Source organism: Paenibacillus paludis (assembly GCF_042610515.1).
GTDB lineage: Bacteria > Bacillota > Bacilli > Paenibacillales > Paenibacillaceae > Paenibacillus_AQ.
Genome location: NZ_JBGJZP010000009.1, coordinates 1 through 57,671, shown reverse-complemented (window position 1 = coordinate 57,671; position 57,671 = coordinate 1). Strand labels below are relative to the sequence as shown.

48 protein-coding genes and 1 tRNA gene (1 of these 49 running past the window's edge) are annotated in these 57,671 nt (G+C 48.7%); 11 read left to right on the top strand and 38 right to left on the bottom strand.

What is annotated here, in order from left to right:
- The 17 genes from ACAN56_RS18610 to ACAN56_RS18530 all read right to left on the bottom strand — a co-directional run.
- On the bottom strand, positions 1–1,558 hold the 5' portion of the coding sequence (locus tag ACAN56_RS18610; protein WP_038589773.1) for an extracellular solute-binding protein. It extends 29 nt beyond the left edge of the window; 1,558 of the gene's 1,587 nt are visible here — the first part of the coding sequence; the start codon lies at positions 1,556–1,558; its stop codon lies beyond the left edge, outside the window.
- 66 nt (positions 1,559–1,624) lie between these two features.
- On the bottom strand, positions 1,625–2,551 hold the full coding sequence (locus ACAN56_RS18605) for a carbohydrate ABC transporter permease (RefSeq protein WP_379144854.1): 927 nt from the start codon (positions 2,549–2,551) through the stop codon (positions 1,625–1,627).
- A 17-nt stretch (positions 2,552–2,568) separates the two neighbouring features.
- Positions 2,569–3,495, bottom strand: coding sequence for an ABC transporter permease (locus tag ACAN56_RS18600; protein WP_038589770.1), 927 nt, complete (start codon positions 3,493–3,495; stop codon positions 2,569–2,571).
- A 185-nt stretch (positions 3,496–3,680) separates the two neighbouring features.
- Positions 3,681–5,240, bottom strand: coding sequence for a response regulator (locus tag ACAN56_RS18595; RefSeq protein WP_379144851.1), 1,560 nt, complete (start codon positions 5,238–5,240; stop codon positions 3,681–3,683).
- Between the two features lie 48 nt (positions 5,241–5,288).
- The gene (locus ACAN56_RS18590; protein ID WP_379144849.1) at positions 5,289–7,025 is read right to left on the bottom strand and encodes a sensor histidine kinase; all 1,737 of its coding nucleotides are present in this window, start codon (positions 7,023–7,025) and stop codon (positions 5,289–5,291) included.
- A 34-nt stretch (positions 7,026–7,059) separates the two neighbouring features.
- Positions 7,060–9,471, bottom strand: coding sequence for a beta-galactosidase GalA (gene galA, locus ACAN56_RS18585; RefSeq protein ID WP_379144847.1), 2,412 nt, complete (start codon positions 9,469–9,471; stop codon positions 7,060–7,062).
- Positions 9,472–9,790: 319 nt separating this feature from the next.
- Positions 9,791–10,369 (bottom strand): TetR/AcrR family transcriptional regulator, encoded by a 579-nt coding sequence (locus ACAN56_RS18580; RefSeq protein WP_038589762.1) that lies wholly within the window; start codon positions 10,367–10,369, stop codon positions 9,791–9,793.
- Between the two features lie 49 nt (positions 10,370–10,418).
- Positions 10,419–11,039 (bottom strand): GNAT family N-acetyltransferase, encoded by a 621-nt coding sequence (locus tag ACAN56_RS18575; RefSeq protein WP_379144844.1) that lies wholly within the window; start codon positions 11,037–11,039, stop codon positions 10,419–10,421.
- A gap of 76 nt (positions 11,040–11,115) precedes the next feature.
- Positions 11,116–11,382: a hypothetical protein gene (locus ACAN56_RS18570; RefSeq protein WP_379144842.1), complete on the bottom strand. Its 267-nt coding sequence runs from the start codon at positions 11,380–11,382 to the stop codon at positions 11,116–11,118.
- Between the two features lie 244 nt (positions 11,383–11,626).
- Positions 11,627–12,835 carry an SGNH/GDSL hydrolase family protein gene (locus tag ACAN56_RS18565; RefSeq protein WP_379145157.1) on the bottom strand — a complete coding sequence of 403 codons (1,209 nt, stop codon included), beginning with the start codon at positions 12,833–12,835 and terminating at the stop codon, positions 11,627–11,629.
- A gap of 17 nt (positions 12,836–12,852) precedes the next feature.
- A complete protein-coding gene (locus ACAN56_RS18560) occupies positions 12,853–15,069 on the bottom strand; it encodes an FAD-dependent oxidoreductase (protein ID WP_379144840.1) in 2,217 nt (738 codons plus the stop codon).
- A 99-nt stretch (positions 15,070–15,168) separates the two neighbouring features.
- Positions 15,169–16,788, bottom strand: coding sequence for a response regulator (locus tag ACAN56_RS18555; protein WP_231578422.1), 1,620 nt, complete (start codon positions 16,786–16,788; stop codon positions 15,169–15,171).
- Positions 16,789–16,790: 2 nt separating this feature from the next.
- The gene (locus tag ACAN56_RS18550; RefSeq protein WP_379144838.1) at positions 16,791–18,530 is read right to left on the bottom strand and encodes a sensor histidine kinase; all 1,740 of its coding nucleotides are present in this window, start codon (positions 18,528–18,530) and stop codon (positions 16,791–16,793) included.
- Positions 18,531–18,719: 189 nt separating this feature from the next.
- Entirely contained in the window at positions 18,720–20,306 is a 1,587-nt protein-coding gene (locus ACAN56_RS18545; protein ID WP_038589745.1) for an extracellular solute-binding protein, read from the bottom strand.
- 66 nt (positions 20,307–20,372) lie between these two features.
- The gene (locus ACAN56_RS18540; protein WP_038589742.1) at positions 20,373–21,242 is read right to left on the bottom strand and encodes a carbohydrate ABC transporter permease; all 870 of its coding nucleotides are present in this window, start codon (positions 21,240–21,242) and stop codon (positions 20,373–20,375) included.
- A 13-nt stretch (positions 21,243–21,255) separates the two neighbouring features.
- Positions 21,256–22,203, bottom strand: a complete 948-nt coding sequence (locus tag ACAN56_RS18535; RefSeq protein WP_038589741.1) for an ABC transporter permease — start codon at positions 22,201–22,203, stop codon at positions 21,256–21,258.
- A 1,197-nt stretch (positions 22,204–23,400) separates the two neighbouring features.
- Positions 23,401–26,094 carry an adenosylcobalamin-dependent ribonucleoside-diphosphate reductase gene (locus ACAN56_RS18530; protein WP_379144835.1) on the bottom strand — a complete coding sequence of 898 codons (2,694 nt, stop codon included), beginning with the start codon at positions 26,092–26,094 and terminating at the stop codon, positions 23,401–23,403.
- A gap of 413 nt (positions 26,095–26,507) precedes the next feature.
- On the opposite strand from ACAN56_RS18530, the gene ACAN56_RS18525 reads away from it, so the two are divergent.
- From ACAN56_RS18525 to ACAN56_RS18515, 3 genes are all read left to right on the top strand, one after another.
- On the top strand, positions 26,508–28,250 hold the full coding sequence (locus ACAN56_RS18525; RefSeq protein WP_379144833.1) for a DEAD/DEAH box helicase: 1,743 nt from the start codon (positions 26,508–26,510) through the stop codon (positions 28,248–28,250).
- Positions 28,250–29,329 carry a YqhG family protein gene (locus tag ACAN56_RS18520; protein WP_379144830.1) on the top strand — a complete coding sequence of 360 codons (1,080 nt, stop codon included), beginning with the start codon at positions 28,250–28,252 and terminating at the stop codon, positions 29,327–29,329. The genes ACAN56_RS18525 and ACAN56_RS18520 overlap by 1 nt, the downstream gene beginning before the upstream one ends.
- A 160-nt stretch (positions 29,330–29,489) precedes the next feature.
- Positions 29,490–30,554 (top strand): hypothetical protein, encoded by a 1,065-nt coding sequence (locus ACAN56_RS18515; protein ID WP_379144828.1) that lies wholly within the window; start codon positions 29,490–29,492, stop codon positions 30,552–30,554.
- Between the two features lie 139 nt (positions 30,555–30,693).
- Here the strand turns inward: ACAN56_RS18515 and ACAN56_RS18510 are convergent, their stop codons facing one another.
- A complete protein-coding gene (locus ACAN56_RS18510) occupies positions 30,694–30,882 on the bottom strand; it encodes a YqzE family protein (protein WP_038589726.1) in 189 nt (62 codons plus the stop codon).
- 202 nt (positions 30,883–31,084) lie between these two features.
- Here ACAN56_RS18510 and ACAN56_RS18505 point away from each other — a divergent pair, with 202 nt between their 5' ends.
- Positions 31,085–31,861, top strand: coding sequence for an N-acetylmuramoyl-L-alanine amidase family protein (locus ACAN56_RS18505; RefSeq protein ID WP_231578420.1), 777 nt, complete (start codon positions 31,085–31,087; stop codon positions 31,859–31,861).
- Here the strand turns inward: ACAN56_RS18505 and ACAN56_RS18500 are convergent.
- Positions 31,848–32,786 (bottom strand): divergent polysaccharide deacetylase family protein, encoded by a 939-nt coding sequence (locus ACAN56_RS18500; protein ID WP_231578419.1) that lies wholly within the window; start codon positions 32,784–32,786, stop codon positions 31,848–31,850. The genes ACAN56_RS18505 and ACAN56_RS18500 overlap by 14 nt on opposite strands.
- Positions 32,787–32,884: 98 nt before the next feature.
- The gene (locus tag ACAN56_RS18495; protein ID WP_379144825.1) at positions 32,885–33,979 is read right to left on the bottom strand and encodes a glycerol dehydrogenase; all 1,095 of its coding nucleotides are present in this window, start codon (positions 33,977–33,979) and stop codon (positions 32,885–32,887) included.
- 218 nt (positions 33,980–34,197) lie between these two features.
- Here ACAN56_RS18495 and ACAN56_RS18490 point away from each other — a divergent pair, with 218 nt between their 5' ends.
- Positions 34,198–35,058, top strand: coding sequence for an SDR family NAD(P)-dependent oxidoreductase (locus tag ACAN56_RS18490; protein WP_038589724.1), 861 nt, complete (start codon positions 34,198–34,200; stop codon positions 35,056–35,058).
- A gap of 119 nt (positions 35,059–35,177) precedes the next feature.
- Here ACAN56_RS18490 and catA read toward each other — a convergent pair whose 3' ends face one another.
- Together catA and ACAN56_RS18480 are read right to left on the bottom strand one after the other, a co-directional pair.
- Complete coding sequence (gene catA / locus ACAN56_RS18485) at positions 35,178–35,837, bottom strand: type A chloramphenicol O-acetyltransferase (RefSeq protein WP_379144822.1); 660 nt, start codon at positions 35,835–35,837, stop codon at positions 35,178–35,180.
- A gap of 133 nt (positions 35,838–35,970) precedes the next feature.
- Positions 35,971–36,903 carry a hypothetical protein gene (locus tag ACAN56_RS18480; RefSeq protein WP_379144819.1) on the bottom strand — a complete coding sequence of 311 codons (933 nt, stop codon included), beginning with the start codon at positions 36,901–36,903 and terminating at the stop codon, positions 35,971–35,973.
- Positions 36,904–37,222: 319 nt separating this feature from the next.
- Between ACAN56_RS18480 and ACAN56_RS18475 the strand changes: the two genes are divergently transcribed.
- Positions 37,223–38,065, top strand: a complete 843-nt coding sequence (locus ACAN56_RS18475; protein WP_379144817.1) for a YihY/virulence factor BrkB family protein — start codon at positions 37,223–37,225, stop codon at positions 38,063–38,065.
- Positions 38,066–38,087: 22 nt separating this feature from the next.
- On the opposite strand, the gene ACAN56_RS18470 is transcribed toward ACAN56_RS18475, so the two are convergent.
- The 6 genes from ACAN56_RS18470 to ACAN56_RS18445 all read right to left on the bottom strand — a co-directional run bounded on the left by ACAN56_RS18470 (position 38,088) and on the right by ACAN56_RS18445 (position 46,774).
- Positions 38,088–39,479 (bottom strand): FAD-dependent oxidoreductase, encoded by a 1,392-nt coding sequence (locus tag ACAN56_RS18470; protein ID WP_379144814.1) that lies wholly within the window; start codon positions 39,477–39,479, stop codon positions 38,088–38,090.
- A gap of 27 nt (positions 39,480–39,506) precedes the next feature.
- A complete protein-coding gene (locus ACAN56_RS18465) occupies positions 39,507–41,063 on the bottom strand; it encodes an extracellular solute-binding protein (RefSeq protein WP_038589719.1) in 1,557 nt (518 codons plus the stop codon).
- Positions 41,064–41,156: 93 nt separating this feature from the next.
- Positions 41,157–42,032, bottom strand: coding sequence for a carbohydrate ABC transporter permease (locus ACAN56_RS18460; RefSeq protein WP_038589718.1), 876 nt, complete (start codon positions 42,030–42,032; stop codon positions 41,157–41,159).
- Between the two features lie 24 nt (positions 42,033–42,056).
- On the bottom strand, positions 42,057–42,968 hold the full coding sequence (locus ACAN56_RS18455) for an ABC transporter permease (RefSeq protein ID WP_038599366.1): 912 nt from the start codon (positions 42,966–42,968) through the stop codon (positions 42,057–42,059).
- A gap of 168 nt (positions 42,969–43,136) precedes the next feature.
- Entirely contained in the window at positions 43,137–44,984 is a 1,848-nt protein-coding gene (locus tag ACAN56_RS18450; protein WP_379144811.1) for a sensor histidine kinase, read from the bottom strand.
- A gap of 59 nt (positions 44,985–45,043) precedes the next feature.
- Entirely contained in the window at positions 45,044–46,774 is a 1,731-nt protein-coding gene (locus tag ACAN56_RS18445; protein WP_379144809.1) for a response regulator, read from the bottom strand.
- Positions 46,775–47,060: 286 nt separating this feature from the next.
- On the opposite strand from ACAN56_RS18445, the gene ACAN56_RS18440 reads away from it, so the two are divergent.
- The 3 genes from ACAN56_RS18440 to ACAN56_RS18430 are packed head-to-tail and all read left to right on the top strand — an operon-like array spanning position 47,061 to position 49,199.
- Positions 47,061–47,354 (top strand): PadR family transcriptional regulator, encoded by a 294-nt coding sequence (locus tag ACAN56_RS18440; protein WP_052092522.1) that lies wholly within the window; start codon positions 47,061–47,063, stop codon positions 47,352–47,354.
- Positions 47,351–48,505 (top strand): DUF2812 domain-containing protein, encoded by a 1,155-nt coding sequence (locus tag ACAN56_RS18435; RefSeq protein WP_379144807.1) that lies wholly within the window; start codon positions 47,351–47,353, stop codon positions 48,503–48,505. The genes ACAN56_RS18440 and ACAN56_RS18435 overlap by 4 nt, the downstream gene beginning before the upstream one ends.
- 16 nt (positions 48,506–48,521) lie before the next feature.
- A complete protein-coding gene (locus tag ACAN56_RS18430; RefSeq protein WP_379144804.1) occupies positions 48,522–49,199 on the top strand; it encodes a DUF7002 family protein in 678 nt (225 codons plus the stop codon).
- On the opposite strand, the gene ACAN56_RS18425 is transcribed toward ACAN56_RS18430, so the two are convergent.
- The 6 genes from ACAN56_RS18425 to ACAN56_RS18400 form a co-directional block, all read right to left on the bottom strand.
- Positions 49,180–49,836 carry a hypothetical protein gene (locus tag ACAN56_RS18425; protein WP_379144801.1) on the bottom strand — a complete coding sequence of 219 codons (657 nt, stop codon included), beginning with the start codon at positions 49,834–49,836 and terminating at the stop codon, positions 49,180–49,182. The two genes, ACAN56_RS18430 and ACAN56_RS18425, sit on opposite strands and share 20 nt — an antisense overlap.
- Positions 49,837–49,892: 56 nt before the next feature.
- Complete coding sequence (locus ACAN56_RS18420) at positions 49,893–50,315, bottom strand: hypothetical protein (protein WP_379144799.1); 423 nt, start codon at positions 50,313–50,315, stop codon at positions 49,893–49,895.
- Positions 50,312–50,515, bottom strand: a complete 204-nt coding sequence (locus ACAN56_RS18415; RefSeq protein ID WP_038589712.1) for a helix-turn-helix transcriptional regulator — start codon at positions 50,513–50,515, stop codon at positions 50,312–50,314. Before ACAN56_RS18415 ends, ACAN56_RS18420 begins: the two co-directional genes overlap by 4 nt.
- Positions 50,516–50,676: 161 nt before the next feature.
- Positions 50,677–51,543 (bottom strand): alpha/beta fold hydrolase, encoded by an 867-nt coding sequence (locus ACAN56_RS18410; protein WP_379144796.1) that lies wholly within the window; start codon positions 51,541–51,543, stop codon positions 50,677–50,679.
- Complete coding sequence (locus ACAN56_RS18405) at positions 51,540–52,136, bottom strand: TetR/AcrR family transcriptional regulator (RefSeq protein ID WP_379144794.1); 597 nt, start codon at positions 52,134–52,136, stop codon at positions 51,540–51,542. The genes ACAN56_RS18410 and ACAN56_RS18405 overlap by 4 nt, the downstream gene beginning before the upstream one ends.
- 250 nt (positions 52,137–52,386) lie before the next feature.
- Positions 52,387–52,470, bottom strand: a tRNA-Leu gene (locus ACAN56_RS18400).
- A gap of 179 nt (positions 52,471–52,649) precedes the next feature.
- Here ACAN56_RS18400 and ACAN56_RS18395 point away from each other — a divergent pair.
- Positions 52,650–53,105: a YhjD family protein gene (locus tag ACAN56_RS18395; RefSeq protein WP_379144792.1), complete on the top strand. Its 456-nt coding sequence runs from the start codon at positions 52,650–52,652 to the stop codon at positions 53,103–53,105.
- Between the two features lie 73 nt (positions 53,106–53,178).
- Here the strand turns inward: ACAN56_RS18395 and ACAN56_RS18390 are convergent, their stop codons facing one another.
- From ACAN56_RS18390 to ACAN56_RS18380, 3 genes are all read right to left on the bottom strand, one after another.
- Positions 53,179–53,397 carry a hypothetical protein gene (locus ACAN56_RS18390; RefSeq protein ID WP_038589707.1) on the bottom strand — a complete coding sequence of 73 codons (219 nt, stop codon included), beginning with the start codon at positions 53,395–53,397 and terminating at the stop codon, positions 53,179–53,181.
- 137 nt (positions 53,398–53,534) lie between these two features.
- The gene (locus ACAN56_RS18385) at positions 53,535–53,852 is read right to left on the bottom strand and encodes a hypothetical protein (protein WP_038589706.1); all 318 of its coding nucleotides are present in this window, start codon (positions 53,850–53,852) and stop codon (positions 53,535–53,537) included.
- Positions 53,853–53,957: 105 nt separating this feature from the next.
- Positions 53,958–54,530: a xanthine phosphoribosyltransferase gene (locus tag ACAN56_RS18380; RefSeq protein WP_038589705.1), complete on the bottom strand. Its 573-nt coding sequence runs from the start codon at positions 54,528–54,530 to the stop codon at positions 53,958–53,960.
- Positions 54,531–54,710: 180 nt separating this feature from the next.
- Here ACAN56_RS18380 and ACAN56_RS18375 point away from each other — a divergent pair, with 180 nt between their 5' ends.
- A complete protein-coding gene (locus ACAN56_RS18375; RefSeq protein ID WP_379144788.1) occupies positions 54,711–55,832 on the top strand; it encodes a YkvI family membrane protein in 1,122 nt (373 codons plus the stop codon).
- A 140-nt stretch (positions 55,833–55,972) separates the two neighbouring features.
- On the opposite strand, the gene ACAN56_RS18370 is transcribed toward ACAN56_RS18375, so the two are convergent.
- Positions 55,973–57,671, bottom strand: a 1,699-nt coding sequence (locus ACAN56_RS18370; RefSeq protein WP_379144785.1) for an ATP-binding protein, incomplete at its 5' end; no start/stop codon positions are given.

Sequence of the window (57,671 nt, the reverse complement as noted above, 5' to 3'; positions counted from 1 at the left end):
CAATTTGCGATTGCATTTCAGTCTGGACCTTGTCGATGCCGGCTGATTTCAGCTGCTTGATCAGGTCTGCCTGGCCTTTTTCAATATCATCAATCAATCCGTACTCCAGCGGTATGGCGTAACGCAGCATTACGTTACCGATATTTGCCACTTCATTCTTCACTTTTGCTGTGTCGAAGACAAAGGTTTCCAGCGGGAAGTGATAAATGCTGGACTGCCAGGTGTTGAACATATCGTCAGCTTCCTTCGGATAAGCTGCATCTTGACGATTCAGCGGGGAATTCCAGCCCCAGTTCGAGAAGCCAGTGTAGTTAGCAGCTGCAGGGCCTGCAGTGAACTTTTTATCGCCCTCAGGATTATAGTGAGTTCCGGAGATACCATACATAGTCAAGTCGTGAATTTCCTTGTCATTTTGCAGCAGATCGATCAGCATCAGAGCACGTTCTGGATTCTCCGAGGTTGCATGAATTGACATGCCGTTCTGTGTTGAGATCGCGGCGATTTTCTTTTTGTCCGGAGTGAGATCGGCAATTCCCAGTTCCACATCCGGTTTGTCGCGGCGCATTTCGGAAAGGTTAGCGGCTACAGTACCCAGGTTATGGGCATAAGAAGAAATCTTCCCTGCTTTGATATCCTGCCATACATCATTTTTGTTGCTGACTACGTTTTTGGACCATGCGCCATTGTCGGCCAGATCTTTATAATATTTAAGCAATGATGTGAATTCTGGAGTATCATAAATGTTGAATATTTTACCGGAAGCATCATCCAGCTTGTAAGCCAACGGCAGAAGGTTCGCATCCACCAGGTTGAAGTTGTTATTCTGCTCCAGCAGTGTTTGGTCTAACTCATGAAACTTCCAGCCATCAGCAGGCTTAGCTCCGAAAGCGGTTATGCCTTTTTCTTCTTTAGCAACCGTTTTCAAGTAATTGGCGTAGGTTTCAGGACTGTTAATTTCTGGAAGATTGTATTTCTTGCGCAAATCCTCCCGATATAATACAACCTTGTCGGTAACCTCAACATTATTGTTCGGAACCATGTAGAGCTTGCCATCGACTTTCGCTTGCTCCCAGTTCACTTTAGGCATAGCTTCCCAGGTTTGCGGCATATACTTGGACAGCATATCATCAGTTAGCTCCATGAATCCACCTTTAAGCGCCTGATCGTTATAGAAAGCCCAGTTAGCTGTGTAAACGAGGTCAAAATCCTCATTGGCGGCAAATTTCAGCGGATACTTCTGTGTCCAGTCCGACCAGTCCAGAAATTCTGTTTCTACAGTAGCATTGATTTTCTCTTTTAATTTGGTATTCAGCTCTCCGAATACTTTGTCGTAATCGCCAGGTTGGCCGCCGACCAGTATCATTTTCAGCTTGACCTCTTTGGAAGTATCAGGAGCGCCGGAATTCGTGGCTGCTCCTTCTGTAGTGGTTGCTCCTGCATTCGTTGCTTCCGCAGCTGTATTATTGGTATTGTTACCGCCTCCGCATGCACTGAGGATGGTCCCCAGTGTCATCATCGTTGCCAGCGTAACTGTGAGTTTCTTTTTCTTGTTTGTCATGACAAGTGTTTCCCCCTAATGAAATAGTTGGTTAGATTATATTTTGATAACCGGGTTGCCCCGGGATTATCCTTTGACAGCACCAATAGTGAGACCTTGTACAAAATATTTTTGAATAAATGGATAAGCAAGCAGGATCGGTCCTGTGGCCACAATCGTCATCGCCATCTTCAAGCCTTCGGTTGGCAAATCAGTATTTACAACCGCACCCGAGGCCATCATCGCCTTACGCATGCCATCCATATTGCCCAGCATTTTGTAGAGATAGTACTGAAGTGGCATCAACTCGGACTTCGAAATATAGAGCAGCGCGTTGTACCAATCGTTCCAGTAAGCCAAGGCTATAAACAGGCCGATGGTAGCCAGTGCAGGCTTGGACAAAGGCACAATCAGCTGCATGAAGATCCGGAAGTCGCCTGCTCCGTCAATTTTGGCGGATTCCGTAATCGCATCAGGGATGCTGCTCATGAACGACTTCATGACGATAATGTAGAACACGTTCATCAGCATCGGCAGAATCAACACCATTAGCGTGTCTTTGAGATGCAGGAAGTTGATGATCAACAGATACGAAGGCACCAACCCACCACTGAACAAGGTAGTGAAGAAGAAGTAGAACGAGAAGCGGCTGCGCCATTCAAAGTCTCTTCGGGATAGCACATATGCTGTCATGGAAGTCAGAAACAATCCAAACAAGGTACCGATTAGCGTAACGGTGATCGTCACAGCGTAAGCTCTGAGCATATCAGCCGGATACTTGAACAGTACGCTGTAGGCTTCCGTGGAAAAGGTAGACGGGATAAGCTGGAAACCTTTCTCGATAATGGAGCTCTCTTCACTTAGCGAGGCCGATACCACCAGCAAGAAAGGAAAGATGCAGAATATAGCGAGTACTGTAAGCGTCAAGTATCCGATGATTGACAGTATCAGCCGGTCTGTGTTGGCACGTTTGCGTACCTTTGGTGTTTGGATCTTTGCAGTAGTTGAACTCATTGGGCTACCTCCTTTTCCTAGAATAAAGCACGATCTTTATCGTATTTGCGTACTGCGTAATTGGCGAGCATGATAGTCGCAAAGCCCAGCAGCGACTGATAGAACCCGGCCGCAGCAGACATTCCGATTTCATTGGAAGTCGTCAGGGAACGGAACACGAAGGTGTCGATAACATCGGTCGATGAGAATAGCAGGCCGTTGTTGCCGACCATGTTGTAGAACATCCCGAAATCGCCGCGGAAGATGTTGCCGATAGCCAACAGCACCAGAATGATCACCGTAGGGATCAGGTTCGGAATTGTAATCTTCATGATGCGCTGGAATATATTCGCACCATCAATTTCAGCTGCTTCATACATTTCGGTATCAATACTGGTAATTGCCGCCAGATACATGATTGTTCCGTATCCCAGCGCTTTCCAGGCTGACACAACTACAAGAATAACCGGCCAGTAGGCTGCAGTGTTGTAAATATCAACCGGCTGCATGCCTAACCCCTTAAGCAATACATTAACGGTACCAACATCGAAGTTAAACAGGTTGTAGGCAATGGCTCCAACTACTACCCAGGAAATGAAGTAAGGCAGGAACAGTATTGTTTGCGTAATCTTACGGAACCATTTGCCTGCAACCTCGAACAGCAGAATGCCCGCAAAAATCTGCAGCACATTGTTTACAACAATAAAAGCAATATTGTATAGCGCTGTGTTTCGTGTTACGCGCCAGGCGTCACCGGAACCGAAGAAAAATTTAAAGTTGTCCAGTCCGTTCCATGGACTGTTAAAGATACCATCGCTATAATTGTATTGCTTAAACGCCAGCACAATCCCCGCCATAGGCACGTATGCAAACAACAGGAAAAACAACACCGCCGGAGTCAGCATAAGAAGCAAGGTTCTATGCTTCTTTACTTTGTGCCAGAAGCCATATTGTTTCAGTTTCATCTCGAATCCCCTTTCCATCTCTCAATTTCTCTATGTATTTAGTATAAAGAAGCATTCATCTCTTGTGGATTGAGCATGTCAACAAATACTAATACTTTTCCAACGATAGTTAAAATATAAATTTTCCTAAAAATACAAAAACGTCGCCTCCGGGCCGATGATCGACCTGGGCAACGTTCTATTGGCTATACTTTATGCTTTTTACGATACTCTCCCGGCGTCATACCTGTAATCTGCTTAAACTGCCGGTTGAAATAAATAAGGTTCTTGTAGCCCATGCGCTCGGCAATCTCATATATCATAAGTGTAGGATCACTCAGCAGCTCGAATACCCGGCTGGTCTTGCGTTCTTTCACGTATTCATTGAAAGGCAGTCCGTAATCTTCCTTGAACAGATAGCCTAAATAATTCGGTGTGAAGCTGAAATGGGCGGCCACCTCTTTTAAGGTAATCTTTTTCTCCAGATTCTCCTCGACATAGTTTATAATCTCATCAATCAGCCTGCGCTTCTGGCGCTGCCGCTTCACATACAGCAGCTCTGACAGTTCGAAGAACCTCCGTCTCATCCATGATAGAATGTCGTGAATCGTCTCGAACTGAAACAGAATATCCGGCTGGTGAGATTCCCACTGCAGCAGCTCATATAGATTCTCGTTCTGCTGCTGCAAATCCGCATGAAGTTTGGAGGTAATGCGGATAATCAGCTCATAGACATCCTTCTTGCTGGCACTCGTGAACAGCTCCAGCAAATGGTCGTCGATCGCCACCAGGTCATACTGAATGATAGCCTCGAGCAGTTGTTCTACAGTTTGTTCAATGCGGACGCCTGGTGTCTCTCGCGGCGAAGGCTCCATGCTATCACGGATCAGGCGATTTTTGCCGAGTAGCCATTTCGCGCTGAGTGCAGCCTGCGCCTGCTGATAAGATTCATGCAGCCCCGCCTCTTCCTGGGCATATTGACCGACGCCGACAGTTACTGTGCATAGAGAAGACTCTGCCACCTTGCGGATAAGCTCCTCCAGCAGATTCAGGAAGCTGTCCTGCGGGAGATTGCACAGAATTACAAACCGGTGATGCGAAGCGGCAATCAGTGTACCCATCTTGGCATTCTCAACAATGGATTTAATCAATCCGGCCATTTGCCGCGTCTTCACGCGTGCATCCTCCTCGGACAAATCACGCATCTTCCATTCCAGATCATCAATCTCTACAACTGCCGCCGCTGCCCCCTTCAGCAACAACGGAATCAAGGCGCTACGCAGATGCGGCTCAGCGGGTTCAGGGGAGGTTTCATCGAACCAGCGTAAGATAAGCTCCTTGTTCACAAGCGACAGTGCTTCGCTTAAGGAACGGTTCTGCTCCCGCTCCTGTTCTATGGCTGTACACAAGGACCCCAGCATTTCGTACAGATCCTTGTCCTTAACAGGCTTCAGCAAATAGCCGGAGGCATTGATCTGAATGGCCTCCTTGGCATAGCTGAAATCCTCATGGCCGCTGATGAAGACAATTTTGATCTTGGGATGGATCAACTTAGCCCTGCGTGCAAAATCCGTTCCACTCATAATGGGCATACGTATATCGGACAGGATGATATCTACCCTTAGTTGCTCCATGATCTTAAGCGCATTGAATCCGCTATTCGCTATCCCCACTACTGCAATATCGAGCGAGCTTGCCAGCACTCTGCGCCGCAACCACTCCAAATCGACAGCTTCATCATCTACCAGTAATACATTGATACTCATCGAAATTATTTCCTCCTGTGCTTGTACAAGATGCAACCTCGTAATTCATCAGCGGAACTGCTCATCAATCTCCTCGCTGTCCTGAAGCCCGGCGGGAAGCAGAAGCTGAACCGTTGTGCCTGCCCCGTAAATGCTTGCAATGGTCACGCCGTACATGTCCCCGTATCTGAGCTTAATCCGCTCATGCACATTTTTAACTCCATAACCACCGGAATGGTTTGGCCCTTGCATCATTTTCCTGATATCATCAGGCCGCATGCCGATGCCATTGTCAATAACCTTAAGCTCAATACTGCCGCCGACTTTCCGGCCCGTCAGACGAATAGCGATCGACTCACCAAACCAGGCATGCTTGAAGATATTCTCCACAAAAGGCTGCAGCACCAGCTTAATTACCTGCATATGCATAATCTCCTCGTCCACATCGACATACAGAGTGAATGCATCCGCATATTTAACCCGCTGGATTTCCAGGTATGTCTCCACCTGCTCCAGCTCCTTCTCCAGTTCAATGTACACATTGCCCTGGTTCAGCGTCAGCCGGTAGAAACGCGACAGTCCCTCGACCATCTCCGTGACCTTGGCGATTTCGCCCAGATTAGCCAGGCTGCTTATGGTCGAAAGCGTATTATAGAGGAAATGCGGATTAATCTGTGCCTGCAGGGCTTCCAGCTCGGCCTGCTTCTTCTGGATCCCCTGCACATAGACGCTGTTAATGAGCCCCTGAATATTGGCGGCCATGTCATTGAATGAATCCGCAATCTGCACAAATTCATCATTACCAGAGAAGCGAATCCGTTTCTGGAAATTCCCCTCCTGGAAGGAACGCACCAAGCCTACGATCCGGCTCATCTTGCGTCCGGAAATACGAGCCACCACATATCCGATCAAGGTCATGACGAGGAAGCTGAGCGTACAGACTGCAATAATCACCTTACGCAGCCGGCCAGCATCCTGGGTTAGATACTTTTGCGGAACCATGGCTTCAATTACGAAATCACTGCCCGGGATCTGCGCATGCAAACTTAGAAAGTTCTCACGTCCATCGTCATAAATGGCTGTTCCTCGCTGGAACAGAATGGACCCGGTGGTCTCTTCCACCAGCCGCAGAGTAATCCCCTCTTCTACGGGGAACGTATCGAAGCCGCCGAACAGATCCTCCAGGGAAACGGTAACACGCACAAACCCGATCACCGTTTTGTTATCACTGAAGCTGACCAGCCTGCGGACATGAGAGAGATTGTCCAGCTTCTGGTCCGTATCAATCTGCAGCCATATATTATCCCGCATCGAATCCTTAAGAGACCGGTACCACTCACTGCCGGTGATATCCTGGATGGGCAGAATATAATAGTCGCTATCATAGATCGGCTCATCCAGGTTATCCCCTGATATAATATTCAGATCACTGTTCGGTGTATAGAGCATGAAGCGGATCTTGTTTCCGAATAGCTGCAAGGGGGCGGTTATCTGGGGAATAATATCATCGATCATCGTCAGATAAATCTCAAACGGCGTCCCCTTCTGCTCAAGCGCACGCTGCAACTGCTGGCTTCCGAACAAGTTGTCCGACATCCTTTGTATCTCATCCATTTGATAGCGGATATTATTCCTGGCCTGCTCCAAACCCGTCCTGATGTTGGACTCTGCCATCTCTGTCCTTGAATCGGTCAGCATCGAATAAGAGATGTAACCGATGAATACATCGGTCAAGAGAACTAGCAGCAAGTAAGGGATCATCATTTTGTAAGTAAAAGGCATATATTTCTTCAGCTTAGGCATCATTCGCGAGACATCCTCTGTATGGAATTCGTTATGTCTATATTATCGTTCCACTGGCCGGAAATAAAGGTTCCCCGGGTGCTGTCTCTAGTACTACTTCAGCCGCTGCCAGTCCCATTGATACGGCTTTCACCTTAATGGAGCCTGCTGTTGATGAAGTCTGAATCAAGGCCAAGCACCAGCCGTTAAAAGCCCGCCGGATCGAAGACTTGTCCGGCTCATGGCTGCTTGGATTCCCGTTGCCTACACCGAGCAGAGACCCGGCGCCCGTCACTTCAAAGCGGATCTCATTGTCGGCCGCCGGAACGATATGCCCCTGTTCATCCAGGATGGCAACCCGAACCGGAATCGTATCCAAACCATCCGCTTGACCCTCCAGCCGATCAGGGTACAAGCAAATCTGGTATGGCTGGCCTGCTGTAACAACAGCCTTCTCGGCAATTACATGACCGCCGCGTTTTCCGACTGCTTTTAACTCTCCGGGCTCATATACGACCTCCCACGATAAATACCCGGTCTTGTCCACCTGCTGTTCTCCCAGGCTTTTGCCGTTCAGGCTCAGCTCCACCGTATCGGTATTCGAGAACACGCGCACCTCGATCCGCTTCCCCTCCGACCCGGGCCAATTCCAATGCGGAAGCAAATGAACGATCGGCTCATCCTTCCAGACCGCCTGCATATAGTAATAGCTGTCTTTAGGGAACCCGCAGGTGTCCATCAGCCCGAAATGCGAGTTCACGCACGGCCACAGATATGGAGTAGGTTCTCCCCGGTAATCGAACCCGGTCCACATGAAGACGCCAGTCAAAAAGCGGTTATTCACAAGATCACTCCACGCCTGCTGCGGGGTGCATCCCCATGAAGGAATATTCGTGCCATATTCGGAGCAGTAGCCCCTTACCGGATCATCTTCATAGATTCCCCGGGTTGCGGTATAACTGGCACATTCACTGCCGATCATGAGACGCTCCGGATACTGCTCGTGGTCTCGGATATCAATGTTGAGGTGTTCCCGGTGCCCGTAATTGTAGCCTGTAATCTCTACCGCATCATTGTAGCCATTCTCATTCCAGCCGTGGTTCATCGCAGCAGAGGTCGGCCTTGTCGGATCTATCCGGCGGGTCGTATCTGCGAGCGTCTTGAGTATCCGGGCGCCCGTTACGGTGCCTTCCAAAACCTCCTCATTCTCCAGGTTCCAGATGATCACACAAGGGTGATTCCGGTCCCGGTAGAGCATCCGCTTCAGTTGACTCAGGCCGCCAGGGCTGCTGTCAAGCTTGCGGTTCTCATCCATGACCAGCATACCGATCCGGTCGCACATATCCAGCAGCTCGGGAGTCGGCGGATGATGTGCACTGCGATAGGCATTAGAGCCCATTTCTTTAAGCAGTCTGAGCTTATATTCGATCAGGCTGTCCGGCAGCGCCACGCCGACCCCGGCGAAATCCTGATGATTGCATGTCCCTTTAATCAGCAGCGGTTCTTCGTTCAGAAAGAACCCTTCATCCGCATCGAAGCGGATGGTGCGGATGCCGAACACCGTCTCATACCGGTCAAGCTCTTTTCCTTCATATATGACAGTCGATTCTGCCTTGTACAGATATGGTGATTCAGGACACCAGAGCACAGGCTGCTCCACTTCGAAAATCTGCTCCAGTTCCGTCTCGGTGTACCAGTCCGCATAGGCGTCCTCCATTTTAGCACAGACCTGCAATCCGGTACCATCATATATCACCGTGCGCAGGGATACTGGAAGGCCCTCTGTGTAATCATTGCGGATGCGGGTGCGGATATTGACCATAGCCTGTTCTTTGGTAACTTCCGGTGTCGTTACATAGGTGCCGTATTCGGCCACATGCAGGCGGTCTGTATTCTCCAGCCAGACATGTCGGTAAATGCCGCAGCCCTCATACCACCAGCCTTCGCATTCTGTTGCATCCACTTTGACGAGAATGACATTTCTGCCTTCGTGCCCATAACGGAGAACATCCGACAAATCATAACTGAAACCTATATAACCGCCATGATGCGAGCCGATCAGATGACCGTTGACCCATACCGTGCTGGTGCCGGATACTCCGTCAAAGCGTACTGTCCACTTGCTCCCGGCAGCGTCTGCCGGAAGCTCGAAGGTTTTGCGGTAATAGCCTATCCCGCCCGGCAAATAACCATGGCTGCCGTCCCGCGAGCCCAGCGACTCATCCTGAACATATTGCTGCTCTACACACCAGTCATGCGGCAGATTCACAGAACTCCATTCAAGCTGCTGTTCGCCCATCCCTTTATCGTTAAAAGCGATATCCAGCCACTCCCCCTCCTTCAGAGAGCTCGCATCGGTAATACCGCCTGTCATCCCACCCTTGACTGCGTAGGGAATCCGGATCTCCCCTTTGTGAAAGCTCCAACTCTCATCAAACATGCTTTTACTTCTCACCGTTTTAAGTTTCATTCTGCAACTGCCTCCTCGTTGAACTAATATTCATATTGTAGAGTAGATTAGCATTTCGCAGTTAGTACAATGCTAATAATGAATAGCACAAAATGAATAATACCGGGAGCTGCCGTAGCCAACACAAAAACACCCCAAGATCATCTCCCATTCATACCCTACAACAAGGGTACATTCTCTTGAAGGTGTTTTGATTTGTCTCACATTATAGGGTCAGTCCCTACTTTTTCTTCTTTATTCATCCGGAGCTTTACACGGTCTTTCACATCCTCAGGAATTACCCGGTTTCCATTCTCTACATTATAATAGACGCCTTCTACTACCCAATTGATTTAGGATGGTCTGTTTTGATCAGGCCATATAAAACAATATCACTCATCGCCTTGATGCCGGACTCGAAGCTGACCTGATGGCCCGCAATAAACTCATAGTCCAGCAGCTTTCTCAGAGTCTCATTCAGCATGAGCTTGAGAATTACAGTGTCCACCTTTTGCAGCTCATCACGGTTTATCCCTTCCTCCACCAGTGCAATAACACCATCCCAAATCGTATCCAGGTGATGATTCACCTTCTCGTGGAGCCGGGGATAATACCGCTGAAGGTCATCCATGTGCCTGATGATCGTGCCAATCGAATAGGCGTCGGGAATATTCTGAAAATAAAGTCTGATTTTATCCTGAATCGGGAGCCCTGTATTTTCCAGGATGTCTGTATCCGATTGGATAATCTGCGAAAAGACAAAATCAATCGTTTTCTCTATCATTTCATCCTTACTCGAAAAGTAGGCATACACTGTACGTTTGCTCGTGCCCAGTTCTCTCGCCAGGTCCTCCGTGGTAAACCGCGTGCCTTTGGCTCCAAAGCATTTTAAAATTTTTAAATAGACCCTGTTGTCCATGTCCTTGCCAGTCCACCCTTCATCCAGCTTAGCGTCTATACCTTAACACTCATGTAAGGATATGCGGAAGGGGTTTTACCATACGGTACAAATAATACGGTTTTTTCTCTATGGAATCCGTAATCCGGTATCCCAGCCGCTCATACAGCTTGATGGCCCGTATGTTCTCTTGCTTGACAGTCAGGGAGCATTTGCCGTAGTTGTTTAATCTGGCTTTTTCCTCTACATAATGAATCAATTTCGAACCTACCCCGTACCCCCGGCTTTCCGGCAATGCAGCCAACGCTCCTATATGGTATTCATCCGCTCTTCCCTCATTCAAGCTTACCATAGACCACAGCTCCTGCAAATGCAGCAGCGAATGCTTGATGAGATTCCATTTCCGCAGTTTGATTAGCTCCCGGACAGTGGGCCAAACCAACTTGTCCATTACAGATACCGGGTAGCAGGAGATGATCCCTATCGTTCTGTTGTCCAGTCTTGCTTCAAAAGCATATTGATGGCTGAAACGGTTCTTTCCGAGTCCCCATAATTTTTGCAGGGTGTTCTCAATTAATGCTTTATCTGCCGTTCCGATCAGCGGATAGGCCATATAATCCAGTGCCATCCCTATGAGTCTGCCTCCTGACGCCGATTTGGGATTGCCATGTGTTATTGAAATATTGTCCATAGAAAAGCTCCTCCCGATTCACATTGGTACTAAATTAGTTTTTATAGTACCAAGATACCCAAAGCCATGCCTTTTGTCAAACAGAGCCTGTTAAAACTTTGCTGAATTGATCTGGCGGCTGTAGCAAATTAACCCTTAGTTCACCTAAGAAGATCCCTAGCATGCTGGGGTCTTTAAAATAAGCTACCCTCTTCATAATTTCAGGGATATACATGTTCCGGCAAGGTATTGACCCAATAATATGAGGGAAATTCCGGCTCCCTTTATTATTGACTTTACGCTTTGGTAAATAAAGTTCATCCGCTTTTACCCATGTTTTTTGCTTAACCAGTCCACTGACCATCCCTCCTTGTCATATAAATGACATTTCTAACTCAAACTTTCTGTGCTTATAGCCTCAGTTATTTCCGAAGGAGGAATATGGTTAATCTAGTACAATCTTAGCATGTCACATGACCATGAAATTTCTTTAATTCCTAGAATTTCTTATAAGATTTTCAGTAAAAAAGAAACCTACATCATAACTCACCGCTCAACTGCAGTCAGTTATGATGTAGGTCTTCCAAGTAGACAAACCTAATGATTAATTATAATGGCGGCTGCACCAATAACAACTTCCCAAGCTGGATCACCGTCTGATCATACCAATCTGGATGCTGCCGAACATGCTCTCTACTTCGTTCATTGCCGCATGCCTCAAACACGGCCGCTTTGTCTGTCTTCTCGGTATCGACTTCGAAGCGAACCGTATGTTTCCCATTCGGGAGCTCCGGCAAGAATACATACTGATTACGATTATGATCGTTGTGTAGTGTGAATCGATCGACAACAAAGGGTTCCCCACCATCCACCGACACCTTCAATCTCCCAGAATCCGGCCCCCCGATATCGAATAACCCGATGTGGGTTCCCTCGAACTGCACCGTAATAGCGTCTCCAGGATCGACTGCTCGCCACAGGCCGGGAAACAACCAATTGTACTCGCGCACTAAAGCACAATCATCGGGAGTCATGTAAGACCATCCTGCGGAAAAATCGGTAAGACTATCCAGTGACTGCATGGTCGCATACTCCCAAGGATTAGCCGGGACCAACGGATTCTGAGGTAAGTGATGTACTGACCTTCCCGGATGATCTTGAAGTTCTCTAATTTTCTCAAATGACCGGGTGATCGTATCCGTGTAAATCTGGTGTCCTTCGGGAATAGTCGGATGGATCGAATCATGTGTAAAAACAACGGCTCCGGAAATGGACACGTCTTCCCTTGAGGTAAAAACGAGTTTCCCCTCCGATACCAAGTGACTGACGGCTACGCCCAGATGAATCGAAGGAATACCGTAATAGTCGGCCACTTCCTCTTGCATTAGAGCCCCCTTCTGGTATTCCCTAGACTGAAATAAGGCCACATCCCGCTCCTTCAGCGTATAAACGAACAGGATATCGGTAAACCGGCTCCGCTTGCGGATCTGACGGACAATCCCTTCGATCCGCGCCTTGGATTCGGGATCTCCGCCATCATTACCAACAAATTCAACAAATACTAGATCAGGCCGATGACGCAGTACATCTGTCTCTAAACGGGCACAGCCCAAATCCGATCCTGTCCCATTAATGCCTGCATTCACAGAGCGGATATCCGCCTTAGGATATTGCTTACGAAGCCAATCCGCCGTCATGACCCTGTAGCCTTCAGAACGCGTATTACTGCCGCCGAAATAGACGATTGTTACGGTATCCCCATTTTCCAATTTTTGAATTATATTGGGGAGCCCTTTACGAGGGAATAATTCCTTCATCGTGACTTCACCTGTCCTCATTTATCGATTTTAGGAGCAAACAATTTTACAGCAAACACTTCAAAATAAGGCGAACCATAAGTTGCACAGAAATCGAAGCGGATTCGGGTTACATCTTTCGCCTCCACCTTATGTTTATTCAAGGTGAGATAATTCCCACGAGTTATGATTTTCCTCTCGCTTCCGTCTTCAAAGGTTATGGTCATAGCATAATCTTGGATAAGGGACTCGATCGGATCGTCGAAATGCTCCAAATCCAGCTGCGAATTGAAAACAAGCTGGAGTTCGTCCAGATTTTTGGGGCTTGCAAAGCAGAATTCCAACCATTCCTGTCCTTTCGTATGTTCAGAAATCCAGCCGTTCGGTTGGCCATAAGGTCTGGAGTAGCCATTGACGACATTCTCAGGATTATACATATTCTGAGCTGGCATCAGGTCCTTAAAGCAAATACTCTTATTGAATTTCTTCAGCCTTGACGGCTCTTCCGGCCTATAATGGAAGCTGACCGCTCCTGTCAATTTTTCTTCATTACCGTATATGGCAAGGCTCGCCGTGCCCTCCAATACGATGTAAATTTTGTCGTCAGCCGGTTTCTTGCAGTCCAAGTCTAGCGTAATCCAGTCGTCATGACCGGCTGTAATAACCAAGCGGTAGTCTTTCAACTCGCTGGTGGGAATATAATTTTCCTTCCGTTCCCCGCCAAACAGCTTCACATGCAGTGTTTCCGAATGCCCGGACCTATTTTTAATTTTGATCCGTACGCTTTCAGCCACGGATGTCTGAATCGGCAAGACCAAACATATTCCTTTCTCCAAGGAAATCACTTCGGATGGATGAATATTGTCATAGCAGCGCTGAGACGAAGCACTAATAGTTAATCCGTCAGCGAAGTAAGGATCCAATTTCTCTTGAAGCCCTACAATGGTTTGCCCATCTCGAAGCAGCAGCGCTTGCAGCTCCCCCATATGAGCTTCGACTATAGTGGCGGGGTCAACCTCATATTTCAAGCATAACGAAGCAGCCGTTCCAACCGCCTGCCCCATACAACCGCAGGTGGCCATAACCCTTGTCGATCCGAAAGCCACATGGGTAGCACTTATATTGCGACCAGCGAACATGAGATTAGGAATATTTCGTGAATATAAACTGCGGAAAGGGATATTGTACAATCCAGGCACGAAATTCCAAGCTGTAGCCGGCCCCTCATCGTAGATGCCCTTATTAGCATGTAGATCCATATACCATCCACCGACTGATACAGCATCTTCGAAATGCGGCTTTGCTGTAAGATCGTTCTGAGACAACATGTGATCCCCAATAAACCGCCTCGACTCCCGCTTTCCCGGGATCGGGCATACATAATCCAAAATGAGATTGTCTACATCATCAAATTCACCACTATTTTTGAGATAATCCCAAATCCCGTACACCAATTTCCGCAGCTCCAACGCGATGTCTTCATTATTTTTGATAATATCCATATGTCCGCCGTATTCCAGCCACCACAATCCGCCAAGCCCGTTGATTTTTCTTGGAAAAGCCCGATGGTTTAAGCCTTTTCTGATACTATCGAAAAAGGCCAACTTCGTAATATCATACGCAAATCCAGGTCTTTGGTATGGAACGGAATATCCTACATCACGGGCTTGAAACAGGATCGTATCGCCCATGGTGTAATGGTCAGCCACTTCAGGAGCCAGTTCTTCCTTGTATTCATGTTTCCCTTCTCTCCCCCATCGGAAGAGAGCACCTGCCTGATATCCGACAACTCCATCTCCGGAGCAATCGATATAGGTTCGGCTTTCAAAACGAAATTTCCTTTCGGAAGCCAATTGAAGGCCCTCCACCCATTTAATTCTGCCGTTCTCCATGCCCGTTTTATGCACGCATGTATTCAGAAATAGAGAAATGTTAGGCTCAGCATAAACCATATCCAACAAGACCGTATCCGAAAGTGAAAGCATCAGCTTCTTGTTGTATAACGGATTATAGTGGAAAATCTTCAACTTGAGTTCTTCCACCAACCCTCCTTCGCGTGCATAATAGGATGGACTGTTTCCGAGATATGCCGACCCGTTGATATGAACCCTGACCTCGCTGCTCGCATTTCCCCCAAGAACCGGTCGATCATTAATAAGTGAAACCTGCAGCCCTTGGCGTGCGGCAGCAATGGCAGCGCATATCCCAGCAATACCTCCGCCGACGACGGTTACATCTGCTTTAATAAGCTCCATTTTGATAACCTCCATGATTAGATCCTTCTATCATGGTAATCCTTTTGCTCCCCTTTTTTTTACATGATTTCGCGAAAAAATCACACATTTTTCGCAACCTTATTTGGATTCATACCGTGTCATTTTTATCCGATATTGCTTAGGAGTATCACCCGTATATTCTTTAAATAATTTGCAAAAATAACCTTCATTCACAATTCCTACTTCCTCGCACAATTCCAAAATAGAATAATCCTGAACATTTAACAGCTCGAGAGCTAATTGGATTTTTTTACGATTGATGTAGCTGATAACGCCCTCGTTCATTGTTTTTTTGAATAAGCTGCTAAAATACGATGGAGCTAAATTCACTTCCTCGGCAATCGCCTCGAGCGTTAATCGCTGTTTCAGATTTTTCTCTATAAACCGCATAGCACTCATGATTTCTATACGATGTAAAAGTTGGCCAGCGTGTACATATTCGAAGGTAAAGTCGCCAATATAGGCAAGCTGCTCCCGAAAAGCTAAAAATTCTATGGGAAACTCTGCTACTTCCGTCGTCAACTTGTTCCCCGATTTAAATTTCACAATAATGTCTCTGTACAAGTCTCTTAGCATAGGCGCCATGATGGACTTATGGATTTTATGGTCCGTAACAAATTGGTTCAGATCAGCAAATGCTTTCTCCAGCTCTTCCTTGGAAACCTTTCTTTTCACCCCAGCAAGAAAATCAGCCAGTTTCTGCTGAAATTCTTCTTTTCTGTCATTATGGTAATGGAACCGATGCATGGGTGTTTTTACTACTTTCTCTGTATGATAATAGAAATCATCACTCACATTTTGTGCTTCCGTGTAAGCTTGTTTGATGGATTCCCAGCCTCGGTGCTGACCTCCAAAAGCGACGGATACCCTTTGATTCAAATATTGATGCAAATGAGAGACGATCTGCCCCCCCAATGTCTGGCAATCATATTCCGTTTCCAGATCACTGCGATTATTTTCCCAGGAAAGAAAGCCAATAAAACGATTATCGGATAGATCCGCAGCTACACCACTGCCACCATTCATCACCGTTTCTTCGATTATATTTGTAATCGCATACCTCAATATGTTCTGATCAGACGCTGAATAATCGTTTCGGAAACTTTCATACATATTCATTTCGACAATGAAGCAGCGATAGTTGGCTTGAAAGAAATGAAACTGCATGCGATTGGCAAAATCCGATGCCCGATGAGAAGGAATTTCGCCCCTGATAAGCTCGTTAAAAAATTGCTTGCGGACTCTATATTTATTTTCAAGCACGGATACGTTTAACGATTGAAATTCCGATTCTTTTTTCTTTACCTCATTTAAAATCCCGGCTGCCTTATCTAAAGCTCGATCCAAATCCGCATCCCTGAGCGGAACCTTAACAATGTACTCCAATACGTTGGCTTGAATAGCTCTCTGGGCGTATTCAAAAGATGAATAAGCGGTCAAAAGAATGAATTGGGTATGGGGAAGCTTTGGCTTTAGCTGCTCAATCATGGAAATCCCATCCATTCGCGGCATGACGATATCAGATATCACGATATCCGGCTTAAGCTTTACGATCTCCTCTAGCCCCTTCAGCCCATTATTCGCTTTTCCCACTAAATGAAATCGCCTATCCCTAAGGGAGAGCTCGTGAAAAAACAATTCCAATCTCTGAATGATTAGATCTTCATCGTCAACAATGAAGCAGGTGTAGTCTCTCATCATCATGCATCTCCTTTAAATAAGCCTGCTGGGAATAAGGCGCGAACCCGGGTTATTTCCTTAGGTATGCTTATGATTTGGAGCCCGAACTGTTCTCCGTAGTGAAGTCTGATTCGGTCATGAATATTGTTTAACCCGATTCTTTTCCTTTTCAATTCCACATCCCCCGGTTCTGAAATTAAAATATGCTTTATTTTATCAGTTGGAATTCCCTCGCCCTTATCAACTACTTCTATGATGACATTGCCGCTCTCCCTGTACGCATGAATAGTAATAGGGCCTTCGATCCCCCCACCGTTATAACCATGGAAGATACTATTCTCCACAAGGGGCTGCAGCAGCATTCGAAAAACCGGAAAATCTATTAGCCCTGCTTCGATATTTTCGATTAAGTGGAAGTTTCTGTTATAGCGGATGTTCTGGATCGCGATATAGTCCGATACATTTTGCAATTCCTGACGCAGTGATACCTTCTCCGAAGCGTCGGCTATCCCATATTCCAATATTGAAATGAGAGACTCGATCACCACATCTACTTTCTCTATTTGTCCGAGTCGTATGACATTGCTGATAGAACCAAGCGTGTTATACAGAAAATGAGGGTTTATTTGAGACTGCAGCACTTGAATTTCCAGCTTGCGTTCAAGTTCATTATGAAGCTCTGCTCCCCGAATCAGTTCCACAATTTGCTGCAGCATACGATCGAATGCTCGGGAGAGATCTCCAAACTCATCGTTTCGGTTAATCGATATTGTAGTTGTGAGGGAGCCTTGCTCCACCCGCTTCATTTTTGTTTTTAGCGCATAGAGTGGGGTCCTTATATATTTGGCAATAAAAAAGGAAATGAACAGGCTTAAGAGAAAACCTGCAGCTAGAAGCCCGATATAATAGGTTTCCAATCTGGACAAAGCAGCTTTCAAGCGTGATTCATCGTTGATCGAGATGATGGTCCAGTTGAATTTCTCAGTCGGTTTTTTCAGAAGGGAGACCGGAATACCATCCTTGGTATGCAGTTGAAGGCTTGTTTCTGTAGTATCCAGAAGTTGTTCCGCTGACGTTTCCCCGATTGAAAAAGTATGATCTTGAATATTCAGTGGTCCTTTATTTTCCGAAAATCCGGCAATGATTTTTCCCGATGCGGTGATTAGAGCCAAATTCATTTGTTCTTTTTTATTAATCTTGAACAAGGTTTCTTCAATGGCATTTAGATCCAAATCTACCGCAATGGCCATAGGAAACGGAGCGCCGTTCAGATATCGAACCATCGTAACTGTCCAGCCGGAATATTTAGATTTGTAAGGATCACTGACAAATGTAGTCCTTCTGTTCTTGTCAGCTGCATCAAACAAAGGTTCTCTTTCAGATAAAGGTTCATCGAATATTCGGGTAGGTGTACTTCCGCCTAGAATGGATAAATCGCTTTTGATCAAATAAATATTACTGACGTAATTACTGTTGAGTTCATACAGCTCTCTTAATTGCTTTTTAATCACGTCCGTATTGTCAATGTTGGCTTTCACCGATGACTCGACCGAGAACAGGATCGTCTGGAAGGAGGAAAAATTAACTGTGAAATACTGGTCTATCTTGTCAAGTATTTGGTTAGTGTAATAAATGTCAGTGGTTCTTATTTCCTTTTGAACATAGCGATAAGACAATTGGCTTATCAAGATTATGCAGCTTAATACAAATGCAAACACGATAAAAAATAATTTTAAAGGCAAGCTGATTCTTCTTCGCATCGATCATCTTCCTTTTAAATTCTGTATTAAACAAATACTAACATATGACAATAAAGAGAGGGGCTATTTACAGCCACTCTCTTCGTTTAAAAGATAAGAATTTATATGCTTCGCGCATAAATGTTCCTTATCTTTCTCGCTGAAACGGTACCGTCCTTTAAAAGGACGGCGAAGCCGTTTCTACTTGATTTACTTGATTAAGCCTGCTTCTTTAAATTGTTTGATTACTGACTCCTTATATCTCTGCATGTCAAACTTGGTTTCCAGTGTATTGAGGAAATTCTCCCAGTTGGAAAGAGGTTCTTTGCCAGTCATAAATTTGACCAAGCTTTCATTAATGTAACGTTGGCGGTCAGCTGCCAATGAATCGCTCGGGTCTTCAGTCAATAAATTACCGGGCAAAGTAGCCGTAACGTATTTCTGATTGTTCTTAAAAGCTTCTGCCGTCTTAGGATTCTGGAAGCTGAAGTACTCAGCATCATCACCACGACGCGGCATTCTATAATGATCGACCCATAGGTACTTATCTTTCATTTCCTTCGATAATTCGGAGGTTTTATTTTTGATCTTGCCGTCTACCAAATCCCAATGAATCCCTTTAATTCCGTATGCAAAATTCGGATAGGCTTCTTTGTCCGTAAAGAGATAATTCAGCATGGACAAGATACGAATGATTTTGTCCTTATCCGCTTTCTTGGATATGGCCCATGAATTGCCTTGGAACGATTTTCTCTCTACAATTTGATCACCATAAGGACCTATCATTGGAGGAATAACGATCCATTCCGGCACCTCTCCACTGATTTCTTTCATTTTCTGCTGATAATCTGGTTCCAGCCTGCGGGCATCTCTTATCATGAAGCCAACTTTACCCTTAAATAACTTTTGGTCCAACAAATCGGGAGTATTCATCGTCACCCAGTCTGGATCTACAACTTTGGCTTCCATCATTTTATTGATATAAGTGAGCGCTTCTTTCATTTTTGGATCGGTGAACAGGAACACCGGTTTATTGTCTTTCACATCAATGGCTGAGGGAGGATTGACGCCAAACATCCACATCAAACTATCGAAGCCGTAGGTTTGCAGATTGCCTTCTTTATTCATACCGCCTATGAATCCGTACGTATCGTTTTTGCCGTTACCGTCCGGGTCTTTCTCTGTAAAGGCTTTCATAACTTCGAATAGCTCGTCAGGTGTCGTTGGCACTTCCATATTCAGCTTTTTCAGCCAATCATTGCGGATGAAGAAGCTTCGACTGATACCGTTTACATTATCATAACCTGGAACTCCAATGGTTTTCCCTTGATAGGACATCGCCTCCCAGGAGTCGTTGCTAAAACGTTTCTGTAATTCAGGAAATTGATCCAGATATGGTGTCAAATCCGCAAGAACGCCTTGGTCATAATATTGCGCCAAATCAGCCCGGCTCTTCAAGAAGATCAAATCTGGAATATCTCCGCCGGCAATGAGCGTATTTAATTTAGTCGTTGCTTGCCCTGATTGAGGAATCATCATTTCCAAGTCGATATTCACTGCTTTCTCCAACATTTGGCGTTGGATATCTTCTTCACGGGGAGGAATCGGCGCAGCAGCGTTGAAAGTGCCTTGGTTAAACATCGAAATTTTCAATTTGGTTTCAAAGGGACTAGACTGGCCTTGTGAATTACCCGAAGCTGTCGATGTAACCTCTTTTTGTTCGCCACATCCTGACAATACCGTTCCCACACCGACCATTGCTGTCAGAATAGCAAATGTAATCGCTTTACGTTGCATAATGACCTCTCCTTTGCTTCTATATTATCACGGTTTTCCCGTAACAACTCAGGCTGGAATATCTTTTTAACCTTTAACCGATCCCAAGAGCACACCTTTGGTAAAATGCTTTTGCATAAATGGGTAAACGATCAAAATCGGAACTGTAGTCACGACAACTGCTGCCATTTGTATAGCGAACGTACTAACAGCTCCGGTATTGGCAAGCGAATCAGCACTTTGTGTTGCGACGTTAAGCAGGATGTTGCGCAAGATAACTTGAAGCGGCATTAAGTTGGAATCATTGATATAAACAATAGCATCGAAGTAACTGTTCCAATGCCCGACTGCGTAAAATAATGAAATTGTGGAAAGGACGGGCAAGGACAGAGGTAAAATGATCCGCCATAACGACTGAAGTTCACTTGCACCGTCTACCCTCGCTGATTCCTCGATTTCAGCAGGCAATTGCTCGAAAAAGCCTTTAATGATCACCAGATTAAATGCACTAATGAGATGTGGAATAATCAATACCCACGGACTGTTTAGCAATCCCAGAGAGCGGACTAGTAAATAAGTCGGAATTAATCCTCCCCCAAACATCATGGTAAAGACAATGAATAGTAAAAATGGGCTTCGCCCCGGCAAATATTTTTTGGATAACGGATATGCCGCTATTACCGTAAAGAACACATTGAGAGCAGTGCCTACTATCGTTCGAAACAATGTAATTTTATACGCCTGCCCGATACCATGAGAAATGAATACTTCTTTATAGGCTAGAAAGGTAAAGGATTCTGGTATGATAACAATTCCTCTTCTTAGCACTTCCGATTCTGGCGTCACTGAAACAGCAACCACATATAGAAAGGGTAGTAAGCAAAGTAGAGCTAGCAAAATAAGAATAAAATAAACGACTGCTTGCCAGACCTTCTCTCCGATTGTCAAATTGATCATTTTGATAACCACCTCACCAAATTTGCCCATCGAATTTTTTGGCGAGCTTATTTGCTGCCAACACTAAAACAAATCCGATGACCGCTTTAAATAATCCCACAGCAGTAGCCAAGCCAATCTTAAGCCGCTCGAGCCCTTCACGGTATACCCATGTGTCGATAATGTCGATCTTCTCCTGATTAAAGCTGTTGGCAAACATGAATATTTGGTCAAAACCAGCATCTAGAATATGGCTTAATTTAAGGATCAGCATCAGAATCATAACGCCTCGAATGCCGGGAAGTGTTACATGCCATAGCTGTCTCCACTTGGAAGCGCCATCAATTCTAGCCGCTTCATATAAACTTGGATCGATTCCTGCTAATGCTGCAAGGTACAATATCGCTCCCCATCCAATATCCTTCCATATTTCAGATAAGATGATCAGCAGTCTGCCCCAGGCAGGTTCCGTTAGGAATGAGATGGGTTCAACTCCAGCTTCCTTCAAAATCATGTTAAAAAGACCATCCCCTGGGGCTAATAATGCCACCATCATTCCATAAACAATGACCCATGATAGAAAATGGGGCAAATAAGTGATCGTTTGTACGATTTTCTTAAACCATTGGGTATAAACTTCATTGAGCAGCAAAGCAAGTATGATAGGAGCTGAGAAACCGAACAATAGCTTATACAGTGATATGATAATCGTATTTCTCATGATGTCCCAGAAATAAACGCCGTTCATAAAATCTGTGAAATTTCTAAATCCTACCCATGGGCTATCCCATAGTCCCAAAGCTAGGTTATAGTTTTTAAAGGCAATAATGATTCCCGCCATAGGAATGTATTTGAATACGGCAAAGTAAACTAATGCCGGGAACAAGAGAGCGTACATCACTTTATACTTTTTTATCGTTCTTATCCATGAATTCCGCTTTTTGGGGAGGGGAATGGCGTCCGCTGCCAATTTCGCTTGCATATCATCACCTCGTCTTTATTTGTATTTGTATAATAGCATCCCCCTATTGGATAAATTTCTGTAATTTCAAGAATTTCTTATAAGATATTAAGTAAGTAAAGCCTTGGATAATTCCAATACAATAGGCTTTGACTTTTGGACCTTAAAAGCAAAATGTACAAACCTATATTGTACAATTCACAATATGGTTACGGATGGTTTTTACAAGACACTCCTTTTGAGATAGTAGCTTTAAAAATCTGGCGCTACTAAAATGGCGCCATTTTCTGTTCCCACAGCTACACTAAACTGCCCGTTAGCCCCCCATGCCGCGCTTCGCGGCACCACAGATGATGAAAATTTCGTGTCGACGTTCTATACTATTCTTACGGCTGGCGAGGAAGGTCGTTAAGCTATGGTGTCGCGAACCCATCCGTTAGTCGCCGAAATTTAATCCAAGAACGCTGGGATTTCCAGCCGGGATATGCTTTAGCAAAACGGCTCGACCTTTTTCAGGAACAACTGGACCGGCTGGACACCATTCCAGGGATCGGGGCATAATGAAAGTGCCGGAAAACGCAAACCCTCTAAAACCCGCAAGGGTAACAAATATCTCCGCCCGGCACTTACTGAAGCCGATAACTCCATACGAGGATCGAACAACTATCTCGGTGCACAGTACCGACGCATTGCAACGCGCAAGGGGAAACACAGAGCTGCAATAGCAGTGGCCCATTCCATGATGACAATTGCTTATTATCTATTAACTCGCGGTGAAGATTACCGTGATTTGGGGTCGATTATTTTGAGGCGAGGCAGCAAGAGATAATCGTCAAACAATCTGTGCGTAGGCTTGAAAAGCTAGGCTTTACCGTTACAATATCCAACCCCTCTGCTTCATAACATCCATCCACCTCATACAAAATGAAGGCTCCGCTTTAAAAAAAACAAGTCAGCCGCGCTTAGTTTCATATTGCTATTTTTGAGTGTCCAGCGTTAATGATATTCAGGGTAGCTTAATGAAGTAGATATCCAATTCGCAAGATGTTGGTTTTCGCTTTATCATATATAGGGAATCTGAATAAAAAGCCTACAGAATATTAGTTTCTGTAGGCAGGGGAGTTAATTTTTATTCACTTTTCGCATGAGTCGTGGAGTTTTTTTGAGCTTTTATGATCCATCACAACAATCGTTCTAGGTTTCTTGTAATCCTACTTCTTACCCGCACCGGCTATACCCGCAGTTGCTGCAGGTCTTACAGCCTTCGATGTTAACCAGCGAGGCGCTGCCGCAGGATGGGCAGAGGTCGCGGGAGACCGCCCCATGGCTGTGTGCGGCATGGCCGCCGTGGCCGTCGTCCGCTACTGCCGCAGACGGTACGCTCGCTTTCAACTCGGCGTTCAGCGCTTCGTTGAAATCCTCCAGCTCCAGCGTTGCCGCAATCGGAGCGGGCACATGGTCGTCATGTGCGTTATTCAGCACATGTGTTTCCAGTGCCTTCGCTACCGCGTCGGCGATGGACTCGACGCGGTTCGCGCCGAAGCCGATGGCGCCGGAGCCGCCGATGCCCTTGAGATGCTTGATCAGCAGCTCGACCTTCTCGCCGTGGTCGCCGTAACGGAGGAACAGCGAGCAGACACGGCCCAACGCTTCCGCCATGGCGAAGACGTCGGAGCCTGCTTTGCCGACATTCAGGAAGATTTCTGCCGGAATGCCATCAAGGTCGTTGATGGTGATATACGCCATACCGAATGGCGTGTTGATCTTATAGGTTGCACCGCGCAGCACCTGCGGGCGTTTCTTGTATTGCTTGTCGACAACATTGGCATTGGTCTGTGGCGCAGGGCTCGCTGCCTCAACTGCGCTGGCCGGTGCAGCTTCTACTGCTTCCGGTGCAGCCGTTTCCGCTGCCGGAGCCTCTTTCTTGTCTTCCTTCTTTGTGGTTTCCAGCACTTGCACATCGCGGCTGCCGTCGCGGTAGATAGTTACACCTTTGCAGCCCAGATCGAAGGCCATTTCGTACAGCTCGGCAGTTTCTTCAACGGTGAAGTCTGACGGGCAGTTGGCGGTCTTGGAGATCGAGCTGTCCACCCAGCGCTGAATTGCAGCCTGCGCACGGATGTGATCTTTAGCCGACAAATCCATCGAAGTTACGAAATAATCAGGCAGCTCTTCACCCGGATGGGCTTCCAGCCATTCCTGTGCGATTGGCACGAACTGCTCGTCGTAGCCGAGACGGCTTTGACGGAAATATTTGAAGGCAAAATAAGGCTCAATACCAGTCGAAGTTCCTACCATTGTACCTGTGCTGCCTGTAGGCGCCTGGGTAATAACGGTAACGTTGCGCATGCCGTGCTTGCGGATGGATTCACCCACCTCCGGATAAACTTCGGTGATATTTTTCATAAATCCGCTCTGCAGATATTTGTCGGTATCAAACGCCTGGAACGAACCCTTCTCGCCGGCAATTTCCGCTGAGGCCAGATACGCTTCGCGGGCCATAAAGCCGTACAGCTTGTCCAGAAACTCCAGCGATTCAGGACTGCCGTAGCGGATGTTCAGTTTGATCATCAGCTCAGCCAGACCCATGGTTCCAAGGCCTACGCGGCGTTCCAACTTCTGGTTGGCTTCATTTTCCGGGAAATGATACGGAGTCTTGTCAATGACATTGTCCAGGAAACGAACAGAATAACGGGTAGTCGTCGCCAGATCGGCCCAGTCCACATCATGATTCTCCGCATCGTAGAACTTCGAAAGGTTGACGGCGGACAGGTTGCAGACGCCCCAGCCCGGAAGTCCTTGCTCACCGCACGGATTGGTGCAGATAATCGGATTAAAATACCAGCTGTTGGACATTTGGTTGTAGTATTCCATGAATACCACGCCCGGCTCTGCCGATTTCCAGGCTGATTCAATAATCGTATGCCATACATCGCGTGCTTTAACAGTACGGTAAGGAATGACCCGGCGGCCGTCCGCCTTCCATTTATCAAGGTCTCCGTCCCAAATCGTATCATAATCAGGGTCAGTCGTATCCGGGAATACAAGCTCCCAGTCGAGATCCTCTTTAACAGCTTTCATAAAAGCGTTACTGACACATACTGAAAGGTTGGCATTGGTCACTTGACCCATAGTCTGCTTCACAGTAATGAAATCAACCACATCCGGGTGCCAGTCATTGATCATCAGCATCAGCGCGCCACGGCGGCTGCCGCCCTGCTCAATCAGGCCGGTCGTATAGCTGAACAGCCCGCCCCAGGAGACAGAGCCGCTGGATGATCCGTTCACGCCTCTAACGATAGCACGGCGGGGACGCAGCGAAGACAGGTTAATCCCCACACCACCGCCGCGGGCCATAATCTCGGTCATTTCCGACAGTGTCTGCATAATTCCGCCGCGGCTGTCTTTAGGCGAAGGTACTACATAACAGTTGAACAGCGTCAGCTCTTCACTGGCACCGGCACCTGCGGCGATCCGGCCGCCCGGTACAAGCTTCCAGTCATCGAGAATGGAGCGGAACTTGCCTGTCCATTCTTCCTGAAGCTCAGGCGTTTTCTCTACCGAAGCCATGGCGGCTGCGAGCCGGTCCCACATTTCCTCCGGAGTTTTCTCTATATTAAGCGTAAGCTTTTCTACATCCGATTTCACCAGTTCACCACTGCGTGTCTTCACGGTAACAATCCGTCCGCTGCGCTCCACAATTTCGCCAACTTCCTTGGTAGGGAATTTGGGATCGTCTTTGGTCAGGACGAGAACAACATCGCCTACTTTGGCATTATTGCTGTCCGCATCCTTCCACGCATACCGGTCCAAAAATATTTTCTCGCTAAGGCCCTCAAGGCGCTGCTTACGTTTCACTGTACTCAATAGAAAAACCTCCCGGATGTATGATATGTAAATCTTCCGTTCCATGATGTGGGCTTACGTTTTGTGACCCACAACAAAAACTTCCAGCTGCCCTGCTTGTGCAAAGGAAGTTCCTCTTGTCAATAACAAATAACCGTCAAATGCTCTGATAAATCAATATTTCAAGCATTTGTAACAATATATTGTGTGCGTCAGCTTTTAAACTATACCACATATTGTATCGGAGGTCTTTTTCGATATAAGAAGCCCCGTGGCGAAAAATCGGCATTCATGACGCCTTTTCTCACTCTTGCTCGTTTTTTTATAAAATCAGAAACTAAAAGTTTCATCTGCGGGTGAGTGAATCTTTAATATGCACAACTCTTTCGCAATCCATATCAGGTTATGAATTCTCTCTTTTACGCGCATACTACTTCTACGCTAGTTCGATATGATACAGCGCCGGAGGAGGCTGCAACATGACGCAATTATCCCGCAATTCCCTGACGCAAGAGGTCAAGACACCCGTACCGCTGCTGCCTGTTCCCCTATCCTTTGAGCGAAACTGGCTGCATGATCTGGAGTCGAGACTGGAGAAAGGCGGGCCTTGGGGAGACCTGAGGTTATCCCGGCTTGCCGTGCAGGGTGAAGAATCGGGCCTTGTCACCAGCTTCGACGAGCTGCAATGCCTGAAGCATTTGTCAGGACTGTCTCCGCTTCCCCACCAGCTTGATACCGCTCATAAGGTACTCTTTGAAATGTCTGGCCGGGCGATTCTCGCCGACGAAGTCGGACTCGGCAAAACGATCGAAGCCGGTCTCGTGCTTAAGGAATATTTGGTACGCGGACTGGTAAGCAAAGTGCTGATTCTGGTTCCCGCCTCGCTCGTCCTGCAGTGGGTTCGCGAGCTGAACGCCAAATTCGGCATTACTGCCGTAGCACAGAAGAAGTCCTATTCCTGGGGAAATGACATTGTGGTCGCCTCCATGGACACCGCCAAACGTGATCCGCATAAAGAACTGCTGCTCGGCAGCGAATACGACATGCTGATTATCGACGAGGCCCATAAGCTGAAGAACAAGAAGTCCACCAACTACCAGTTTGTTCAGCAGCTGCGCAAAAAGTACTGCCTGCTGCTCACCGCCACTCCTGTACAGAATGACCTCGGCGAGCTGTTCAACCTGATCACCCTGCTGAAGCCGGGGCAGCTTGGCAATCAGGGGGATTTTGCCGCTAATTTCGTCGTGGACAAACGCCAGCCGAAGAATGAAGTCCAGCTGAGGGGCGAGCTGTCCAAAGTTATGATCCGCAACCGCCGCGGCGAAGGCCCGGTCAACTTCACCAAGCGCAAGGTCCGCAATATTCCGCTCACGCTCTCACCGGAAGAGAAGGTATTATATGACGGCGTTACCGCCTTTGTCAAAGACCAATATCAGGAATCAGGCGGCAATCTCAGCAGCATGCTCTCTCTGGTTACGCTTCAGCGTGAGGTATGCAGCAGCCGCGATGCTGTATTCATTACCCTGGTGAACCTGATCAAAAAGCTGCCAGCCGATTCTCCGAAACGGGAGCGGATGATGGAGCTGCTGCAGAGCATCCGCACCGTCAAGACGAATACCAAAGCGGAGAAAACGATGGAGCTGATCCGTGAAATGAACGAAAAGGTTATCGTCTTCACTGAATACCGCGCCACACAGGAATATCTGCTGCAATACTTCCGTGAACACGGGCTGCAGTGTGTGTCATACTCCGGCGGGATGAACCGCGGCAAGAAGGACTGGATGATGGATCTTTTCCGTGGACGTGCCCAGGTGATGATTGCTACGGAAGCTGGCGGCGAGGGCATTAACCTGCAGTTCTGCCACCATATGATCAATTTCGATCTGCCGTGGAACCCGATGCGGGTCGAGCAGCGGATCGGCCGGGTCCACCGTCTGGGCCAGGAGAACGACGTGGTCATCTACAACCTCTCCACAGAAGGCACCATCGAAGAGCATATCCTGCATCTGCTGCATGAGAAAATCAACATGTTCGAGATGGTCATCGGCGGTTTGGATGTGATCCTGGAACGTTTCGAGAAAAAGGAATCGCTGGAGAAAAGCCTTTATAAAATCATGCTTGAAGCCCGCAGCGACGAGGAGCTGCGCAGCGGACTCGACCACATCGGCGAATCCATCAGCGAGCTGACCCAAGGCATACAGAATGAAAGCGAGGCCACCTGATGACCCTTTCTCCGCAGCAAGTCCGAAAGCATGTCATGGATTATCTGGAAGCAACGGAGTGCTCGATCCTTGAGGTATCTCCGCTGCATGTGACAGTGAAGCTCTCGCCGCGCGCCGACCGGATGCTCACCGACCGGCCTTATTATTGGGGGTTCGTGGAACGCACCGGCGTCGATCCGGAGACGCTGTCGTTCACCTTCGTCTTCGACCCGGAGAAGTACGACAGCTTGGCCGCGCAGGCCGCTCCTCCGCCCCGGGCACAGCGGGGTGCGGCAAGCCGCCCTGCGGCCGGGCTTCTGCCGGGCGTAGGAGGCAACCTTGGCGCGGCAGAGATGGAAGCCGGCGCGGACAGCCCGGCGGCCGGTTTCGGGCAGCCGCCATCCGCAGGGGCAGCTCCCGCTGAAGCAGATCCGCAGGACGGCATTCTCGCCCGCTACTTTGGCGTTGTGCCGGTACTGCCGCGGATCGGACCGGGCATGATCCGCCGCGAGGATATAGTATACGGCAGCAAGCGGCTGAAGCAGATCTGGGCCGCCGCGCGTGATGAAGGTAAATGTCTGCAGCTGTTCGAGGACCCGGGAAGCAGGCAGCGGATGACACTGTTCTCTGCGGCCTATGAACCGTGGCTAGGCGTCTGTTACAAAGTAGAGATGACTTGCGATCTGAAACGGGAAGAGCTGCATTTTATCGGAATTTCCTTAACCAGCGGGGTCATTGCCGCCGACTTTGGCACGAAGCTGAATTCACGGGAATTAACTCCCCGCTTGCCGGAGAACATTCACGTCCAGCCCTCGGAGCTTACCATTGCCGCCGGGGCCGACCGGCTGGAGGCTTATTTGACTTCACAGCTTGCGAAACTGGACTACAGCTGGGCGGAGGAGGCCCGGGAAAGGCTGCGGCTTGAGCTGAGCATCGTAGATATTTATTATGAGGAGCTGCTCAAAGAGCAGGACGAAGAGAAGCGGCTGGCGATCCAGGAGCAATACAACCGCCGCCGGAAGGAGACCTCCTGGCAATACGAGCCGCAGGTTGCAGTTTCTGCCGTAACCTACGGCCTGTTCCATCTGCGCAGCACATAGAATGCGACCCTGCTCGCTAAAAGCAGGCAAAAAAACAGCGGAATTCCCGCAACCCGGCGCGACAGTATGCAACACCCTTTTTAGAGCTTGTCCGCTACAATTAATATATACCCGTTCCATGAATATGATTTGATTTGGACCAAGAAAGGTGAACGACGACATGACTATAAAATCAAGGCGGAAGGCCGTGCCTGGTCGTCGCGGCCGCTTCCTCCTCATTCTGTGCCTCTGCACAATCGGGCTGTCGGCAAGCTCTGCTTTTCCGGCTGTCTATGCCGCTAAGGACACCCGCGTCACTGTCACACAAGCAGTCTCCCATGATGCGCTGGCCTCACTTGCGATCAAGACGCAACCATCAACGGAATCGCTGCAGGACTTCACTAAGCTGACCATCCGCAAGCTGTCCGCCGATGCTCCCTTCACAAGCTGGAAAGAAGCCCGTACCGACTATTATCCGCTGGGACCGGGCACACATAGCTGGCTTGTTAATATCATGGACGGCGGGCAGCGCATCGGATACCTGATTATCTCGGCTACAGAGCAAGGCGGTTATATGCTTAGCGAATACGGAACCGGAACCTCCGGGCTGCCTTACAGCTTGACCGATCTGCGCCAGTTTCTGGTGCAGGAGGAACTCATCACTTCAGATTATTCAGGAAAGCTTGAACTGACGGCTCTTTACGCCTCTTTGCTCCCGGTGTGGAAATTAACGCTCGACCATACGGATATATATATCAATGCTTCGGTACCGCAAGTTCTGCCGTGGAGTTCAGACAAAGCAGAAGAGGTCCTGAAGGTACAGTTAGATGGAGTCAATACAATCTCCGGGCTGGACTCGGACTGGTCTCCCCTGCAGACCTACCGGAGTGAAGGTCTGGATGATCCATACGCTGATTTGCAGTGGCTGACCAGCCCCAAGCTGATGCTGGACAGCGCAGAAAACTTCACTGTTCTGCTGAATCAAAGCGGCAGTCTCGTCTTTCAGTCTGCTGGCAGGAACGATACGACCGGAGCGCCTTTTATGATTACAGGGTATCAGCGCTGGCTGCCTGCCGGTTCCAGCGGAAAGACAAGCGGCAGCAGTCCGGCCATCGTCTATGCCGCTGCGGGTCCGAAAGGCAAACGTTACCTCCCTCTCTCAGCGCTTCAACAAAGCGGTACCCTGCACCAGCTGCCTCTAGCCGCCAAAACAGTGATCGGTGCGCTTACAAATTCAAAACGTTAAGCTTACCCTTTGTCAGTACAACGTCTTTCCTGCTAGTATGCAACAAAACAACCTTCCACAGTGCCATATACAGGGCATCTTGGAAGGTTGTTTTTAGTTCAAGCTGTACTTGCGATTTGCCGGTACTCTTGCACCCGGATCATTTCTTGTCGTTCCGGCTCCATTTGCTCCGCCAGATCGACCAGCCGAGCGGCAGCATGCCAAACCATTTCTCTGCCCACGGCTCTTTCTCGGCCTTTCGGCGCGCCCGGCTGGCACGCGGATCTTCGATATAAACGACTACCTTTTCCGTAATATACTTCACCAGTTCATCACCGCTGGAAGCCATTTCGCCACCTCCTGTAACTGAATGCTGAATTTGGGCACACACCTTTGACTTCTGTCTGGATCTCCATGTTCCTAGTGTGCTCTAGAACAGCTATATCTAAACCGTGATACTGCTTTTCGTATAGGTTTGCCTGTTCCAGCACAATCTAACAAAGTATCCAGTCCGGTCAAAAGATCATTACCGCACAAGGAGGTCATCCAGCTTGAACTACTTGAACTACCTGAACCAAACCAGAAACCAATCCACCCGGGGAAACGTTACACTGCGCCGGCTGTTCGTTATCGTGTCAACCGCCCTGCTGCTTATGCTTCCCCTGGGACATGCAGGAATTGTGCAGGCGTCTCCGGCGCCTTCAGGAGCCGGGGCGAAAGAAGAGCGCCAGCATATGCTCGGCCATGATCAGCGGATCATTCTGATTGATGCCGGGCATGGGGGAATTGACGGTGGTACGTCATATGGCACCATCCTTGAAAAGGATATCACGCTCGCTATCTCCCGCCGGCTGTTCCTGCTGCTGCGCAGTGACGGCTTTGATGCGATCCTTAACCGGACCGGTGACTATGCCCCCAGCGATGAGAACCGCTGGCTGCGCAGCTCCTCCCGCCATTTGCGGGATCTTGCCCAGCGCAAGGAGCTGGCCGAGACGCTTCCGGCAAATGTCGTGGTCAGCGTTCATATTAACTGGGCCGCTTCCCCCTCCAAACACGGGCCGCTCGTGCTGTACCGCCAGGAAGGCCGCAGCTTCCTGCTGGCCAGTTCGATACAGGACCAGCTCAATCAGCTCTATAATGTAAAAGCCAGCCCGAGACAGGGTAAGCCTTTTTATCTGCTCAACAAAATAACCGCCACAACAGTGATCGTTGAGGCGGGATTTGTGAGCAGCCCGACCGACCGCGAGAAGCTTTGCAGTCCGAAGGGCCAAGAGGAAATTGCTGAAGCGATTGCTAACGGTATTGCCGGGTATCTTATGGAAGTGTAAGCTTCGAATTCCATTGCCATTCGTCCCGGACCAGTTCGGAAATGCCTACAAACTCGACACTGTCCTTTATTTCACCAATGCCGCTGCGGATGCCCGCAGCGGTCTCTTTGCCCTGGATGCCAACATGGCCGATCGTTACACAATAGTTCTGGTTCAGCGCCCTTTCCTGCACCAGCCGCATTTGCTTCACGACATGGCTTGCCGTATGAACATCGTCCAGAAAGATATGATTCTCCACAGGCGGCAGCCCGATCTCACGGGCCATTCTGCCGGCTACCGAACGGTAATTCGTATGGCTGTCCACAAAAAATAATCCGCGTTCCTTGCAGACCGCCAGCACAATGCCCATCACCCGCTCATCACCGGTTACCTTGGAGCCCATGTGATTGTTGATTCCCACGGCAAAAGGAACATTGTCCAGTGCAGCCTCGACCTGCTTGCGTACCTCGGAATCGCTCATCCGGGTCAGAACTGCACCCGGACCCAGCCACTCGGGTTTGCCTTGCTTCGGTTCCATCGGCAAATGCACCAGCACATCGAAGCCCTGCTCATGTGCGCGCCGTGCATCCTTCTCTGTAGTCGGTAGAAACGGCATTACGGCAACAGTGATCTTAACCGGCAATTTGAACATTTCCTCCGTACCACGCATGTCATTGCCGAAATCATCGACAATGATGGCTACCCTGCTGCGGGTATGTTGTTTCTTCTCCTGGGTTCCTTCAGCCTTAGCGCTGCCGATCACGGCAGGTTCGGCAAGGACGGATGAAGACACTACAGACCGGCTGCCCCTGACGTGATGTGAAACTGAACCAGCTGATGTTCCGTGCGCAGTTGCAGCGGCCGGAACCAGCGCCGTCATCAATGCGACAACAGTAATGAATGGATACAGAATGGTGCGTTTGCCCGTATGATTGCTCTTTTTCAAGAGGATCTCCTCCTTCGATGCTATGGTGCCATTGTTCTCATTGTTTGGAACCTGAAGGAGAAATATGTACGGGACAGGTACGCAATAATTAACAATCGTTATCCGGCCTGCTGCCCCCGGCGGTCAGCGGCAATGATCGCATCAAATACATCCTGCGGGGATACCTCAAACGGCATATTTGCCATCGGGCTGTCTGCCTCACAGCTGGCTTGGGCCGCAGCCATAAGTTTCCCCGGCTCCATCCCAGAAAGGCCCATATCCTTAAGCGTTACAGGCAGGCCGACCTCCCGGCAGAAAGTAACAACGGCAGCGATCTCCTCCTCCGCTGCATGCTCCAGCATCAGCTGCGCCAGCGTGGCGAACGCCACCTTTTCCCCGTGAAGCATATGCCGGCATTCCTCAAGCACAGTCAGTCCGTTATGAATGGCATGGGCGGCGGCAAGTCCGCCGCTCTCAAAGCCGATGCCGCTAAGGTAAATATTCGCTTCCACGATACGGCCGACAGCCGCCGAGGCTATTCCTTGGCGGGCATCCTCTAATGCCTCAGCTCCTTCAGCGAGAAGCGTATCCAGACAAGCACGCGCCAGTGCAAATGCGGCGATCGAGCTCTGTCCCCCTGCATGGGTCACAGCGCCGGAATTACGGCAAGCCCTTGCTTCAAAAAAAGTGGACAACGCATCGCCCATTCCTGCCGCCAGCAATCTCGGAGGGGCTTTAGCAATAATATCTACGTCGACGATTACGGCATTAGGACTTTGGAGCAGAGGGAGATAGCGGTCAAATTCGCCCTCTTCCGAATAAAGTACCGACAATGCGCTGCAGGGCGCATCCGTAGAAGCCACTGTCGGAACAATGACCACCGGCAATCCGGTATAACGGCTTACGGCTTTGGCCGTGTCCAGTGTTTTGCCGCCGCCGATGCCCAGAATTACACCTGTCGCGTTCAAGTCCAGCTCCGCAACAATTTGCTCCACCAGCTTTAGACAACATTCTCCCTTGAACTCACGCTGAACAAGCGGCATAGACTCAGCGTCAAAGCTGCTGACAATATCATTTCCGTAGGTAGCGAGGATGTAAGGATCTACAATGGCATAAGCCCCTGTGGCTCCCATTTGTCTGCAATAAGCGCCCAGCTTCGAGATTTCACCGCCGCCTTGAATATACTTTGACGGGGAATAGATGACTTGATTCATATGAAGTTCCTCCTTTTTCCAATCCCTATCAGTTTAAGGAAGAACACGCCGCCCGGCAAGGACAAAGCAGACATCCTCTGCACTTTTCTAATCCCCTAATCTATTCAACTTCAAACCCACCTCTCCTTGACTTGGAGTCGGCTCCAAGTTATACAATGAGCGCATCATCAACCGTCAGGCCTAAGGCCACTATTACTGCACTTTGAGGAGAGATTACTATGACAACACAAACACAGCGCGGAACCGCGCTGATTACAGGAGCCAACAACGGAATTGGCCTGGAATTGACCCGCAAACTGCTGGGTGAAGGCTGGGAGGTGATCGCACTCATCCGCTCAGGATTTCCCGAAGATGATGCCCCTATCCTTGAAGCACTAAGCAGCAAGCGGCTGCGGATTTATAAGGCGGACCTTTCAGATTTTCATAGTCTGGGAAAAGCGCTCGGGGAGATTGTCACGGCTGAACCCCGGATTGATCTGCTGTTTAACAACGCCGGCGGCAGCTTTGCGGAATTGAGTTATTCCAAGCAGGGGCGGGAGCTGCACTTTGAGCTGCAAACAGTGGTCCCGTACATTATAATGATGGAACTAAAAGGACTGCTCCTGAAAGGAACTCATAAAACGGTGATCAACACTGCCTCCAATGCAGTTCTGACACTGAAGGAATTTAATCCGGATACCCTGGAACGTCCGTCATCCTTCAAAAAACTGTTCGGCCCCTACGCTACTTCCAAAATGGCACTTTCACTCTGGACCAAAGAAATCTCCACGCAGCTAGCCGCTGAAGGAATAATGATCCGCAGCGCAGACCCGGGGGGCAATAATACGATCCGCAGCGGCAAAAAATCGGGTTTACCTTTTTATCTGAAGCCGATTATCAAGCTGTTCTTCCCCCATCCCAGCTACGGGGCCGGTCTGCTGTACAAAGCGGCTTTCGGCAAGCACAGCCATGTACCCGGAGTATTTCTCGTCAAAGATGAGGTGAGCCGCCTGAAGTTCGCCTCCGAGAGCCGCAAAGTTCTGGAAAAAGTGCAGGCCATTTATGAACATGAATATGTTCCTGCCTACAGCAACTCTTGATAATGAACTGTACAGGCTAGGATGTGTTGAAAAAAATAAAGGGTTCCTCATATTATGAATAATATGTGGAGCCCTTTATGCTTAACTATCGATCCCCGTCAGCGGAGTAGGGTGGCTAACTAATTGTAGTGCAACCACTCCTTATAGGTATCTGCACGTAATTGCAGTTCATTATACAGCACGCTGGCGTGGTAGCCGTCACAAACGGCATGGTGGAATTGTCCCGATAAGGGCAACAGTATTTTCTTGTCATGCTGAAAATATTTCCCCATTGTAAAGATGGGCAGCAAATAGGTGCCCTCGTTATACACGTTCAGGTTAAAGCCCGTGAAGCTGACCCACGGAATGCTAGAAATGGGGAAGGTGTTAGGTGGTTCGTTCGCTTTAGCGGCAAATTGTTTAACACTTCCGTACATCTTCATATCATCAAGATAACGGCTGTAGAAATCACCAAATTCTTCACCGTACAAAGTCCAGATGCTTGAAAAAGTCTTATCATCATCATGGAAGATTGTAAAGCTAGGTGACAGGCTGTCCCAATAACCTAACCGGCCTTCAGAATCAAAACAGGTGCGAAACTCACTATGGTGGTTTACCACCGTAGTTATCATGTGGATTAGTACCGGGTACAACTTAATCCCCTTAGTCTTAAGTTCTGAAAGCAGACGGGTTATGTCAATATTTGAAGTCATGCTATAGGTGCATCTGACATTATTTAAATAATGTTCAAAATAGGGCTTTCTACTCCAGTTATCCATGACAATGTGATTAATATTCATATATTCTGACCTCCTAAAATTATTGCATTTTTCATTTTAGGAGGTCAGTTCGACTGATTTCACCATATCCTCATCACAATCCCTTGAGAAATTATATTATGCCGATGAGTATACCATCATCATAACCAAAACATCAAGAATACCCCAATCCTTTAAATGCGCGCAGCAGCAGCAAATTTTCAATTGCAATACTCGCTTTCCACCAGTTTTCGGCGACTGCAAATTCTTTCTCATAAGCAGCCCAGCTCCAAGTTAAATTCCAAACCCCCTCCGGATTTCGGGTGCTCAGTATGTAGTCCAGCTCTTGTTGAACCAGCGCTGCGTGATCCGCGGCACCCAAACTATCCGGAGTTTTGATAAATGCAGAAGGTCTGCAGCTGTATCCGTTCCAATCCCCGGCTCCGCGTGCCAGCAGCACTGCGATTTGGGCTCTGGCAGCTACTATTAGCTGCGGATAAGCGAAATGCTCCTCGGCCTTAGCGGCAGAGATACACTCCAGCATCGTGAGCACACATTTCAGCGGATGCATCTCTACATCGGGATGCTCCAGAAACCTGCCTGCCAAATCTTTGGCTGTTTGCATGCCTTGTTCATAGAGCCGGCTGTCTCTGTCGGCAAATTTGAGGATTGCCCCAGCCAGAATTGCTGTCGGATTATACATACTGCGGGCGGTGCTGTTCGAATCCGTATGCCACCATGGGGCATGAGGGTAATCATTATTGGAGTCCACTACATTCCTCCAGATACCTTCATCCATCTCGGCTCCACTCTCCAGATACCTCATCATCCCTTGAACGATCGGATGGGTCCGGTCATCAAAATGAACCTCCAGCAGCTTCTCTACCGCTGTCGCTGTCTGAATCGGTGTGGAGTTCGGATTCCATGAGTCGGCTTCAAGCGCATGTCCAAAACCGCCGTCTTCATTCTGATAAGCAGATAAGGCCTCCAACACTGCGGACAAAGACCCTTCTTCAAAATGGAACCTCCATCTGGCGAGATCCAAAGGGCGGGCATTGCGGTAAAACCAGCTGCGAATTCTGTTATAATCCATAAGCGGTAAACTCATTATGATTCTCCTTCCCGTAATTCGATCAGCCTGTAAGTCTTTGGAGCTGAAGTATATACTTGTATTAAACAAAACCTGCTATGTAGATAGCTATGACATCACTCATTATTTTTTAGAATAATCGTTCTCATATCAACAAAAAAATTCATCTTCTGTTGGCCCACTACCTAAATCATTCTTTACACAGCTAACCTAGTATATAGGGAACGATCGGTAAATAATTAATCTTTCGTTTATGTTTGGAAAATTTGCGGTTATGTTAATATTAAAAATATGTACATGCATAACATAAAAGAAAAAGCGGGTAGAGGAGTGAACTATGAACAAGACTAAGGATACCGCAGGTTTGTTCTCTTTGATGAAGCAGCTGTTCCAAAAAATCAAACTCGACGATGTGCAGGGTATCAGTGCGCAGTTGACTTATTATCTGATCCTCTCCCTGTTTCCTTTCCTGATCTTTATTATGACGCTGATTGGTTACGCCCATATTTCTATCGAGGATAGGATTGCGGAGCTACAGCAGATCATGCCTGCCGAAGCCGTCTCCATAATTGAAGAGATTCTGCAGGATGTGTCCGAGGGACGGAGTGAGGCCCTGCTGTCCTTCGGGATGCTGGCCACGCTGTGGGCTGCCTCCAAAGGCATCAACGCTATCATCAAAGGGCTTAACCGCGCCTACGATATTGATGAGAGCAGGGTGTTCTGGAAAATACGGGGGATTGCTTTCCTGGCCACCATGATCATCGGTGTGGTTGTTCTGCTCAGCATTCTGCTGCTCGTACTGGGGAGCTGGCTGAAGATACAGATCTTTCTGCTTGCTGATCTGCCCTACGGTCTACAGAAGGTATGGGATCTGCTGCAATATATTGTACCGCTGTTCGTGCTGTTCGTCGTGTTCACTCTGCTCTACTGGATTGCACCCAGCCGGAGGCTTACGCTAAAAGAGGTTATGCCCGGCGCGATGTTCTCCACCATCGGCTGGATCATAACCTCCATTCTCTTCTCCATTTACGTCAACCAGTTCAGTGATTTCACCAAAACCTACGGAAGTCTCGGAGGCGTCATGATCCTGCTGATCTGGCTGTACATCAGTTCAATCATTATACTGGTCGGCGGCGAGATCAATGCGCTCCTGTTCAATCGCAGGCCCATCCGCAAATAGATTTCGGTGAGGCTAAGGTATTTTAGACTACACCATTCTTCGCTTCATCGTGCGGTTTGACGGCTTCTGCCCCGGCTATCTCCGGCAGGTATGCTCCTTCTTCTTGCAGACGTCTGCGCAAGGTAGGGATATCCACGGCATGCACGTCATTGTCAGGAAGCTTCACTGCCAGTGCTGCGGCAATCCCGGCGGCTTCGCCCATGGCCAGACAGACCGGCATCACCCTGACACTGCCTTGGACCTCGCGCACACAAGAGATGGAACGCCCGGCGACCAGGACGTTTCTCAACGTCCGTGGGGTCAAACAACGGTAAGGAATGCCATGCGATTCGCCCGGACCGTAACGTTTAATGACTTCCTGCTTGCCTCCAGCCTGCTTCTCTTCCTTTTCCGTCCCATGGATATCAATGAAATAGCTGTTGCGGCAGATTTCATCCGCGAAGCTGCGGCGGTTCACATAATCATCCACACTCAGTACGTAATCCCCGGTAATTCTTCTTGTCTCACGCACTCCCATTAACGAACCTGTACTGGCTACAAAAGAGCTGCCGAAGGAAGCCGGCATAAACTCGGCAAGCGCATCCCTGTAAACTGCGGCAAGCTTCCTTCCCTGCATCAGGGCAGCCGATACCGAAAAGGCATCCGTGTTGTCCACTTCCCATAAATGGCCGGCGTTGAAGCCTACCGTACGGGGAGCAATCATATTGTTGCAGATATGCGAATCCGGGATCATCGGATATTTACCGGACCGCAGAATGTCATAGATCGGACTGGTTTTATTATTGCCATGCAGCAACGGTCCGTTCAGATAAGCATATTCATCCACATTCCCGAGGTTGAAGCAGTGCGTGGCCGGCATGAGGTCACCGGTTTCGGTATCGCCCTTGAGGTATTCCGCCCCTGCCCAAGCCGCAACATCGGCATCTCCTGTACAGTCGATATATACTTTGGCCTGCATAGCCTGCAGTCCGTTTTTGCTGGCCGTAATCAGTGCTTCCACTCTACCGTCTTCACCGGTTTCCACAGAGCCGAGCAGGGTCTGGAACAATACAGTTACACCGGCTTCTTGAACCAGCTCATCATAGATGACCTTCAGCTTCTCCGGTTCAATCGGCACCCAGTCCATGGCATCCTTGTCAACATGCGGCATCTGAGCTTTCAGGGCTTCAAATACTTTCATCGCCAGCCCTCTATAGATGATGGTCTCCATGTCAGAGAATGGACACCATGCCGGCACCAGTCCCGAGGTTCCCATTCCGCCTAGGCTTCCCGTCGCTTCAATCAGCAGTGTTTTTGCCCCTTCACGCGCGGCGGCAGCGGCGGCCGCGCAGCCCGCAGGGCCGCCGCCCACAACGATCACATCCCAGTTGTCCTGGAGCGGAACTTCATTGCTCCGCATCCTGTAGGTTTTCATTCTGTTTTCCTCCAAACACTCAGCCTTTTATTTAGCGGATGCCGCATACCAGTCGTTAACTTCTTTGACACTCGCTTCTCCGCCAGCGGCATTGTACTTTTCAACAAATGTTGTTACCGCATCAGGGGACTCCTCACCTACGATTACCTTGACAGCAAAGTCATTGATCATCTGACCCAGTGAAGCATTGCTCTTGGAATACTCCGGCAGGGATGGAGCAAGCGCAAGCGGATCGGAAATTCTGGCCTCTGCTGGCAGCTCATTGTTAAGGAAGGAGAAGCCGGCAAACAGACGTGCATCCTTCTGGACACGGGCCTGCCAATAGATTGGATACAGCTTTTCGTCGATACCGGTCAGATAGTTGCTGGCATTGCCCCGTTCATCCGTGAACAGCGGCAGAATCGGGCTGTACACGCCATCTTTAAACGTATGATGTTTGCCTTCCTCTCCGATGGCGATCAGCTTGAACGTTTCTTTCTCCAGCTTGGCATTGATCCATTTAATCGCATCTTCCGGATGTTTGGCAGATTTCGGAATAAAGGTAATGCGGTCGAACCCGCCGCTCATTCCTAGGCCCATTTGCCCGTCTTTCCCTTTTAAGGCAGGAAGGTAGGCAAACTTGGCGTCCGGGAAATTCGCAGCCAGCGCATCAGCAATGCCCGGAATGTCATACCAGGGAAGCTGAATCACACCCACCTTGCCGCTGGTGAACTTCTCCTTCAGGGTAGCATCCTTGTTTACTGCAAATTCCTTGTCCAGAAGACCCTGCTTATACAAATCGGACATATAAGTTAAATATTCCTTGAATCCCGGGTGCAGCGGTGTCGGCACCAGCTTGCCGTCGACCTGGTTCCAGCTTGTGCCAATTCCGAATGCACCAGTAATATTGGCTGTCGTTGCGAGAGCACCGTCAATTGACATCGGTGCGCCGTTGCTGCCGTTGCCGCCGGGATCTTTTTCCTTGAACGCCTTGAGCACTGCTGTAAATTCATCCAGCGTCGTCGGCATCTTAAGCCCCAGCTTGTCGAGCCAATCCTGGCGGATCATCAGATCAGCCCCGGCAAACTGCGAAGAACTGTTCGGAATAGCGTAGATTTTGCCGTCTACCTTCATGGCATCAAAGGACGCCTCCGAGATAGAAGCTTTAATATTGGGACCAAACTCATCAATTAGCGGTCCCAGATCCACCAGGGCACCCATTTTGGCGTAATCGGTATACACAGCTTTTTCACCGGAAATGGTAATGACGTCATAAGGCTCACCGGAGGAAATCAGCAGGTTTAGCTTATCCATCGCTTTGTCCGCCGGTAGCATTTCGTATTTCACCTTGTAGCCGGTCTGTTCTTCAATCACTTTGGCAAGCGGATACGTGTTGTAATCATCCTTTGACCACAGATTGAGCGATTTCAGCTCAGGTTTGGAATCGCTTTCAGTTACTGCAGCGGTTGTAGCCGCCGGAGCCTTCGCCCCCTCCTCTGTTCCCTTGCTCTCTTTGTTGCCATTGTTGCCCGATGAACCGCAGGCCGTTGCTGCAAGCAGCAGCCCGGTGCACATCATGAGAGACAATCCTTTTCTATATTTCATCCTTATAACCCTCCTCCAATAATATGGGGTGATGCTGTATATGAAACGCTCTGTCAAAGAGCGGCTTCATAGCGCAAGCTGCGGGGACAAAACTCAGCCCTTTACAGAGCCGATCAGCACCCCTTTGATAAAATACTTCTGCAGAAACGGATACACAAACAGGATCGGGACAGTGGAAGCTACCACAGTCGCTGCGCGTATGCCTTCCGGTGACATATTCATGAGATCGTCCACGCTTTTGTTCACGGCATTGGCCGCACTGGCATCCATTACGACATCCTGCAGATACAGCTGCAAAGTCTTAAGCGCGGTATCGTTGATATAGATCATCGGGCCGAAATAATCATTCCAGAAACCCACGGCATAGAACAGGGCAATGGTGGCGATAACCGGCATGCTGAGCGGCAGGATGATCCGGAACAGGATAGTGTACGTCTTGGCACCGTCAATCCGTGCCGATTCCTCCAGCGCTTCGGGAAGACTCTCGTAATAACTCTTGATAACCAGCATATTAAAGACACTGATCATCCCGGGCAGAATCAGCACCCATAGATTGTTGATCAAATGCAGCTGGCGCATCAGCAGATAATTGGGAATCAGCCCTCCGTTGAACAGCATAGTGAAGATGAACAGCACCATAATGAAGGAAATACCCGGCAGATTACGTTTGGATAACGGGTACGCGGTAAGTGCGGTCATCAGGATCGAAATAGCCGTTCCTACTACAGTGACACCAATGGATACACAAAAGGCGCGTATGAACATCGAGGAGGAAATAACCTCCTTCAAAGTGTCAAGCTGGAATCCAACAGGCAGGATGCCCACCTTACCGGAAGTGATTGCCCATTCTTCACTGACCGATTTGGATAACACGTTCAGCAGCGGCAGAAGCATAATAATCCCCAGGGCGATCAGGAAGACATACACGGAGATATCGAGCACCAGATCTCCTTTGGTTCGTTTGGTCATTGTTATCTTCTCTCCCTTCCCGGATTACCAGATTCCGCGCTTAAGCAGCTTGCGGCTGATATAGTTGCCTGAGACAATCAGGATGAAACCGACGACGGAGTTAAACAGCCCGACTGCTGTACTGAAGCTGTAGTCCATCTTGCCAAGACCGATCCGGTACACGAAGGTTCCGATGACATCAGCTGTTTCATATACCACCGGATTGTACATTGTGAGAATTTGCTCTGTACCCGCGTCGAGTACTGAACCGAGACGGAGTATGAACATCAGCACCACCGTCGGCAGAATTCCCGGAATGGAAATATGCAGCATCCGGCGGATTCTGCCCGCCCCGTCAATAGCAGCCGCTTCATATTGCTCCTGATCGATACCGGCAATGGCGGCAATGAAGACGATGGCATTCCAGCCCGTTTCCTTCCAGCCTGCGGTAAAAACCACGAGACTGCGGAAATACTCATTACTGACAAAAAAACTGATCGGCTCTCCGCCAAACCACTGGATGATGTTGTTGACCAGCCCGCCCGATGTAGAGAGGATGGTCACGAATAAGCCAGAGATAATGACCCAAGACAGAAAATGCGGAAGATAAATGATCGTCTGAATCGTCCGTTTGAAGAACATCAGCCGAACCTCGTTCAGCACCAGCGCGATGAAGATGGGAACCGGAAAAAGCAGCACAATTTTATAAACGCTGATTAACAGCGTATTCATAAACACCCTTCCGAATTCTTCCGACTGGATCAGCTTATGGAATTGCTCAAGCCCCACCCACTCGCTGCCCTTAATGCCTTCAAAAATGTTGAAGTCCTGAAAAGCAATCAGCACCCCGTAAAGCGGTGTATATTTGAAGAGCAGGAGAAACAATAATCCGGGGATCAGCAGTACATAATAATCCCTGTTTCTCCATGCATATCTCCACCTGCTTGCGGACCTGATTCTGGTTGGCTTAACCTTGCTCTTCGGGTTCAAATCCGTGACACCTGCGCCCAAGATGGCTCACCCCCAACTGTTTATGGGTTAATTATAAAGATCGACCCTGGTACTCTTGTAGGAGGTAAAGCGATTATTTCTGGTCTCAGGCGACTGTAAAAAAAAACGCAGGAACTATTCTGATGAAACCGCTTTAAATCTCACAGTAACAAGGGTTCCCTTTCCGATCTCCGTCTCAATGGACAAGCCATACCGGTTGCCTGAGAAATAGCGGATTCTTTCATTGACATTATAGAGCCCAAACGAGCCCTCCAAACCGCCCGGCTGACTCCCGGCAGAGGGATCGATCAGCAGACGGTTGGCCTGATCCTGGCTCATACCGATCCCGTCATCAGAGACTGTGAGCACGATATCCCCCTGCTCATGAGCAGCTGTGATCATGATTCCCCCTTGTTTTTGCTTCGTCTTGCGAATGCCGTGAAGCAGAGCGTTCTCCACCAGAGGCTGCAGCGTCAGCTTCGGCATCATATATTGTTCAAGCCCCGGTTCCGCTTGAATGGTGAACGTAAACGTGGACGGGAAGCGGTTCTGCTGAATCTCAAGGAACACCTTGGCCAGATTCAGCTCATCCACAATGCTGACGTTGTCGCGCCCTTGGTTCAGGCTGAGCCGGAAATAACGGGCCAGCGCTTCAATCATCTGGCTCGTGTCCTCAGCGTCATGGGCAATGGCCGACCAGTTGATCATATCGAGGGCATTGTACAGGAAATGGGGATTGATCTGCGCCTGAAGTGTGCGAAGCTGAGCCTCCCGCTCCTGCATCTTGGCCTGATACGATTCTTCCATCAGGTTATTGACCTTGTGAATAAGATGGTCCACACTGCGCTCCAGCAGCCGGAAATCACCATCAGGCATAGAACGGCGGTCTTCCAGCCAGCCGATCCCTTCCTTGCGGATCATTTTAAGAATCATCTGCACTCTGCGCTGCATGCCTTGAATCATGAACATGAAGAGAACAAAGACCAGTACCAGGAACAAAACCGTAATTCCCGCGAGTGTAGCAATACTGGTGAACTGATTCATCGCTGTAGCCCTGTGTGAAATCTCAGGCTCCGATACCTGTGCGACCAGCTTCCAGCCAGTCGTTCCGATGGTGGTGTACACTACGTTTACTTCTTCACGGCCTAACGAGCGCTTTAGTATGCCTTCCTCCGAGTGTTCGATGGTATCAAACAGCTCTTTAGGCAGGACATCCGCGTCCTTTTGCAAATTCCCTGCTTTATTATCCGACTTATTCAGACCGGCACTATCTGAACTGTAGATCAATCTGCCGCTGGCATCCGATAGAAAAGGAGCGTACTTGTCCGAGAACTGCAGCTCCGACATAATCTCCCCGATCAGACCTTCGGACACATCCATCACGAGAATACCTACAATCTCTTCATATTCCTGGGGATTGCGCAGCATCCGGGCAACGGAGAAAATATTCTTTTTACCAATGTCGTTATACTTCTCCTGATAAACACCGGTCCATACCATCCCCCCACCGGCCTCTATCACCGATTCATACCATGGATATTGCTTTGCATCCTCAAAGGAATACAGATTAATCCGGTCTCCGGCATACAGGCGGGAAGGATCAACAAAAAACCGCAGGCGGAAAATATCCTCATTCTCCTGTGCGGTTTCGGCCAGATTGCGGAGCTCCTTAATTTGTTTTAGCTGCTCCGTGATACTGGCCTTCTGGAGCAGATTATCGTAGAGGATTTGGTTCATAAACACTGAATTGCTGCTGTCGCGGATGTGTTCCAGCTTGTAGGTTAAATTCAGCCCTGCCTGCTTAAGTGTAAGCTGCATCGAACGGGTAACTTCCTGTTCCAGAATTTCATTGGACCGCTGATAGAAGGAGGCCAGTAAAATGGACACCGGCAGCAAGATTAGCAGGGCATAGACAAGCAGCCACTTTCTTGCGGCCAGAATCCCCTGTCCAAGTCCAGTCAGATAGCTCCATCCCAATTTCATAAAGGTGACACCTCATTTCTCCGGCCTTTTTGTCGTATCGCCCTTGGGAGGCTCAAGTTCTAATTTTGCTGTTCTCTGTAGGCGCTGGGTGTGCTCCCGGTCATTTTTTTGAACAGCTTGCTGAAATGGCTGGGATCGGTATAACCTACGGCATAGCAGACCTCGTAAAATTTGTTCTGCGGATCTCTCAGCAGCATTTTCGCCTTTTCAATCCGTACTTTGGTCAAATATTCAAACACGGTTTCGCCCGTTTCCTGCTTATACAGCAGCCTTACATAGGTAGGACTGAGATATACGCCTGCTGCAATATCGGCGATCGTCAAATTGTCCGCATATCTCTCTCCGATTAGGCGGCGGACCCGTTCAATGACCTCACTGGACTTCCCGCTGCGTTTGGCCTCCACAAAATCACAGACATGCCGCAAATACGATTCCGTATACCGCAGCAAATCCTGTATCGTTTCCTGGCGCATAACCAGCTTCCAGGCTTCCATTTCCCGTTTCTCCCACTCTGCCGTCATGCCGTTCAGCTCCAGCAGCACCTGGCTGGACTGCAGAATCAGGTGGAGACTGACATTCTGCGCGTAACGGGAGCCCTGCCCCCGGTTCAGCTCCAGCAGGCCAAAGATTCCACTCAGTTCCCCCTGCAGCCGGCTTTGATCGCCTGACTTAAGGGCAGTGATTACGCGTTCGCTCCATTCCTGCTCAAAGCGGTAACGCAGATTCTCTCCGGACTCAATGTTGTCCATCGTCAGAATGCGATTTTTACCCAGATACCATTTCTGGTCGGCGGCAGCTCTTGCCTGCTTATAGGAGGCCGGCACCTCAGAAAGGCTGCCTACTCCATCCCCCACCCCGATGGTTACGCTCAGCTTCAGCCATTTCCGCAGATTGTCGCGGATCGATTCCGCCAGCAGCAGCAATTCGTTCTCGGGAGAGCGGTCAGCTGAAGGCTCCGCATTTTCTCCAGCTTCTCCTGGCCGGGGCACTGCATCTAGAACATCTGCCGCCCTGCCCGCAAGCTCCGGTTTGATCTCCCTGTCCGCCTCCTGCCCTCCAAAAGAACGGGTCAACAAAATGCCGACATACTCTCCCGGGTCCTTCTCAAACGTCACACCGCGCATTTGCTTATCCGTTAACTCTTGAATGATATTCAGCACCGTATAGGACAAAAGCTGTTTATCCCGCTCACTGCGTGAATCCATTACCTGCGGAACATCATCAATTACGATGACCATAATGATATAGCTGTCCGCAGAGAGCAGCGGCAGTCCCAGAAATTGCAGTTTATCCTGCACCTGGGCCATGTTGAAGTTGTCGGTGACCACTGACAGCAGAAATTTCTCGCGCAGCAGCGGCATGCTCTGGGTCAGCTTAACCTGCATTTCCTTTACCCGGTCCCGCTCCCGCCTCTCCGCATCCAGTGCAGCAGTCACTTTTCCCATCACGGCGTACAATTCTTTTCTGCTGACTGGTTTGAAAATATAATCAGCCGCATGCATCTGCAGCGCCGATTTCAAATACTCTGCATCGTTATGCCCGCTGATGAACACAATTTTGGCATCCGGCAGCAGCGCACGGACCTCCGCAGCCATCGTAATTCCGTCCATGGAAGGCATCTGCACATCCGTCAGCACAATATCCGGCCTAAGCTCACGTATGAGCGTAAGCCCTGTATCTCCGTCATCCGCAGTTCCGATCAATTGAATCCCTTGTGCTGCCCAGTCTACATAAGTGCGCAGCCCGTTCACCACCGAGGGCTCATCATCCACAATGACTAATGTTTTCATAGTATCAGTTCCTCTCTATATGAGATTATTTGTTTCACAGAATTAAATACCTTATTTCATTGTAAAAAATTTCAACCGATTAAGATATTCTCCTGCAAAAATAATAAAAAGTAGGATTAATGGATTGTAATCCCCCTTATTTCTTATTTCCCGGGAAAGTTTCTTTGCACAATAAGTCACGTCGTGATATAGTCACGTTATGACATAGTCGCGATGAGACATATATTTTGTGAAAAAGGTGATCCTGGTGTCCTCCATTGAAAAAGCACTTAAAAAGTACGTGCCGATGACCGAGACAGCATTCTACATTCTGTTGTCCCTGACCAAACCGCGCCACGGATACGGAATCATCAAGCATGTTGAAGAATTGTCAGGCGGACGCCTCAGACTGGGGTCAGGTACGGTCTATGGAACATTGACCAAAATGAACAAAGACGGCTTGATCACCGTATTTGCCGATGAAGAGAGAAAAACGGTATATGAGGTATCGGAGCTTGGAAAAAAAGTAATGACCGTAGAAATTGGCAGATTGAAAGAACTGCACAACAATGCGATTAACTGCGAGGAGGAATTCTTATGAAGACTGTATTTCGGCCTTTCTGGAGCTATGACTTGCTCAAAACAGAAACCTGGCTGACCGGGATGGCCAGCCAGGGATGGCTGCTTGAAGGATGGAATATTAAACTTCGGCGGTTTATTTTCCGGCAGGGTAAGCCGGGTTACATTACCTATCAAATCGGGTATGCTCCATCAGCTCAAACCTCCTTGTCCACCTATCTGGCCGCTGAGGGCTGGACAAGGAACATGCATCAAGGGAAGTGGACCATTTATGCCAATGAACGGCAACCCGGCCAAATTAACGCCTACCCCTCCCGCCAGGAAGCGATCAAGCGAAACCGGAAGATTTCTTATTTTTTCATGGCGATTATCGTTTATTTGTTATTAATTGCACTAATTCCGCTAATCACGATAGGTATTTCCCTTTCCCAGGATACGCCCCTCCGGGTAGTGAAAAGCCCCATGTGGCTGGTTACCTATACCGCTGCAGCCTTCGCCATCGCTCTGCTGGTACTCGCGTTCTATTCCGTTATCAAGATCAGGGCAGCCAATAAAACATTACGCGGGGACAATCAAGACAGCCACGCACTTGACGTACAGCCCAACCCTACCGGGCCCAAGATCATCCGGATCAAACTAGCCTGGATGTACGCTCCGGACCGGCTGGAGCAGTGGCTTGAGAACAAAGAACGGCTTGGATTTAATCTGTGTAAAGTCGGTCTAGGCGGGACGCTGTTCTATTTCTGCAAAGGCAGCCCACGGCGGATGAACTATCATGCCGACTATCAAGTGATTTCCGATGAAGGTTATTTGGAGCTGCACAGGGAAGCCGGCTGGAAGAACGTCTATAGCTCCCTCTCCTCCTTGCAGAAATGGACGATCTGGAGCCGGGAATATTCGGAAGGCGCTGAGCGCCCTGAAATATACAGCGATCAATTCCACCGCTTGAAGCACGCCCGAAAAATCGCCATCAGCTATACTTCGCTATTCCTCCCGATGCTTCTGCTCTATAGCGTGAATTTGGGGGCATTCATTGATGGCATGCTAAACGACGGAATCACCGCTTCCCGGGCATGGAACACTTCAATAATGTTCATCTGCATGCTCCTCTTCGGGTCGTTTGCGGGCAGAACCTGGCTGTATTACCGGCGTCTCAAAAACAGTAAACCGTAAAGGACAAAATGCCAATATGAAAACAACCACCCTAGCAGCTATCACTAAAAGCCCCTTAAGACGCTCGCTCTACCATTTCACCAGAGCACGCAATCTTCCGGCTATTGCCGGACTGGACAGACTGGCCGCATCCGTGCTTTTGGACCCTGAGCATGCATGCGGTGTGCACCGGGCGACGCTGCAGCAGACCCGTTATCAAGGCCGCTCAGTCTGGTTAAATGCCCATCTGCGGATCACTCCCGAGGCCATGGACCCGGAAACAACGCCGGAGCAATTCCGCGCCTGCCTTGACCGGCATGTCTTCCTGTGGCCGACAGAGCGTGATTGCCTTGCCATGGCTGCTATGTACTCCCGCAGAGAACCCGGCGAACATTTTGCCATCCTGAAATTCCCCGCCTATGAACTGCTGAGTGATCATTTTGAGCATATCAGGCTGTCCAAATATGACTCCGGAAGCTCCCCCCGTTATCCGCACAGGATGTCTTACCGCAAGAGCTGCGGGATGCTGCTGCCCATTGAACGTTTCATGGAAGCTGCCGGACATTCGATCCCAACCAAACCTTCCGAGATCAAAGAAGTGCTGGTTGAACAGCAATTGACTCCGGTAAGCCGCTATCTGCAGACGGTATATTGCTCCGACCCCGGGCAAATCCCCGAGGTCTGGAAGCCGCTTTTTATGCCGGGATACCTGTAAAATAAAAAACAATAAACAACAATCCGGGCATTAAGGTTGCCGGGAAGCCTTTGAATCCCTTTTTATCTTTAACAGCAAGAATCACGGCAATGTTCAGCAGCTGTCCTGCCAGAATGGGCAATACCGCAAATAACAGGCCGAACTCACTGTCCGATTTCAATGCAACCATTGTCAGCATCGAATAAAAGACCAAATCCCCCACACCGATAACCGGAATCAGCCCCCGTTTCCCGGGAACCGGAAGACAGATGGACAGCCGCACGGCTGTATTATTTTGTCCCATTAGTTTGGCATTAAGTGTGAACCGCCCTCTCTTGGTGAAACTAAACACATCCATTACCACCACTCCGAGGGCAGCACCAATAATCGCACTCTCCGAGACGAATATGTAGGCTGACAGCATATACGCCAGAAACAGTGCGCAGACGATGTTCAAACCATTGTGCAGATAAATAACAGTCCGGCTGATACTCTTCTTCCAGATCCAAATATTTGCCGCAAACGCAGCTGTGAATCCGGCAATGGCAATCGCATGTGGCAACTCACGAACAATTCCCGCCAATGTCGTTATCAGCGCCGTAAGAAAAAAAATATAGGTTAATTCCCAATGCATCCTGTTCTTCGCAGCATCATCCATTGTGATCTTCCTCCAGTGCTAAGTAACTCCTTGTATTCCCGCTTCTCCCAGATCGGCTACATCTGTTTGCTGTATTTAATCATGTAGAAGAGTTGCGTAAAATAGCCAAATAAATAAAGGCCAATGGTAGTCAACACCACCCATAGAGAAATTCCTGCAAAGATAAACAGAAACGGCAGTGCAATCATGACCACAAACAGAATATCGAAGGCTTTGGCCTTGGCTTTCATCCGGATAGCTGTATTGCGTTCGTCGCGGAAATCAATCACAGCCTGCTTTTTGAGCTTGGGGTGCTTCCGGTAATACCCTTGAACGATAAGATTAGCGGCACTCATACTGAACAGCCCCGAGCCTATCCCCACACATATTCCGGCAAGCTTTTCTGTACTTTCATCAATCACCAGAAGGCCGACTACAGTCAAAATACCTCCAAGCAGCAGCAGAATAGTAAACAGCCAAACTGTCTTGTTCATTTTCATTCCGATTCCTCCTCATAGATAAAAATATCTTCAATGGCCAGCTTGAAATAGCGGGCAATTTTAAAGGCTAGAATAATGGACGGATTATATCTCCCATTTTCGAGCGAACCAATGGTCTGCCGCGAAACTTCTAATGCCTCGGCAAGCTCCTCCTGCTTGATCCCCCGCTCCTTGCGAAGCTGCTCCAATCTGTTTTCCATGCTTTCACCTCACTAATTACGGAAAGTTAACTTTCCATAATAATAGCATTCACCTTTTCCAATGTAAAGCGCACTTTCCATTTCCTCATAACTCTAAGAAATACAAAAAAGGCCCTTGATGGCATCACTGCCAAATCAAGAGCCTGCCAATACGGGCAGAACTATTCAAAAAAATTCTCTATTTCCTTAATAATAGTTTCAAGGTTTCTGTTGTTTTGAAAATGGCTTGCATTTTCCAGGACAACAATTTTTTGCAGCTGATTAAAAATCTCTTTCGACCTTGGAACAACCTGTTCAGCAGGGAAAAATATATCTTGATCAGCGACAATTAGTAAGGAAGGTGCAGTGTACGCCATCAATTCTTCCTTGGTTGCATACTTGGGAAATACCGTTTCCAACCTGACATAATCATATATGTATTGTATCTGCAACAACAAATCATCATGGATTTCATCATCGAACATTGCTGCACAAGCCTTGTATAAATTTTTATCGGTAGAAATAACTTTATATACAGCAAGCGGAATGAGTATCTTCCTCATCATGCCGATCATTTTACCTCCAGCAATACCTGAGGGTACAAGAAATACTGCTTTTTCAATACGCTCAGGTGCGTAGGCAGCCAAACGTATAAGTATTCCGCCTCCGTACGAGGGTCCAATAAATTTCGCCTTCGGCAGACCCAGACCATCCATAAAATCACAAACCCACTCAGCATATTCATTTGTTTTGGGATTGAGCCGGATTTCATCACTTTTGCCCGGATGTCCGATGGTATCTGGCGCATAAATACGATAGATCTTCGACAGAGGTTCAAACCACTTGAGCGTTATTGGATTTACTACATTTCCTCCGTGAAAGCAGATTAAGGGTGGTGCCGTTTCATCACCCCCGACTAAAATATGGGTTTTGCCAAACCGCGTATTCACGTATCGGCTCTCAAATTTCGTATCCAGCCGGGATTGCAGCTTGTCATAGATGTGAAGTATTTTTTCTTTACCTAAGGGACTTTTATAGATTGACTTCACCGCTCCACTCTCCCTTCAAAAATCCTCTCCGCAAGACTTTCGATAAAGAAATGCACTACTTCTTCATGATGCTCTCCGCTAATCTCATTTTTATGAAGTACTGTGAAAAATATCGCCCTCATCGCAGATGATACAAAGCCTATATCACATTCAACCTCAAGGTACTTTAAGAGCATTGAGATTTCGTCCTCGTCATCCGATAGATGTTCTTTAACGGTTTCTTCCGGCAGCTTTTGGATCAGAAGCTCGTAATCACCGTTTTGAAGATTTAGAATCCACGGGTTTTTCTGGACCTCTATAAACATTTGCTTTAGACCCTGGATAAAACTCTGCTTTGGGGGCTCATTAGAGGTTTTTAATGCTTCAAGCATTGCATTCTTTATACGTTTATCAACGCTTTTAAGAACATCGAAAAAAAGCAGTTCTTTTGATGGATAAAATAAATAAAATGCACCTTTTGAAATACCCGCCATTCTGACGAGCTCGTCCACGCTGGTTTTTTTAATTCCATACTTTCCCCAGCATATCTCAGCCTTGCTTAGGAGCCTTCCCTGTATAATTTCCTTTTCCTTATCGCTAAATTTCTTCGCCATGCCGCCTCCTCAATACTCTATGACCGATTTTGATTTTATAGTCATAGAATAACGTTATTACTCCTTGAAATCAATAGGCCTCCCTGTTTTCTTGCCCCGGATTCTTATACTCCATAAGAGCTGAACAAAGACATTCACATGCCAGAAGAAAAGGCAACTAACGCTGGCGGCACGTTCAATTCGCCTAAATATACTAAGCCACACAAAAGAAAAACCCCTTCCTAGGAAGGGGTTTCTTTGTAAAACAGGATGCGGTCAAGAGGACTCGAACCTCCACGATATTGCTACCACTGGCACCTGAAGCCAGCGCGTCTGCCAATTCCGCCATGACCGCATATTATGATGACTCGCTTTCGCGGTCACAAGATAGATCATATCATACAGAGAAATCAGAGTCAATCTTTTTCGATTTTTCTTTGGTTTCATTAATTTTTGGTTAAATATTGCTTTTATTGATGAATAAGAGGTATAATAAGAACAAGGGTTCGCATAATATAAATGAGGTGATTTATAATGGCGACTACCAAGAGAAGTACACTAATCACACCAGCTATTCTTGAAGATATAACCAAAGACGAATTGTCCCTTGTCAGAAGCTATCTGCTGCTAACGTTTATTCATAAAGTATTTGAACGGGATTGCCGGGTGATCGGCAAGAGTGGTCTGTTTAAGACGCCACAGCTTTACATGGAACTGGTGTCCAGCGCAACTAAGAAGACCTCGCTAATGCTGCAAGAGGTAACCCGTGAGCTGGCTTCACATCATTTGAAGATCACCACCATCCGCCAGGATCAGCGAGGCGTTGAAGCACAGTATACCTGCCGCGGTTATGTGGGAGAGATCAACATCCTGTGGCCTGGATTCCGCAATGAAATGATGCTGCGCATGCGCGCTTATCTCGGATTGAATCCCGAGCTCGCCGTTCTCCCCAAGGAAGACAGCGTCGAACAGATGGCTATGTCCATCTAATATCATAATGAAGTATATAAATAATGACAGCCCTTATCCATAACCGGACAAGGGCTGTCATGCTGTGAGTTGCTTATATATTGTCCGGATCTTGTCTAGGCTCCGAGAAAGGCTGATACACGTAATTACGGTCAAGCTTCACTATCCGCTTATTGGGACGGCGCACCATCACCTGTGACTCGTCCCAGGCCAATACAATACCCTTGACGTCATTGCTCTCCAACGCATCACGTACGACACGTATTTTCTCTCCGGATATCCGGTACGCATCCAGCTGTTCATCACTGATCATGTGGTAATACTCCCCTCCCTCCGTTAGTTAGCTTGTCCATTGTCTCCCGCAATTCACTCATGAAAAAGGCCCGAATGATAAATCATCTGGGCCTCAGTTCCTTACTAGAAAGCAATTCTGTATGTCTTATGAAGATACTATATCAGCGCTTCATTCTTCTCAAACCAGAAATCAAGAACTTTAGCGGACATCACACGTTCTTCCAGATATTCAACCTGATGATCACTGAAATTCTGTTTCCAGTTGAAATCCAGTTCTTTACACAAACCTGTGATTGTCAAAAGTTCCGACCAGGCTACATAACGTTTGTACCAGAAAAATTGAGGATGTTCAATCATATAGGGATACAGATCGTCGAACTCCGTGTGTTTACAATCCAGCGCACGCTCGAAATGATCCTTGGCCTCGGATAATTTATCTATAAAGAATTGCTCTGTCACCGGTTCTTTCCCCATTGTGACGCCTCCTCTCCTATGTCTAATGTTTATTATAAAGGAAAAGTCATAGGGTGAAAAGCAGATGTTTTAAAAATAGGCTATACACCTATTAATTGCCACTGCTTAGTCGCCAAAGACTATTGTTCCTTCACTTAGAGACATAATTCGGACCAGCGACTCCAGACGGATGCCCTGTTCCCGGATGGTGCGGGCTCCTGCCTGAAAGCTTTTTTCCACCACTACGCCCAGCCCCACCAGTTCGGCCCCTGAACGCTGGATGATCTTGATCAGTCCGCGTGCTGCATCACCATTGGCGATAATATCATCAATAAAAAGAATCTTATCATCCGGGGAGATATACTGGCGGGACAACATAATATCAGTAACGATTCCCTTGGTGAACGATGGTACTCTTTCGCACAAAGCATCAGGATCGGCGAGCAATGTTTTTTTGCGGCGGGCAAATACAAGCGGCACCTTCATTTCATAAGCGGTGGCAAATGCCACGGCAATACCCGAGGACTCCACGGTAACTACCCGCGTAACTCCGGCGTCCGCAAATCTCCCGGCAAACTCCCGTCCCATTTCCATCGTCAGCATGGGATCCACCTGATGGTTGAGCAGACCGTCTAGTTTCAGTACCTGATCCGAAACGACGACCCCTTCCTGCAAAATCCGCTGTTTCAATACTTCCATAACTTTGAACCTCCATTACCCTTTATAATTCCAGACGTTCCACTCTAATACACCCATTTGCCATTAGGCGGAAGTCATGTCCTTCTGTTCCTCATCATAACCTGTACTATATGGACTGCACAAGGCAATCCTGCGGGCTGTGCCCATTTTTTATATTCATAGCATTGAAGGAGGCGAGCCATGAAATCCCATGTCCGCACATTGCAAATCGCTTTCACTTATATTGGCACCATTGTAGGCGCCGGATTTGCCACCGGCCAGGAAATCCTAAGGTTTTTCACCCGGTACGGCCACTGGGCGGTATTAACCATTCTGCTCGCGACGGTGCTCTTTATTTGGCTGGGCACCAAAATGATGGTGATTGCCCGGCGCATCGAAGCTGATTCTTATGAAGACTTTAACCGCCATCTCTTCGGCGAGCGGGTTGGCAGCAGCATCAGCCTCTTTACCTTGATCGTTCTCGTCGCAGTCAACAGCATCATGCTGGCAGGGGCAGGGGCGATATTCCAGGAGAATCTGGGATTGCCGTTCCAGGCAGGTCTGTTAATTACAATATTCGGCTCATACTTTTTACTGAAACGCGGAATTTCCGGTATCCTGCAAATCAACAGTGTTGTCGTGCCCTTAATGCTTACTTTGTCGCTAATCATCATTTCCAATACGCTCGGTGTGCCGGGAGCAGGGCGCTTTCTGTTCCTTGAAACCGATCGCAGCATCTTCGGGGCGTGGATGTCGCCACTGCTCTATACCGCCTTCAACCTCGGGATGGCCCAAGCCGTGCTTGTTCCGCTGGCCCGCCATACCGATGATGAAAAATCCCTGGTGCGGGGCGGCATCCTCGGCGGGGCAGGGATCGGGTTCATGCTGCTGGCCGCTCATTTTGCCATGAGCTCGCAAATGCCTGGCATCCTGCAGTTTGAAATCCCTATGGGCAGCATCGCCTTCCGGCTAGGCCCGCTTGTGCAGAGCATTTATCTGCTGCTGATCTTTCTGGAAATCTTCAGCACTTTTGTAGCCAACATCTATGGAGTCGGAGTACAGCTTAAGCAGCATTTGCCCATCGCCCCGTCCCTCGTCACTCCCCTGCTGATGCTGATTTGTTATTTATTCAGCCAATTTGGCTTCAGCTCACTATTGGGAGTTTTCTACCCTATATTCGGTGCCTTGGCGCTAGTCTGGGTTATTATGCTGCTGCGCGCGCCTATGTCTCCTCCGCCCCGGATTGCTGACCCTTCCAACCCGGAAGGTAAAGCCATCACTATTGTAGCTGTCAAACCGGTGATTCGGATCACACGGAAATAACAGCTGGAAGGATGAGCAACTGTTCCCCTCCGGATGAATTCACTTCAGCGAGAAATAGAAGGATAATTTATAGCGTGAAGCATATAATTACTTTTAATTTAAAGAGCCGTACGGCAGCTTGGTTCGCAGCCGTATAGCTTCTATACAGAGATCACAGCGGCTGCCGGTATCAACCGTGCAGCCGCTTCGGCTACATGCCGGTGGCAGGTCATCATGACAATCTGCCGGGAAACCGACAATTCACCGATCAGTGACAGTGCCGCATTCAGGCGGCGTTCATCAAAGTTGACGAACAGGTCATCGAAGAGCAGCGGCAGGCTGGCCTGGCGGGTCATCGTCTCTGCCAGGGCCAGGCGGATAGCCAGATATAGCTGCTCCGCCGTTCCCCGGCTGAGCAGTCCGCTGTCCAGAAGCCCGGCATCCTTATGCTCCGCCTTCAACTCCTTGTGCCCAAGCGTCATCACGATTCTCAGGTATTCCCCTTCCGTCAGCTTGTTGAAATACGCCGAAGCCAGCTGCAGTACCTGCGGCTGCTTCTCCTGCTCGTAGATGCGGCGCGTCCTTCCCATCAGTTCGGCCGCCAAGGCTGATACAGCATACTGTCCGGCCAGAATCTTCAGCGCCGCCCGCTGCTCCTCCAGCTGCTGGAGCACCGTGTCTTCCAGGCAGCGCTCCTTCAAATACTCGCGCTCCTGCAGCAGCTTGCCCCGGTGCTGAAGCAGCGCATTACGTTCTTCCTCAATACTTGCCGCAGCATCCTCCGCTGCGGACCGTTCCCGCTCCAGCGCAGCAGCATCATGATGCTCCAGCAGCTTCTGCAGTTCCACCGCTTCCCCGTTCTCCCATCCGCCGAACATGGCCAGCTCCCACTGGCGGATCGATCTGGTCAGCTCCAGACGCCGCTGCACGGCTGACGAACGGCGCAGAAATCCCTCGCTGTCCGTAGCACCGCCCTCCTGCAGCAATCTGCCGCTGCGCTCATTCAATACCTCAAGCGCTTTACGGCCCCCGGCAAGCTCCGCCTGTACTTCATGCAGCCGCTCTTGGGCAGCTTCCCGGCGGAGCAGTTCCGTCTTGAGCTGGTCCCAATCCCGCTTCCTGATCTCCAGCCAGCTCAGCAAGGTGAGCGCGGCAGTTCCAGCGACAGGTTCTATTAATGGCAGAACCCGTGTATTACCTGTACTTGCTATATCGTTCAGGGATAAAACCTCAGAATTTACGGATGGCAACAAACCCGAGGGATCTGCTAATCTTGCTGCAGCGTTGTCGGCGGCAGCTGACGACAGTTCGCCTCCCGATGCTGCCTCATGCCATAAATTCAGGCATTCTTGTTCATAAGCAGCACACACTTCTTGCAGCTCCTTAAGCCGGGCCGCCAGTTTGCTCTCCTGGCGCAGCAGCTCGTTCCCCTGCTCCACTCTGGCGAATATATCCGGCAGCCCTTCGGGCGACAAGCCTTCCGGCAATCTGTGCTGGCGCAGCCATGTTTCATAGCTCTCATCCAGCTGGGTAAATTCAGCCTCAGCACGGTCCATCTCTTCGGCCAGCGCCCGCTCCTGCCCGGAGAGCGTCTCTACCTCTGTCAGGCAGGTTTCCCGCTCCCCGGCCAGCCGTTCCACCCGCTGCCGCCAGGCATTCCAGGCTTCCATGAGCCTGCGAAGCTCCTTCATGCCAGCCTCCAGCCCGCTTGCTTCAGGGCTGGGCGCTGCCGCCGGCCTGCGGCCCGGCCGGCTTAAAGCACTCTCCGGCTCCGCCCCGGAGAGCAGCAGCCCGCGCAGCCGCAGCATCTCCGCTGCGGCCACGCTCCCGTCCCCGCCATGCTCCGGCGGGGACGTTCCC

Coding starts and splice junctions, on each gene's coding strand:
- ACAN56_RS18605 (WP_379144854.1), bottom strand. CDS start 2,551: ATGAGTTCAACTACTGCAAAGATCCAAACACCAAAGGTACGCAAACGT.
- ACAN56_RS18600 (WP_038589770.1), bottom strand. CDS start 3,495: ATGAAACTGAAACAATATGGCTTCTGGCACAAAGTAAAGAAGCATAGA.
- ACAN56_RS18595 (WP_379144851.1), bottom strand. CDS start 5,240: ATGAGTATCAATGTATTACTGGTAGATGATGAAGCTGTCGATTTGGAG.
- ACAN56_RS18590 (WP_379144849.1), bottom strand. CDS start 7,025: ATGATGCCTAAGCTGAAGAAATATATGCCTTTTACTTACAAAATGATG.
- galA (WP_379144847.1), bottom strand. CDS start 9,471: ATGAAACTTAAAACGGTGAGAAGTAAAAGCATGTTTGATGAGAGTTGG.
- ACAN56_RS18580 (WP_038589762.1), bottom strand. CDS start 10,369: ATGGACAACAGGGTCTATTTAAAAATTTTAAAATGCTTTGGAGCCAAA.
- ACAN56_RS18575 (WP_379144844.1), bottom strand. CDS start 11,039: ATGGACAATATTTCAATAACACATGGCAATCCCAAATCGGCGTCAGGA.
- ACAN56_RS18570 (WP_379144842.1), bottom strand. CDS start 11,382: ATGGTCAGTGGACTGGTTAAGCAAAAAACATGGGTAAAAGCGGATGAA.
- ACAN56_RS18565 (WP_379145157.1), bottom strand. CDS start 12,835: ATGAAGGAATTATTCCCTCGTAAAGGGCTCCCCAATATAATTCAAAAA.
- ACAN56_RS18560 (WP_379144840.1), bottom strand. CDS start 15,069: ATGGAGCTTATTAAAGCAGATGTAACCGTCGTCGGCGGAGGTATTGCT.
- ACAN56_RS18555 (WP_231578422.1), bottom strand. CDS start 16,788: ATGAGAGACTACACCTGCTTCATTGTTGACGATGAAGATCTAATCATT.
- ACAN56_RS18550 (WP_379144838.1), bottom strand. CDS start 18,530: ATGCGAAGAAGAATCAGCTTGCCTTTAAAATTATTTTTTATCGTGTTT.
- ACAN56_RS18545 (WP_038589745.1), bottom strand. CDS start 20,306: ATGCAACGTAAAGCGATTACATTTGCTATTCTGACAGCAATGGTCGGT.
- ACAN56_RS18540 (WP_038589742.1), bottom strand. CDS start 21,242: ATGATCAATTTGACAATCGGAGAGAAGGTCTGGCAAGCAGTCGTTTAT.
- ACAN56_RS18535 (WP_038589741.1), bottom strand. CDS start 22,203: ATGCAAGCGAAATTGGCAGCGGACGCCATTCCCCTCCCCAAAAAGCGG.
- ACAN56_RS18530 (WP_379144835.1), bottom strand. CDS start 26,094: ATGGAACGGAAGATTTACATATCATACATCCGGGAGGTTTTTCTATTG.
- ACAN56_RS18525 (WP_379144833.1), top strand. CDS start 26,508: ATGACGCAATTATCCCGCAATTCCCTGACGCAAGAGGTCAAGACACCC.
- ACAN56_RS18520 (WP_379144830.1), top strand. CDS start 28,250: ATGACCCTTTCTCCGCAGCAAGTCCGAAAGCATGTCATGGATTATCTG.
- ACAN56_RS18515 (WP_379144828.1), top strand. CDS start 29,490: ATGACTATAAAATCAAGGCGGAAGGCCGTGCCTGGTCGTCGCGGCCGC.
- ACAN56_RS18510 (WP_038589726.1), bottom strand. CDS start 30,882: ATGGCTTCCAGCGGTGATGAACTGGTGAAGTATATTACGGAAAAGGTA.
- ACAN56_RS18495 (WP_379144825.1), bottom strand. CDS start 33,979: ATGAATCAAGTCATCTATTCCCCGTCAAAGTATATTCAAGGCGGCGGT.
- ACAN56_RS18490 (WP_038589724.1), top strand. CDS start 34,198: ATGACAACACAAACACAGCGCGGAACCGCGCTGATTACAGGAGCCAAC.
- catA (WP_379144822.1), bottom strand. CDS start 35,837: ATGAATATTAATCACATTGTCATGGATAACTGGAGTAGAAAGCCCTAT.
- ACAN56_RS18480 (WP_379144819.1), bottom strand. CDS start 36,903: ATGAGTTTACCGCTTATGGATTATAACAGAATTCGCAGCTGGTTTTAC.
- ACAN56_RS18475 (WP_379144817.1), top strand. CDS start 37,223: ATGAACAAGACTAAGGATACCGCAGGTTTGTTCTCTTTGATGAAGCAG.
- ACAN56_RS18470 (WP_379144814.1), bottom strand. CDS start 39,479: ATGAAAACCTACAGGATGCGGAGCAATGAAGTTCCGCTCCAGGACAAC.
- ACAN56_RS18465 (WP_038589719.1), bottom strand. CDS start 41,063: ATGAAATATAGAAAAGGATTGTCTCTCATGATGTGCACCGGGCTGCTG.
- ACAN56_RS18460 (WP_038589718.1), bottom strand. CDS start 42,032: ATGACCAAACGAACCAAAGGAGATCTGGTGCTCGATATCTCCGTGTAT.
- ACAN56_RS18450 (WP_379144811.1), bottom strand. CDS start 44,984: ATGAAATTGGGATGGAGCTATCTGACTGGACTTGGACAGGGGATTCTG.
- ACAN56_RS18445 (WP_379144809.1), bottom strand. CDS start 46,774: ATGAAAACATTAGTCATTGTGGATGATGAGCCCTCGGTGGTGAACGGG.
- ACAN56_RS18440 (WP_052092522.1), top strand. CDS start 47,061: ATGACCGAGACAGCATTCTACATTCTGTTGTCCCTGACCAAACCGCGC.
- ACAN56_RS18435 (WP_379144807.1), top strand. CDS start 47,351: ATGAAGACTGTATTTCGGCCTTTCTGGAGCTATGACTTGCTCAAAACA.
- ACAN56_RS18430 (WP_379144804.1), top strand. CDS start 48,522: ATGAAAACAACCACCCTAGCAGCTATCACTAAAAGCCCCTTAAGACGC.
- ACAN56_RS18425 (WP_379144801.1), bottom strand. CDS start 49,836: ATGGATGATGCTGCGAAGAACAGGATGCATTGGGAATTAACCTATATT.
- ACAN56_RS18420 (WP_379144799.1), bottom strand. CDS start 50,315: ATGAAAATGAACAAGACAGTTTGGCTGTTTACTATTCTGCTGCTGCTT.
- ACAN56_RS18415 (WP_038589712.1), bottom strand. CDS start 50,515: ATGGAAAACAGATTGGAGCAGCTTCGCAAGGAGCGGGGGATCAAGCAG.
- ACAN56_RS18405 (WP_379144794.1), bottom strand. CDS start 52,136: ATGGCGAAGAAATTTAGCGATAAGGAAAAGGAAATTATACAGGGAAGG.
- ACAN56_RS18395 (WP_379144792.1), top strand. CDS start 52,650: ATGGCGACTACCAAGAGAAGTACACTAATCACACCAGCTATTCTTGAA.
- ACAN56_RS18390 (WP_038589707.1), bottom strand. CDS start 53,397: ATGATCAGTGATGAACAGCTGGATGCGTACCGGATATCCGGAGAGAAA.
- ACAN56_RS18385 (WP_038589706.1), bottom strand. CDS start 53,852: ATGGGGAAAGAACCGGTGACAGAGCAATTCTTTATAGATAAATTATCC.
- ACAN56_RS18380 (WP_038589705.1), bottom strand. CDS start 54,530: ATGGAAGTATTGAAACAGCGGATTTTGCAGGAAGGGGTCGTCGTTTCG.
- ACAN56_RS18375 (WP_379144788.1), top strand. CDS start 54,711: ATGAAATCCCATGTCCGCACATTGCAAATCGCTTTCACTTATATTGGC.